The sequence below is a fragment of the Clostridioides sp. ZZV14-6153 genome, assembly GCF_020657855.1.
Classification (GTDB): domain Bacteria; phylum Bacillota; class Clostridia; order Peptostreptococcales; family Peptostreptococcaceae; genus Clostridioides.
This window is the reverse complement of record NZ_JAGWCZ010000016.1, coordinates 1-57671: the sequence shown is the minus strand read 5'-3', so window position 1 is coordinate 57671 and position 57671 is coordinate 1. Positions and strand designations below refer to the sequence as shown.

The window sequence follows — 57671 nt, the reverse complement described above, 5'->3', positions numbered from 1 at the left end:
GTTAGCCAGACTTTTGGTAAGATAGACGCAGGAATAGCTAGTTTTTTAAGTGCTATGGTCTTTCCAGTAGGTCTTATGCTTGTAGTGGTAGCAGGAGCAGAGTTATTCACTGGAAATACTTTAATGCTTATTCCGCTTATGGACAAAAAAATAACATTGGGAAAAATGCTAAGAAACTGGGGACTAGTTTATTTTGCCAATCTAGTAGGTTCACTACTTTTAGTGGCACTTGTATACTATTCTTCTACATTAACAGGGGATGTAGCTACAAAAGCCATAGCTGTAGCAGAAGCTAAAGTTAATTCAACGATAGTTTCAATGTTTTTAAAAGCAATACTTTGTAACATTTTAGTAGTTTTAGCTGTATGGATGGCTACAGCATCTCAAGATATAGTATCTAAGTTAGCTTCATGTTGGACAGTAATAATGTTATTTGTTTTATGTGGATTCCAACATAGTGTTGCAAATATGTTTTTTATACCAATGGGAATGGCATTAGGAGCAGATATTACTATGGTTCAATTAATAACTAATTTGGTATTTGTAACGCTTGGAAATGTAGTTGGAGGTTCTATAATAGTTGGAGGAATTTATTATCTTTGCTATGTGAAAAATAGTTAGATAAATAATACGAATTAAATAGCCTTTTAAAGCATTGATATCAGCGATATTGATGCTTTTTTTAAATTATTTATGTTCTTTTATATGTTGTTATTTTTTTTTTTTTACTTTATTATATATTTATTGAATATAGTTTGGAATTAAAAAACTTAAAAATATGAAATCTGTATGATAAGCAAAATCATATATTATTGAATATAGTTAATACTATACATTAATATAATTTAGACAATACTGACAACTGAAGTTTAGTATAATTTGGGAGGAAATACAATGAATAATCAAGATATATATGAAAATTTATTAAATATATTAAGCAAAGATGATATAAAAATAGATGAACCTATGAAAAAACATATCTCATTTAGAGTTGGAGGTCCAGCAGATATATTGGTTAGACCTAGAACTGAAGAACAGCTAAAAAATGTACTTCAGTTAGTGAAAAAAGAATCTATGCCATATTTAATAATTGGAAATGGTTCGAATATTCTAATTAAAGATGGTGGAATAAGAGGCATAGTAATAGAACTTGCAGACAACTTTAATTCTTATGAGATAAAGGGTACTAAAATAATTGCTCAGTCAGGAGCTTTATTATCTGTTTTAGGTAAAGCTCTACAAAAACAAGAACTAAAAGGATTTGAGTTTGCCTCAGGTATACCTGGAACATTAGGTGGAGCATTAGCCATGAATGCAGGAGCATATGGTGGTGAAATGAAAGATATAGTAAAATCAGTAAGATTAATAGATATGGAAGGCAATATCTTTGAACTGTCAAATGAACAGATGGAATTTGGGTATAGAAAAAGTATAATAGCGAAAAATGGATATATAGCTTTATCAGCAGAAATAGATTTGCAAAAAGGAAATTATGATGAAATAAAAAGTTTAATGGATGATTTAACAACAAGAAGAACAACTAAGCAACCATTAAATTTTGCTAGTGCAGGAAGTACATTTAAAAGACCAACAGGATATTTTGCAGGTAAGTTAATAGAAGAAACTGGATTAAGAGGACTTACTTTGAGAGGTGCTCAAGTATCTGAGAAGCATTGTGGATTTGTGGTTAATTTAGGAGAAGCAAGTGCTAAAGATATTTTAGATTTAATATATGTTATAAAAAGTTCTGTATATGCCAAGTTTGGGGTTATGTTGGAAGAAGAAGTCAAAATACTTGGAGAGGATTAACAAATGAAGATATTGGCTGATTATCATACACATACATTATATAGTCATGGTAAGGGAACTATTGAAGATAATGTAAAGGTGGCCATTGCTAAAGGGATAAAGACAATAGGAATATCAGACCATAGTTATAAGCATATTGCATATGGTGTAAAGACGAAAGATATTCATAAAATGAGAGAAGACGTAAATTCTTTGAATGATAAATATAGTGATATAAATATACTTTTGGGTATGGAGTGTAACATATTAGATGATAAAGGTAATATAGACATGGATGACAAATTTATAAAAGAACTTGACTATATCATGGCTGGATACCATTTTGGTTCTACTCCTACATCATTTGGAAGTTTATTAAATCATTGTAATAATTATATTTTTAAAACTGAAAAAGCAAAAGAGTATAATACAAAAGCTGTAATAAATGCTATGAATAATAATGATATTTTTGTAATTACACATCCTGGTGATAAAGGTGATGTATATATAGAAGAAGTAGCAAAGGTAGCAAAAAAGACAGATACGAGGCTTGAAATAAATAGTAGCCATTCTTTTTTAAATGTAAAACAAATAAACGAAATAAAAGAAATAGGAAATAAATTTATAATAGGGTCAGATGCACATTGCCCAGAAAGAGTGGGTGATTTTAAACGAGCTATGAAAGCTGTATATGATTCAAATATGGATATATCATTAGTAGAAAATATTATAGTGTAATAAACAAAAGATAAAAGTGTAATAGACTGAAGATAAAAAGGAGGAGTTAGCAATGAAATTTGTTATAGTTACAGGTCTTTCAGGGTCTGGAAAAAGTGAAACAATGAGAGCTTTAGAGGATATGGGATTTTATTGTGTAGATAATCTACCTCCTGCTTTGATAACTAAATTTGCAGAATTATGTTATCAACCAAACTCAAGTATTGATAAAGTTGCTTTAGGTATAGATATAAGAGGAAGAAAGTTTTTTGAAGCTCTTCATGAGAGTTTAAACTACTTGGAAAAAGAAAATTATGAATATGAAATGGTGTATTTAGATTGTAATGATGATGTATTGTTAAAGAGATATAAAATGACAAGGAGAAATCACCCATTGGCGAAAGACATGCAAATTCCAGAAGGTATAAAAATGGAAAGAAAAATAATGGAGCCTTTAAAGGGATTTTCTACATGCATAATTGACACAACTAATATGAAACCGAAAGACCTTAAGGAAGAAATAAAGAAAATATACTCTTCTGGTGAAGAGAATCCTAATCTAACTATATCTGTAGTATCTTTTGGATTTAAACATGGTATACTTGCTGACGCAGATTTAGTATTCGATGTAAGATTTCTTCCTAATCCATATTATATTGAAGAATTGAGATCTAAAACTGGTGACGATAAAGAAGTCAGAGATTATGTCATGAATTCTAAAATTAGTGAAGAATTTTATGTGAAGCTTTTAGATATGATTCATTTCTTAGTACCTCAATATATAGAAGAAGGAAAACAACATCTAGTAATTGGTGTTGGATGTACAGGTGGAAGACATAGGTCAGTTACTATAACAAATCTTATAGCGGAGGATTTATCTAATAAAGGATATAGAGTTGTAAAAAAACACAGAGACTCTATGTTACGATAATGGAGGCAAACATGGCTAAATTACTTATTATTGTAGGAATTTTAGGTTGGATTGCATTAATTGTATCGTTATTTATATATAAGAAAGCAAAAAATGAAAAAGTAAGGTTATTTCAGAGGTCTGTTATCGAAAATAGAGACCCCAATGTAGTAGTAATAGGTGGAGGAACTGGTCAATCAGTGTTTCTGAGGGGGCTTAAACACTCTACACAGAATATAACTGCGATTGTTACTGTTGCTGATGATGGTGGAGGTTCAGGAGTATTAAGAGAAGACTTAGGAATGCTTCCACCAGGAGATATAAGAAATTGCCTATTAGCACTTGCAAATATAGAACCAACTATGAATGAAGTTATGCAATATAGGTTTACAGAAGGACTTTTAAAAGGTCAAAGTTTTGGAAATCTATTTTTAGCTGCTATGAATGGATTATATGGAAACTTTGAAAAAGCTGTGTATAAATTAAGTGAGATTTTTGCTATAACAGGTAGGGTTTTGCCAGTAACACTAGAAGATGTAAACTTAGTTGCTAAATTAAAAAATGGTGAAATAGTAAATGGTGAATCTAGTATACCTGAAGAATCAAAGAATCAAAAAAGTTCTATTGATGAAATTTTCTTAAATCCTAAAGATGTTAAACCATTAGGAGATGTTATTGCATCTATTTATGATGCTGATATTATAATTATGGGTCCTGGAAGTTTATATACGAGTATAATACCAAATCTACTTGTAGATGGTGTTGTAGACGCCATTAAAGCCTCTTTAGCACCAAAAGTGTATATATCAAATATAATGACTCAGCCAGGGGAAACAGAAGGATATAATGTATTAGAACATGTTAATGCGATAATAAAGCATACTGACAATAATTTGATAGATTATGTGATAGCAAATAACGAAATATTGCCAGAAGGAATGCTTGATTTATATAAACAAGATGGAGCAGAACAGGTTTTACTAGATAAAAAACAAAAAGATAAGTTAAAAGAGATGGGTATAAAAACTGTAGAAAAAAATTTGATTGAAATAAAAAATAATTATATAAGACATGATGCAAAATATATATCTAACATAGTTATTGAGTTAGCCCTAAGTCATAATTACAACAAAAGTTAGTAAAAAAGGATTTTAAAAAAAAGTGTAGAAATCCTTATCATTATGTTAGTTTTAAGGAGTGAACATCGATGAGAGAAGAGGTTAGTGCTGGTGGTGTAGTCCTGTTTGGCAATACAATTCTTTTACTAAGGAAGTTCAATGGAGATTGGGTGCTACCCAAAGGAAAAGTAGAAGAAGGGGAAAATAACCAAGAGGCAGCGTTACGTGAAGTAAGTGAAGAAACTGGAGTAAAAGCAGATATATTGAAATATTTAGGTGAAATACACTATACATTCAAAGAAAACTGGGATGAAAATAGAGCAGTTCATAAAACAGTTTTTTGGTACTTAATGCAAGCGAAAAATATGGATACTATTCCACAAAAAGAGGAAGGCTTTATTGATGCTAAATTTATCCATCTAGATAGAGTGGTAGACCTAGCTAGGTATGATGATGAAAAGGAGATAATAAAGGTTGCCTTACAAGAAATAAAAAAAAGGTTAAAGAAAAATTAGTTAATGGGTGATATATATGTCTTTTTCAACTGAAACCAAAAATGAACTAGCGAGAATTGTATCTGAGAATGAATGTTGTAATATAGCTGAACTGTCAGCTCTAGTTAAATCAGGGGGAAGTATACAAATTGTTGGATATAAAAAACTAAATTTAAAAATAACAACAGAATTAAACTCAATAGCCCGTAAAGTCTTTAAGTTATTAAAAAAGAATTTCAGCATAAATACTACAATTTCTGTAAATAAAAATCAAATGTTAAAGAGAAATAATAGTTATGTGTTAATGGTAACAAGTGAAATGGGTTCAGAAATGTTATTAAAAAAGTTAGGTGTATTGGAAGAAAAAGAGGGATTTTTTACTATAAATATAGTTCCAGAAAGTTTAGTTAAACATGATGGATGTAAAAGAGCCTTTATAAGAGGAGCTTTTCTTGGTGCAGGTTCTATAAGTGACCCAGAAAAAAACTATCATATGGAATTTGTAACGAACAATGAGGATTTTGCAGATTCATTAAAAGAACTTATAAATTCTTTAGGCTTTAATAGTAAAATTGTGGCTAGAAAAAATAACTATGTTGTTTATCTTAAAGAGAGTGAACAAATATCAGATTTGTTAAGTATTATAGGAGGACACCACGCTCTTTTAAGTCTCCAAAATACTAAAATAGTAAAAGAAATGAGAAACAATGTAAACAGAATAGTAAATTGCGAGACAGCTAACCTTTCTAAAACAGTAAATGCAGCCGTAAGACAAGTAGAAAATATTAGACTAATACAAGAAACTATAGGGATTAGTAGCTTACCAGAAAATTTACAAGAAATAGCCAAGATTAGAATTGAGTATGAAGATATGACTCTCAAGGAGCTTGGAGAGATGTTAGACCCGCCAATAGGAAAATCTGGTGTCAATCATAGACTTAGAAAAATAGAAGAAATCGCAACAGACTTGAAAAAAAAATCATTATAATAAATTTGAGGGGACAATCTCAAAATAAGAATTAATTTCAACATATAGGGCTATAGGTGGAAGTTAATTCCTATTTTGAGATAAAAGTCTCTGTTTTTGTTTTAAGACGTGTATTTGTGGTAAAATTAAATTTATAAAACAGGAGGTGATTTAATGGAAAAAGATTTTGCTCATCTTCATGTACATACTGAGTATAGTTTACTTGATGGATTTTCGAGGGTGAAAAAACTTATAAAAAGAGCTAAAGAATTAAATATGAGTTCAATTGCTATTACTGACCATGGCTGTATGTTTGGTGTTATAGATTTTTATAAAACAGCTATAGAAGAAGGAATAAAACCAATTATAGGGTGTGAAGTTTATACAGCTGCGCGTGGATTAAGAGATAAAGACCCTAATTATGATAAATATCAAGGACATTTAGTTTTATTAGCTAAGAATATGGAAGGCTATAAAAATTTGATAAAAATAGTATCGACTTCATATGTAGAAGGCTTTTACTATAAGCCTAGAGTCGATATGGAAGAACTTAGAAAGCATTGTGAAGGGATTATAGCACTTTCTGCATGTCTTGCAGGAGATGTTGCACGTGCTTTGATGAATAGAAATTATGAAAAAGCAAAAAAGTTTGCCATTGATTACAGAGATATATTTGGTGAAGAAAATTTCTTCTTAGAAATTCAAGACCATAATTTACCAGAACAGAGAGAAGTGAATTCTGGTTTGGTGAAATTATCCAAAGAACTTGGTATTCCATTAGTTGCTACTAATGATGTCCACTATGTAAATAAAGAGGATTCAAAAATACATGATGTTCTTATGTGTATTCAAATGGGTAAAACAGTAAATGACCCAAATAGAATGAGATTTGGAAGTGATGAGTTTTATCTGAAATCAAGAGAAGAGATGGAAGAATTATTCCCATATGCACTAGAGGCTATTGATAATACTGTAAAAATAGCTGATATGTGTAATGTAGAGTTTGATTTTAATACTATACATCTTCCTAAATACGATGTACCAGATGGATATACACCAGAAACTTATTTAAGAGAATTGTGTTTTAATGGATTAAAAGAGAGATATGATAATCCTGATAGTGAGATACTAGATAGATTAAATTATGAATTAGATGTAATTGAAAAAATGGGTTATGTGGAATACTTTTTAATAGTTTGGGACTTTATAAATTTTTCTAAAGAAAATAATATTATAGTAGGACCAGGTAGAGGTAGTGCGGCAGGTTCAATAGTAGCATATACACTTAAGATAACTGATATAGACCCAATAAAATATTCTCTCCTATTTGAACGTTTTCTAAATCCAGAACGTATATCTATGCCAGATATAGATATAGATTTTTGCTATGAAAGAAGAGAAGAAGTTATAGACTATGTAAAGCGAAAATATGGTGATGACCATGTTGCACAAATAATAACTTTTGGAACAATGGGTGCAAAAGCTGCAATAAGAGATGTCGGAAGAGTATTAGATATAGGCTACAATAAGGTTGATAAGATAGCCAAAGAAATACCATTTGCTTTAGGAATGACGATAGATAAGGCATTAGATACAAATCCAAACCTTAAGGATTTATATGACCAAGACCCTGAAACAAAAGAGATAATCAATATATCAAAGCAAATAGAGGGAATGTTAAGACATGCTTCCACTCATGCAGCAGGAGTTGTTATATCCAAAAATCCTGTAGACGAGTATGTACCTCTATACAAGCATCAAGATGCAATCACAACTCAATTTACTATGACAACACTTGAAGAACTTGGTCTTTTAAAGATGGACTTTCTTGGATTAAGAACACTTACAGTTATAAGAGATGCACTTGATTTAATAGAAAAGAATAGAACAATAAAAAATTATACTGAAAATATAGATTTTTCAAAGATGGACTATGATGATCCAAAAGTATATGAAATGCTTTCATCTGGAAATACTTTAGGAGTATTCCAGTTAGAAAGTGCTGGTATGAGAAGTTTTATGAAACAGCTGAAGCCAGATAATTTTGAAGATATTGTAGCGGGTATATCTCTATTTAGACCAGGTCCTATGGACTCTATACCAGCATATATAAAAAATAAAAGTAATCCAAAAGATGTAACATACTTACATGAGAAATTAAAACCAATAATGGAAGTTACATATGGATGTTTGGTATATCAAGAACAAGTTATGCAAGTTGTTAGAGATTTAGGTGGATATAGTTATGGTCGTAGTGACTTGGTTAGAAGAGCCATGAGTAAGAAAAAAATGGATGTAATGGAAGAAGAAAGACAATATTTTATTCATGGGAAATTTGATGAAGATGGTAACATAGAAATTGCAGGATGTGTTAGAAATGGTGTAGAAGAGGAAATAGCCAATAAAATATTTGATGATATGATAGATTTTGCTCGTTATGCATTTAATAAATCACATGCAGCTGCATATGGAGTTTTAGCATATGAGACAGCTTATTTAAAAACATATTATCCTGTTGAGTTTATGGCAGCTTTAATAACTAGTGTTATGGGAAATACTGATAAGGTAGTTGAATATATAAGAGAATGTAAAGCATTAGATATAGATGTGTTGCCACCAGACATAAATAAAAGTTTTTCAAAATTCTCGGTTGAAGGTGACAACATAAGGTTTGGCCTGGCTGCTGTAAAAAATGTTGGTGTGAATATAATAAACAATATAATTGATGAAAGAGAGTCTAATGGATTATTTATAGACTTAGTTGATTTAGTTAAGAGATTAGACCAAAAAGATACAAATAAGAGAGTAATAGAAAGTTTAATAAAATGTGGAGCTTTTGATAATATAAGTGAAAATAGAGCTAGTTTGATGGCTGGTTATGAAACTTTACTAGAAAGTGTATCTATGGACAGAAAGAAAAATGTTCAAGGTCAAATTTCATTATTTGATGCTTTTGGAGATAGTGAAGAAGATAGCGACTTTCAACAAATATATAATCTACCTAAAAGACCAGAATATGAAGAAAGAGAGAGACTTAATCTTGAAAAAGAAGTTCTGGGAATGTATGTAAGTGGGCATCCTTTATCGCAATTTGAAAAAGAATTACAAGAAAAAACATCTATAGATAATGGAAAGTTAAATTCATTAAAAGAGGATGAAGAGTCATATATACAAATGAATGAAACAGATGCAATAATGGGTGGGATGATTGTAAATAAAACGATAAAAACCACAAAAAGAAATGAAATTATGGCATTTATTGAGTTGGAAGATTTATATGGTGCAATAGAAATAATAGTTTTTCCTCAGTTATTACAAAAATATAATGTTATTTTGAATGAAGACAATATAATTTATGTAAAAGGAACATTAAGTATAAAAGAAGGCGAAAATGCAAAACTTATAGCTAGAGAAATAAAAGATATAAAAGACAATACTGATTTTGAAGCTAAAAAATATAATTCAGTAAGAACTAAAAATGTACAAAATGTTAAATTAGAAAGTGGTAAAAAACTGTATTTAAAAATAGATAGTATGTCTGATACAGATACAACTTACAGTATTATAGAAATAGCAAAACAATATCCAGGTAATGACAGTATATACTTATATCCTATGGATGAAAATATAAATGGTAAGCGCAAAGCATATAAAATGACAGGAGTATCGACTTTTATATGTGATGAATTTGTAAACAATTTAGAAAGATTACTTCCTAAGGATAACATAAAGATAAAAGCTTAATTTTTTGGATAAAAATCTAAATATATTATAATAATATGAAAAATATTGTCCGTTTTGTGATATAATATCACAAAATGGACATTTAAGGACATTTAATTTTTTTAGTCTTGATGGGATTGAAAAATGATATAGGGACGAAAAAAGTCCATTAAGATATGATAAGAATGATTATAATAAAAATTTGACATAAAATCCAAGGAGGTAAAAAATGAAAACTATAGGATTACTAACAAGTGGAGGAGATGCTCCAGGAATGAATGCTGCAATTAGAGCGGTTGTAAGGTCAGCAATATATTATGGATGCAAAGTATATGGAATCAATAGAGGATATAAGGGATTATTAGAAGAAGATTTAACTGAAATGAACTTATCTTCTGTTGGAGATATTATACACAGAGGAGGAACTATATTAAAATCTTCTAGATGTGAAGAATTCAAAACAGAAGAAGGTAGATTAAAGGCAGTAAAAATTCTTAAAAAGTATAAAATTGACTGCTTAGTTGTAATTGGAGGAGACGGTTCATTTACAGGAGCTCAAAAACTTAGTGACTTAGGATTTCCAGCTATAGGTATACCAGGAACTATAGATAATGACTTAGCATATACAGATTATACTATAGGATTTGACACTGCAATGAATACTATTATAGATGCTATAGGTAAAATAAGAGATACATCATCATCTCATGAAAGAGTTAATATAGTAGAAGTTATGGGAAGACACTGTGGAGATTTAGCTTTATATGCAGGTCTTGCAGGGGGAGCTGAAACTATAATAGTACCAGAAGTAGAGATTAAAGTAGATGAAGTTGCTTTAAGATTAAAGACTACTCAAAAAAGAGGTAAGAGACACAGTATAATCGTGTTGGCAGAAGGAGTTGGAAGTGCTAGCGATTTAGAGAAGGAGCTTAAAAAGGAATCAGGAGCAGACTTAAGAGTAACTGTATTAGGTCATGTTCAAAGAGGAGGAAGCCCAACTGTATTTGATAGAATACTAGCAAGCAGACTTGGTGTAAGAGCTGTAGAATTATTACTAGATGGAAAGTCGGCTAGAGTTGTCGGAATAAAAGAAAACAAAATAATTGACTTAGAAATAAGTGAAGCTTTATCTCAAAAGAAAGTTTTTGATAAAGAAGCTTATGAAATGGCAAAAATATTATCTATATAAATTTTAGTATTTAAAATAAATCTGTGAAATAATATTTCAGGAGGAGCAAATATGTTAAATAATGTAAAGAAAACAAAAATTGTTTGTACGCTAGGGCCAGCGTCACAAAGTGAAGAAGTTTTAACTCAACTTATGCAAAATGGTCTTAATGTGTGCAGATTTAACTTTTCCCATGGTTCACATGAAGAACACAAGGAAAGAATAGATATGGCAAAAAAAGTTAGAGAAAAACTAAATAAACCAGTTGCTATATTATTAGATACTAAAGGTCCAGAAATTAGAACAGGTAATTTTGCAGACCCAGAGGTATCTTTAGAAGAAGGACAAAAATTTACTATAACTATGAAAGATGTTGTAGGAACTAAAGAAATATGTACAGTAAGTTATAAAGGTCTTGCTGAAGATGTTAAAGTAGGAGATTCTATACTAATAGATGATGGTTTAGTTGGTTTAAGAGTAAAAGAAATAAAAGGTGAAGATATAATATGTATCGTTGAAAATTCTGGAATAGTAAAAAATCATAAAGGAGTAAATGTGCCTGGTGTAAAAATAAATTTACCAGCAATAACTCCTAAAGATATAAGCGACATAGAATTTGGAATAAGTCAAGGTATAGACTATATAGCTGCTTCATTTGTAAGAAAAGCATCGGATGTACTAGCAATAAGAGAAATCTTAGAGAATAACAATGCAACTGATATACAAATTATATCTAAGATAGAAAATCAAGAAGGTGTAGAAAACTTAGATGAAATATTAAAAGTCTCTGATGGTATAATGGTAGCTAGAGGTGATTTAGGTGTTGAAATACCTACTGAAGAAATGCCAATAGTTCAGAAAATGATGATAAAAAAATGTAATGAATTAGCAAAACCAGTTGTAACTGCTACACAAATGCTTGATTCTATGATAAGAAATCCAAGACCAACAAGAGCAGAAGTTACAGACGTAGCTAATGCTATATATGATGGAACAGATGCAATAATGTTATCTGGAGAAACTGCTGCTGGGAAATATCCTGTAGAAGCTGTAAAGATGATGGCTACAATAGCAAAAAGAACAGAAGAAACTTTGGATTATGATAGATTGTTAAAGGAAAATGGTACTAATAATGTTACAGTAACAGATGCAATAAGTCATGCTACTTGTACAACAGCTGTAGATTTAAATGCATCAGCTATAATAACATCTACTTCTTCAGGTTATACTGCTAGAATGGTGTCTAAATTTAGACCAAAATCTCCAATAATAGCTACTACAAATAATGAAAAAACTATGAATAAACTAGCTCTTACATGGGGAGTTTATCCAGTTAAATCTTCTGTTGCAGGAAATACAGATGAAGTTATAGAAAAGGCAATAGAAGCAGCTAGACAAGCGGATTATATAGATAATGGAGAACTAGTAGTTATAACTGCTGGAGTACCAGTAGGAGTGAGCGGAACTACTAACTTAATAAAAGTTCATGTAATAAGTGAAGAAATTGTTCAAGGGATAGGTGTAGGTAATCAAACAGTAGAAGGTAAAGTTCGTATAATAAAAAATGGAGATACTTGTGTAGACTTCAATAAAGGAGATATATTAGTTTCTACAACTACTGATGCTGAAATGAACAATTATATAGAAAAAGCAGGAGCTGTAGTAACTGAAAATGGTGGAATGACATCGCATACAGCTATTGTAGGAATAAATTTAGATATACCAGTTGTTGTGTCTGCAAATGATATAACTAATCTAGTAACAGATGGAGAAGTTGTAACAGTAGATGCATCAAGAGGTGTAATATATAGAGGTTCAACTAGAGTTTTATAAGAAAATAATAAATTTATTTTGTCAAGGGGCTTTATAAGCTCCTTTTTTTTTGGTAAAATAAAATATTGTAGCTTAGTAAAAAATATAGTTTAGTTAATAGCACGATTTTAATATAAATTTAAAGAAAAAAATTTGTAAGGGTTTAAATTTAATATGGTGATTGGAGGGTGATTTATGCTTTCAAAAAACGAGATGTATATTGTAGATATAGTAGACATTGGACAAGGTGGAGTAGGCGTTGGAAAGTACAATGGTATTACAGTTTTTGTAGAGGGCGGATTAATACAAGATAAAGTTAAAGTTAAAATTAATAAGGTCAAGAAAAATTATGCAGTAGGAGACATTGTTGAAATAATAGAGAAGTCTCCATTTAGAGTAAAAAGAGTGTGTAGTGACAATCTTAAGGATTGTGGAGGGTGCCAAATACAAGATTTAGACTATAATAAACAACTTGAAATGAAAACAAATGAAGTTAAACAAGTACTTACAAGAATAGGTAAGTTGGATGATGTGATAGTTCATGATACTATAGGCATGGAGAAGCCATATAGATATAGAAATAAAGCTCAATTTCCAATACAAAAGAACAATGGAGTTCCTATTATTGGTTTTTATAAAAAGAAGACTCACGATGTAATATCGACAGAAAAATGCGTAATACAACATGAACTAAATGATAAAATTGTTAAGATAATAAAAACATATATAAGAGCTTATAAGGTAAGCATATATGATGAAAAGGCTCAGACTGGAGTAATTAGACATTTGGTGACAAAAATTGGATTTACGACTAAAGAAGTAATGGTTGTATTAGTTGCTAATGGAAATAGACTTCCATATCTTAAAGAATTAGCTTCAGTATTAGAGGAAAATATACCTGGATTTAAGACTTTAGTTGTAAATATAAATGAAAAAAATACGAATGCCATTCTTGGAAAAGAGAATATAGTTGTGTATGGAGATGGTAAAATAAATGATTATATAGGAGATTTAGTATTTGAGATTTCTCCATTATCATTTTTCCAAGTAAATCCTATACAAACTAAGGTATTATATGATAAAGCTCTTGAATATGCAGATTTAAAGGATACTGATACTGTTTTTGATATTTATTGTGGTATAGGTACAATATCTTTATTTTTAGCACAAAAGGCTAAAAAAGTTTATGGAATAGAAATTATAGAAGATGCTATAAAAGATGCTAAAGTAAATGCTAGGTTAAACAATATACATAATGCTGAATTTTATGTGGGTAAGGCAGAAGAGGTTGTCCCTAAGATGTATAGTGAGGGTAAGGCTGCTAATGTTGTAGTTGTAGATCCACCTAGAAAGGGTTGTGACGAAAAGGTTTTAGAGACAATTATTTCAATGAATCCTGAGAGAATTGTTTATGTTTCTTGTAATCCTTCTACTTTAGCAAGGGATTTAGATTATCTAAATATGCATGGATTTAAATGTATTGAGGCACAGCCTGTAGATATGTTCCCTCATTCTACACATGTGGAGACTGTAGCGTTGATGCAAAGAAAAGATATGTAGAAAGCCTTAATTTTAGGCATTTCTTGAACCATTTTGTTTTTAAAAATGAGGGTGATAAAATTCGTAATAAACAGTTGAAAAAATATATTAACGTTTCTGTGGTTATCAATATGGAGGGTTAAGATAGAATAAAATTAAAAGTTATGGGATACTGTGAAAATAGTATCTCTTTTTTATGCCTAGACGTTCAGAAATGAGCACCTATTTTGTGTAAAAAATCAGGGGAAAAGTGGTTAGTATACAACGAAAAAATGAGGAGCTTTTATCTTTATTAAAAAAAGAAATAAAATCATTCTATTTAATTGATATTTACCTAATATGAAGAAACACAAATGAATTTTGGTATACTTGTGGGAAATGAAGAGGAATACTTAGAATTTTGTAGAATATTAAAATTAGAACTTATTATAGATATATAAAATAAGTTTTGAAAAATATAATAATTTATTAAAATATTGTGAGATGAGAGAGGTTAATTTACTATGAAGGAAGCAACAGGAGCAAGGGAGTCAAATGAAGGAGATAATTTTCATTTCATTTGGTCTGCTAAAAAATCATTTCAATTGTTAGAACCTGATACAGAGCTGGAAGCATTCTATGTAGAAGAACCAAGTATTGAGGATGATGAAAAGTCATTATTATCAATAGATGTTGCTGAGTATTTTGAAGGAAAAAATATGAAGATGCAAGTAGAGTGATTTTTTCTCAATTAAAATATAGTATTCGCTATGGTGATTTACCTTGGACACTTTCGTCTTTATCAGTATCTACAAATTCAAGAAAAGATAATTCAATTATTCAACGACTAGCACAGATATATAAAGATTTTTAAAAAAAGTATCCTAAAGATATAGAGAAATTAAGGCTAAAATTAGTAATCAATAGAACTATAGAAGAGAACTTTAAAAAGCTTATAGATAATTGTAATGAAGAAATTGAAAAGAATGATTGTAAAAATTATCTCAGTTTAAAGAATGTACTACCTAAAGAAAATCATGAGTATTTAAAGTCATTTTACAAAAAGTCAAAGTTGAGTACCACAGAATTTGTAGGTTTTTTAAAATGTATTGATTTGAGTGAATGTGGAAGTGACATAAGAGATATACATGAATCAGAGGTAATTAGTTCTTTGGCTAGATTGGGAGTGTTATATTTGAAAAATAATTATGATAAGCTAATTCAATTTATAAAAAAATAAATGTCTCCAGAGGAAAATGATGCAGTGTCAATTGACAAAAATACTATGGCAAATTTCTTTAATACAATTCCATATGGTTTGTTTCCTGCTAATTCACAAGTAATAAAATCACAAAAATATATTAAGAGAAATATTAGCGATGATATTGTCATAGAAATAATTATTAGTAGAAAGCAATATATTTGTTTACATGCAACTGGAGGAATAGGTAAGACTACAGTAGTGTCTGATTTAGAAAGTGAATTGCCAATTGGCTCATTAGTATTATTATATGATTGTTTTGTTGGTGGATTATATTTAGATCCATCCACACCATTACATACATACAAAAATGCTATAGTACAGTTAAGCAATGAATTAGCATTAAAATTGTTACACGTCATTTCTTGTTAAAACTAATTTAGATGAAAGTGACTATTTAAAAATTTTTCGATTATACTTAAACAAGCATCTAATTATGTAAAAGCAATTAATAAAGAAGCAGTTATATTATTAGTGTTAGATGCGGTTGACAATAGTTATTCAGCATCAGAAGTATTAGGAGATACCTGTTTTGCAGACAAACTTTTGAAAATTACTTTACCAGAAAATATTTCAATTTTAGTTACATCAAGAACAGAACGATTAGAAAATTTTGAATTACCTTACGGAACAACTATGATTAAGCTAGAAGGATTTAATAAGGAAGAGCAACGTAATTATATTGATATGTTTTATGAAAATGTATCAGATTTTCAATGTGAAGAAGTAAAAAAACTTAACAGTGGTAATCCAAGGGTTCAATACTATGTTTTTTCTAAGATATTTGATACTATTGAGGAAGCGTTGCAATATCTCAACCCAAATGGGAAAGACTTGAATGGGATATTCAAAAAAGCAATAAAAAAGATAGATACTAGAATAACTTCAGAGATAATATCTTTTGAAGAGTTGTGTAGGTCATTAGTTGAATTGCCAAGACCAATTCCAGTTGATATTATTACAAGTTCTACTGATTATAATATTGAAAAATTGGAAAGTGCATGCTCTGAATATTTGATTGGTATTTATTTTGGAAATGTGATTATAACCTTTAGAGATAAAGACTTTGAAAATTATTTAAAAACAACAATTAAAAATGGTGAGTTAGCAATAACAAAAATTGCTGGAACTCTTTATAATAAGCAATTTGATGATTATTACTCTATTAAATATTTGCATATTTTTCTAGAGAAGACTCAAAAACTAAATGAAATTTTGGATTCAATTTATACTATAAACAATATTAATATTTCATTAATCGAAGATGAAAAAAACGAAATTATATAAAAGAGAATTAAAAGTGCTTTCTCAATTGATGATATTTATAATAATAATTATAAATTGGATGCACATAAACTTTTGTATTTGTTAACTAAATGTAGAGCTACTGATGCGGGAGTGAAAGAAATTATATTAGATAATATTGAACTATCTAAAAAATTAGGATTTGAAAGTATCATATCCAGATATATTTCGAGAAAATCAGAGTTTAGTTCATTAAATGAATTAACATTACAAATATATGCAAATTCGTTAATTAAATATACTGAGCGAGCAGATTAATTTTTGCTACATCTTCTGTAACAATAAAACAATATTCAAAAGAAGAAAAGAATAATAGAAACTTTCAACATATAGTTGATAGACTACATGTATTACGATTAGGTATATACATGGCAATAAGATATGATTCAGAAAAATTAGTGAATTAGATGCATGATTGGAGTCCATATCCTATTTAAGAATTTTGATATCACTTATAGTTTACTTTTGCAAGGAGATATAGAGAAAGTTAAATCTATAATTAGCCTCTCTGATGATATAGATATGTTTGCAGCATGTGCAAGTGCATTTGAAGAATTAAATTATTCTATAAATGATGAAATTTGGATTTTAGGCGATAATCTTACTAATTATATAGAAAAAAGAAAAAATACATGTAACAGACTTAAAATATAGGCTTAGTATAGCAGAATTATTATTAAAAAGAGGGGAAATTAAGGAAGCAGAAAATATAGCTTATAATACCGAAATAAGAATGGATTTTTCATATATGTCATTTTATGAAATGAATGGTGAATTGCCAAAGGAATATACATTTAGATTGTATGCATTAAAGAAGTTCTTAAAATGTGAAAAATATTGCTTTGATGATTTTTGGATACCTAGCATTAGAGGATATGAAAAAAATGGTGGTCGCGAGATAAAAAAAGCGAGAAGAGTTGAAAAAAATCATAGATTTTATTATTGATTCCTTTTTATTAGAGTTATAATATTAACTGAATTAGGGATGAATAAAGCAAACATGGATCAATTTCTTGAAGAATTTTCAAATTGTGAACGAGGACTTTATTAATTCTATAATGATCATAATTCTTATGATTATTATAGAATAGTCATAAGAATTATATTTAGCATATTGCTTATTCAAGAAAAGAGTTTAATAGAAGAACATTGCAAAAGAAATTTAGAAAATAAATATTTAGAAAATAAATTTCACTTTAAGATAATACATGAAATTATAAAACATAAAAAATGCATAGATATTGCAGCATGGCATATAAGCGAGCTTGATAAAAAATGAATAGATATCCACGGTCAGCATATGAATTAAAGGAATTTTATTTAGAGTATTCAAAAAAAGCTGTAATATTTGATAATAAATTATCAGAACAATATTTTCTTAAAGCAATTAAAGCTATTATAGGTGTAGATAATGAAGCTTATAGAAGGATAAACTTGTTTAGACAACTTTCAGAGAATTATATAAAAGACGAAAATACATCTGAACTTGTATATAATTTTATACGTATTATAGAAGGTTAGGGGATAAAAAACATCTTCCTACAGATAATATTTTCAGACTATTAATGAATATTCACTAATCATCTGTAATAGCAGCAGCTTGTAGATTGAAAGATAGAGATGAAGGTTATGCTACATTAGGGTTTGAAATTTCCATACCTTATATTATTGAAGAATCGTTATATAAGTATAAAATTTCGAAAGAAATTACTATAGCACTTTCCAATATATATGTTAATTATGGAACTGCATACGATGATATTGTGGACTTGGTAATAGAAAATCTTGGGGGAGAAAAAAACAAAATAACAGAAAAAATTATGCAAGTTATTGCATATGATATAGAAAAAATATATGGTGGCTTTGAAAATAGAAATATAATAGAAAAAATTTCTTTATGGTGTAGAAATAATTATAGTGATTCGATTGAATTCATAAAAAAGTTAAATGAATCATATTGTTTTGTAGCAAGTACTGTTAGAAGCGTAGATTCTGGTGTATATGATAGTAATAAGATTTCATGAAATAAAGTAGATAATAGTAAAATCGAATGCAACAAAGAGTCATTAATAATTACAATGGAATCAATTTATTATAAGGAAAGTGTAAAGCTTGCGAAATATGTATTGGAGAAAATAACATTTGAAAATCACTTAAGCATTGTAGAATTATTGATTGATATTATGTACACATCACCAACTAATTAGAACTATGATGAGTGTTTTGAAATCTTTGTAGATTATTTAAGTAAGTGGAGTGAATATAATCCTATCATTCATAGAATGACGTAAAGATGAAGAAAAATTGGATTATGTATTAGATTTATATTCTGAAAAAACTGAGTATTTTAAGGAAAAAAATTTAGTTAAAATATCTAGAATATTTTTAATTGATAAAAGTATTATTTTATCAAAAGTAATTAAGAGAGCACTTATTTATTTGTCTTGTGAACCTTGGAAATATTTTCGTACATGGAAGGCATGGTATCAATTGAGAATGGTGAAAAATGGAATCGATGAATGAGAGTTTAGGAATTATTGCTGTAATGACAGCACCAATGGCATATAGTCAAGAAGTTGATTTTTGTAAGAATAATTCTAATATCAATGTGGCATTGGGGTTACATCCTCAATTGATTGATGAAAGATTTAATGAAATTACATTAATTTTGGACAAGATTCAAAATGTAAAATATATTGGAGAAGTAGGACTTGATTTTAATAATCAATATATCGAGTCAGAGGAGAAACAAATCGAAGTCTTTACAAATGATGTAAGGGAATGTAGCAGATTAGGTAATAAAGTACTTTCAATTCATAGTGTGAAATCTTCTCAATATGTGCTGAAGATTTTGAAATCTTATGACACTTTAAGAAATAACACTTGTATTTTACACTGGTTTACTGGTAATGAAAATCAATTAAGACAAGCTATAGAGTTGGGGTGCCATTTTTCTATAAATAGCAAAATGATTGCTACAGTAGGAGGAAAAAGAGTTATTCAGAAGATACCATAAGATAAATTACTCGTTGAAACAGATGCACCATTTATTAGAGCTATAAATCATTGTCATGAAATGTATGAAAAATTGAATCAAACAATAGTAGGTATTTCAAACTTAAAAAATCACAATTTATCTAGAGTTATTCAGGAAAATTCAAGATATGTTTTTGGAGAATTACGGTGATACTTAATATTAATTAAAATGCAGCGAAATCTAGTTGAGAAAATGCATTATAAGCAGATTTGCAGTAAGCAGTAATATATGTTATATGCAGTAAGGGGGACTAAATGGATAATATATTAATTATTTTTATATGCACTATAGTTATATATTTACTTTTTATTTTGATAGATAAAAAAATGACGAGAATAAGGTTTAGATTTAGAGAAAGAGACTTTGAAATCAAATATCCTACAATAAGTAGTTTAATAATTTTGCTCATTAGATATATAGCGATGATTTTACTGTTCATATTTACTATTCTTCAAGAAAAAATGCAGTTTATGCGAATTCCTTTAAATTGCGATCCAATAGTTTTAACTGTAGCTATTTATACTATGTATGGAATATTTATTTCATTTATACAATTCTTAATTAGTTATTCATCAGCGAATAATCGGGATCTTCATTGGGGAAAAAGTAAAACAAAATTAATTATTATGGACAGCATTGAATATAGGATGTTCAATTCGACATTATTTAGGATGTTACTCTTATATTTATCTGTTTATTCAATTTTAAATTTCAAGAAAATATTTTTACTGAGTAAATATAATGGTTATGCTGAGTCACTTTTTTATGTTTCTATAACGATCATTATAATGGAATTTATTGTTTTGTTTATAAAGGGATTAATGATTAGTAATGTGCTATTTTATGTTCAAGAGGATAGAGATAGGATAACTAGGCAAATTAAAAGAACTATTTTAAATGAGTATCAGTTTGTATTTAATGAAACGATAAAATCAAAGAATCTTGATTTTATAGAAATATTATTTGTGGATTTATCAAATATAGAAAAATCACAAAGGGAAGAAATGGTCTATTCAGTATTATGCCATGTATATTCATGGTATCAATGGGTTGGGGAAAGTAAAGATAAAAAGATTTTGCTTTCATTAGAGGAAATTTTCAAAAGGCCAGAGAAGAAAAACTTATATTATAAATTAGTAAGTTTACGATTAATAAATTCGAATTTTTGGAATCAGTATGAGCAAAGTGAGCTTGAGCTACCATTTGAAGAGTTACTAAGAATATATACAAAACAAGAAGATTTTATGTTCAATTTCATAAAAAAAGAATCTGATGGTGATAAAGAGAAATTTTCATCCATGTTTGAGACCGTTTATAAAACTGACAATACATTATTAGATGAAATTAATTTTTTAGATTTTCCTACAGCAATTTGGAAAGCCATTTTTTCTCAAGAAGATATTATTTCATTATGCAACTCAGCTCGTAACCTTCAGATGATGGAGATGTTATATCATTCGTTTAAAAGCAGTGATTATTGTTGTACAGAATTATTGCGAGAAAAAATAATTGAACGATATTGTAAGTTTATAATAAAAGTTTTCAATAAGAAAAAAGAAATAATCTTGCAAATGGATAGTAGAAAAATCGAGCATACATTAGATATTAAAATTTTCAAAAAAGAAAAGAGGAATTTTAATCAAATACAGAGAGAGGATACATGTAGGACTTATATAAATTTTAGAGAAGAATTAAAAAGATTACTCAAGTATAAACTGTTACATTACTTTATTGAGTTGGAGAATAATGAACTTAACCGAAGTTTTATAAATAAATTAGGTGAGTTCATGGAAGAAAAAGATATTATGTTTTTTATTACTTATCGTATTCTATATACAGGATCAGATTACTCAAGATGGAGGGAAGAAATAATCTTTTTTAAAAACCTAATTTCATCTAGATATCATGAAGATAACATGCTTGGAAAACAGAATGTGGATTTTGTTGCTAAAGCTATAGCAAATGATGATATTGGTCATAAAATTTCTTATGATTTAATTAATTGGATTTTTCACAATATAAATTCTCCAATAAATGAGAATATAGTAAATGAGTGTTCTGAAAGAAAATATTTGAGTTTAGCGACTTTTATATCATTTAAATATATTTTTAAAGATGAATGTTTTTATTATAGAACATTAGAAGATATAAACTTTCTAAATGATGAAATAAGGATTCAATTTATTAATGAAATCTCAAAAATAAGAGGTGTAATGAAGGAAGAGTACTTTATTAAGGTATTATACTATATCTTTGGTCATCAAAAATATAAAATAGGAATTGATAAATTGATATTAAGTGGTAATTTTGAAATGTTTATGATTGTAACGGATTTCATAAATATGAAAAATATGATGGAATATATTAGTACACATGAATGGAGAGGAAATGATGGAGTATTAAAATTCTTGCTTATCAAATTCAGTGAATTTAATTACCAAGAGCTATTATCATCACTTGATTCTGAAGTACAACAAAAGATTGCTCAGAAGTTTGAAAGAATCTTATCTCAATCACTTAAAACAGTAGATAAGTATGTCGACGATTTATGCATTCGAGCATCTTATCTTGGTAATGAAGTTCCTCAACATAGAAAGGATAAAGCTATCAATATACTAAGTAAACTGATTTCAGGATAAATTCAATTTTTATTGAATTTATCCTGAAATTATATTTGAAATTCTGAAATCTGAATATCTGAGAAGTGTTTATTACTTCAAAAATGCCATAGAGTGAAAAGGGGAGAGTTTCAAATCGATAAATAGAAATGTAAAAATAATTTTCGATATAAACTGAGGGAATCTATGGAATTTATAATATTAATAGTTCCGTTTTTAACATATTTTATGGCTATGCTTATGAAAGGTAGATTTGTGCGATTCAAAGATGGAAAGGAAGTGGTAAGAAGAGAGATATTAATTGACGTAGTTAAATTTATTATTGTTTACGCAGTAATTATATCAGCTAATGTTATTTTAGGGATTAGAAAGTTAAATTTTACCACAATATCAGTTGATATTATAATGCTTATTGTCTTCTTGACTGTGTTATTGCAAAAAAAAATACAACTATGCAGAACGAAAAGCAATTTCAGGAATAGTTTCCTTTATTCTGCTTCTAATAATAATGTCAGTCACAATATTTAAAATATTAATTGGAAAATATGATGCTTCTGATAACACAATGGTAATTTTATTTATAAAGGCAGTATCGTACTTGTTTGTTTCTATGTGGTGTGCGATTTCTTCAGAATTAGGTGAAAAAAGTAAATTCACATCAAAGATAAATAATTTCTGGTTATATATCGTTGACTCCTTTAGAACAAGAAATATAAGTAAAATTGATTTTGATATGTTTGCTTTTCTTAGCTTATTTATATTTGTGGGGGATAGAAATAATTCATGTATTCCCTTAGGCTTATTTGGGATACATGAAATTTTAAATAGAAAGTATTTGAAAGGTTTTTTATACATAGTAGCAGGAAATATTATACTTATTCTTAGTCCATATGTAATTGGTCAAATATTATTTTTGGGGTATACATTAATAGCTTTAATCGATTTATTCTGTCAACGTAATAATTTCTATAAATACTCGCTTAAAGATTATGATAAGTACAGTTATGATTAATGTAGTTTGAAAAATCTATTTAATGATACACGAAGTAGGAGGTTAGAATGTCTTGAGTTTGTTGTTTTTTTGACAATAAAAATCAGAGAAAATTAAAAAAAACTGTTTTGTAGTCTCATCATTTGAACAAAAACTCCAGCTTTATAAGTCACAGTATACAGATGAATTTAAGAAGATGGATTACATTTGAAAATGCTTATGTGATTTCTCAATAAAAAATATAAATAACAAAATATTTTATTTTCCAAAGTATAATTGGGTATATAAAAAGGATGTATGATTTTTCTAATTCTATCAATATAACTCTAAATCAAGCATTACCTGGATTAATAAGAAATGAATCAAAAATTAAATATGATAATTCAAATTTTATGTTTTAAAAAAGGATGATTAATAAAATTTTAGGAGATAGCATACTGTTTCTGATACTGACTTTTTCAGTGGAAAATAAAGACAATATTTGCAAAGAATGTTTACTATCACAACTATAGTACTGATTATTTTGAAAGGTAGGGATATTTAGGAGTTGTGTATCAATTAACTAAATCTACAGATATATTTCAGGAGCATATGAGATATTCACAGCATGATTTTAATTATTGTTTTTTTGCCCTAGAATAAAAAGAAAACAAGTATAACGAAAATTTATTATATTGTTTCCATACAGTATGCATTGGGGAGTGTAATAGAGGTAAAGAGCTTTTGGATGTTATTCAAATGCTAGATGATTTTGGATGAAAATTAAAAGAACAAAATATAATCTATAATATGAATGATTATATTATTCTAAAACATAGGATTGAATCTAACCTTGAGTATATGAAACAGACGGTGTAGGCTCAAAGTGCTACTATCAGTTTCCACATGGTTATATTGAGTTTTATCAATCTATCATTTGGTTAAAAATTTGAGAAAAATTGTTGACACTCCAATTAATAATGGTATTATAAAATGGAGTGAACTGAGATGAAATCAATTAAAGATAGTAAAGAAAAGAGTATTGCATGTAAAATAGAGATTTTAGAAAATATATAATGGAAAAGGAAAGATATTTTTGATGTTTGATATTACCACTCCTGATTTAGCCTATGAATGGTTACAAGAAATTTTAGGTATTTCAGGTGAAGATATTGACTTGAGTAAATTGAAACAGTCAAACCTATTTGTGAGGCTCGGGAGGGCAAAGGGACTTAACGATTTTAATGTCAATAGATACTTTTTTGTTTCAAACTATATTATAGAGCATTGTAAGAGAGGAGAATCAACAGAAATAAGAGTATTGTAAATGTTTATGGAAAATTTATAATAGCTAACATCTATGGTGAGAAATGCAGAAATTATATAGTATCATTCAGAGTCTCACTAGATTTGGCTGACATCGAATGTACAGATGTTAAGGTGATTTATTGGTTGAATATAGTATAAATGCTATGTTACACTATTTAAAAGCAGGTAATTACAATACGGTTTTTTATAACCCAATTACTATTAAAAGAAGCTATAATGTGTTGTATACAGAGATTGTAAAATTTAGAAAATTTAAAATTGATTATCTAAAGGTTAGGATAGTGGGTAGTTAGAAAATAATGCAACGAATTACAGATAAAACACTTTTATGATTTGTAGTTTTTAAATGAATTTGTATTGGGATTGTAGAGCGGAAGGCGAGTGGCGAATTGCTATAAATTTGATGGTGGAAGGCAGAGTTAAATTCACAAAAAGCAGGCAGAAAGACCCTAAAAAATTACATTCATAGGTAGTTCTTTATGAAATACACTGGGGTTCCAAATTCAACAAGTATATTTTTGTATCCTTAAAACATGTGGAAACTGTAGTTAAGATAATCAAGCATGGTAACATTTGTAGGAATTATATATCAATAATATATTGTATTGCCACCGAATTGCCAAAATAATGTAATTTTTATGGCAATTTTAGTTAAAATTATAAAATATTATACAAATGAAAAGGGTGGTAATCGAATTTTATCACCCTTTTATGTTTGAATCTCTTTAATCTTAAAACCAACTAAAATTTCCTTTGTTGTTTCGTTTTGTATAATATAGAGCATAATCAGATTGTTTATATAAAGATTGAAAAGTATCTAAATTACTTTCTAGTTTTGATATACCTATAGAGCAAGAATTGCTATCAGAACATAACTTTGCAACTTTTTTTGCCTTATTTTCAACATCTTCCTTAGACTGATTGATATATTCAAATACAGCAAATTCATCTCCTCCAAGTCTTCCAATAATAGCATCATTGGCAAACACTTTAGTCAAAACATTAGCAAATTGTATTAATATTTCATCTCCTCTAACATGGCCAAATATATCATTTATTTGCTTAAAATTATCTAAATCAAAAATATAAAAATACCCACATGAAGTAGTTTCTAGCATTTCTTTTATATGTACTTCAAAAAAATGACGATTATATAATCCAGTCATAAGGTCTTTTTCTGATTTTAACTTAAACTCATGAGCCATAGCTAGAGCTTCCTTTGCTTTTTCAGTTATTGTTTTAGGATAGTATTCATCTTTTGCTTGCTCAAAGTTTGGAATAGAATGGTGTACATGGAGCAGTGTGATTTTACCATCTATAACTTTGTATACCATAGTAAATCTAGTATCCATTTCTATATATATGTCTTTTTCTAAGTACTCTTCTTCTATTACCCATAGCGTTCCATATACTATAAAAGTTTCATTTGTAACTTTAGTACATGAGTACCATTCATCTATAATTTTAAAATTTATTTCTTCTGATTCTTGTTGGTCTTTTTCAAGATTTATAATGAAGTTTTCTAATGATGTATAAAATTCATGCTTTCCTGTTCCAAACAATGTAAAATTATCATCTAATAAAGAAATGATAAATTGTACGCCATCATCGTCTGGATTTAAAGTATAAATGTGCCAGATTTTTTTTGATAAATCACATAATTGTTCTTGTACTGTATTATTTTCCATAGAGTAACCCCTTAAGATTTTTAGTTTATAATTCTTTTAGTTAATACTATTTGTTTGGAAGCTTGTGACAATATTATAATATAAAATTAAAAAAATTGCATCTGATTTGTATAATAGTGTACTTTGGAAGAAGGGAGTATAGGAGTGTTATTTCTAATATAAATACTGTATTTTTAAATTTTGCTTAAACTAATTAATGAAATTAAATTTCAATTGTAAATAAATAAGATAAATATATGAGTATCTTAAATTATACTTGAACATAGAAAAGTTTTATGATAGAATATCAACAATAATATTAGTAAAGGAGTGTCTTAATGTCGGAGTTATATATAATGGTAACCAACAAATAAATAGTTGGAGACGCATATGTATTCTGTTTAATCAGAATTTTTAAGTGTATTTTTGATACATTTAATTGTTGTGTCTTGCTCTGCCTTTATAGATAACTAACATATGACAACAAATAATAATATTATTATATATTACTTTGTTAAATTGTGGTGTAGTGGGCTTTAATCTGCTACACCTTTATTAATTTTACATAGTGTTATTTTGAATATAATTATGTTGAAATAGAAAAGATTAAATTTTCTAGTCCACAGGAGTTTTCTGTTTTTGTGTAGGTAAATATGTATACCACATAAAAAGGCAGATATAAATACCTGTGGACTTTTTTTGTAGAAAATACAAGATATGGAGGCAATAAAAATGAGTATTATTGAACTTAATGAACTGACTAAATCTTATAGAAGATTTGAGAAAGAGCCAGGACTTATGGTAAGCATAAAATCTTTATTTAATAGAAAATATACAGAAAAAACAGCTATATCATCCCTTGATTTAAAAATAGAAAAAGGAGAATTTGTCGGATTAATAGGTCAAAATGGAGCTGGAAAAACAACTCTTGTTAAGATGATGACTGGAATTATTGCGCCATCATCTGGAAAAATTTCTGTCATGGGTTATTATCCAAATAAGTTAGAAAATAATTTTAAAAAACAATATGCTGTTGTTATGGGGCAAAAAAGTCAGCTATTTTTTGAATTGACACCAGCAGATACATTTCTATTGTTTAAAGAACTATATGATATATCTGATGAAGAGTATAAAAAGAATTTGGATTACTTTATAGAGTTGTTTGAAGTATCTGATTATCTAAATGTTCAAGTTAGAATACTTTCTTTAGGAGAAAGAATGAAAATGGAGCTTATTGTAGCACTTCTTCATAATCCTAAAATTTTATTTTTAGATGAACCAACAATAGGTCTAGATGCAGTGGCACAAAAACAAATTAGGTATTTTCTGAAAGAAGTAAATGAGAAAAAAGGTACTACAATAATGCTTACATCTCATTATATGGAAGATATTAAGAGCCTTTGTAGTCGAAGTATTGTCATAGAAAATAGTCATAAAATATATGATGGCTCTACAGATGAATTATTTAATCATTTTCAAAAATATAAGAAAATAACAGTTAGCTTTACTGATGAAACCAAAATTTTATTTCCAAAAGACTGTAAGATTATTGAGCAAACAAAACATAAAACATCAGTAATTGTGCCAAAAGAAAAGGGGAATGAAACTGTTAAATGGATTTTTGATAAGTATGATGTTGAGGATGTAACAATTGAAGAAGAAGATATAGGGAATGTTGTAGAACGAATATACAAAGAAGGATGTGAAGAGTATTATGAACAACTATAATGAAGCATATTCAAGACAATCATGGTTTTATAAATTTAAACAAAATATAAGAAAGTACTATGAAATAGCTAAAATTAATTTCAAAGTACAACTTATTTGGAGGTTTGATGTAGTAGTTAACATGATGTTTACTATTATAAAAATTTTATTTGTTTATATTTTGTGGAAGGCAATTTTTGGTGAAAATGACATAGTTTCTGGCTTTACATTTAATTCAATGTTGTCTTATTATATAATAAGTTCATTTTTATCAGGTATTGATATGTCAAGAAGTACAAGTGAGGAGATATGCAATCGTGTAAAGTTGGGTACATTTTCAAAATACATGATTATTCCGATTGATACACAAAATTATTTTTTTGCTAAAAATTTAGGAATGACTTTTTTTTACTTAGTATTTAATCTAATTTCTGCTTTTGTATGGATTTTTATATTTAAAATAGATTTTGCTTTTACATCAAATCCAATACAAATTTTAATTTCAATTTTGATGATTTTCTTAGGGCTTGTTTTTATGATTCAGCTTCATTTCTTTATTGGAATTTTATCATTTAAATTTCTAGAGATTGGTTTTTTTAGAATGATAATCGATAATATAACTGAATTTGTTACAGGAACAATGATACCACTTGTACTTTTACCAGAAGTTGTAGTAACTATTATGAAGTTCTTTCCATTTTATTACACAACCTATTTACCATCTATGTTATTAATAGGTAGAAATAGTAATGAGGCAGTGCAAGGACTGATTATTATAGCATTATGGGTCTTATTCTTTTTTATATTAAATAAAATTGTCTATAAAAGGATGAGAATACTATTTGATAGGGTGGGGATATAATGAAAAAAAATTTTAAAATAATATTTATGCTACTAAAAATGAAATTATCAAAAATGATGGTGTTTAGATTTGATTTTTTTGGAGCATTTTTTGTAGATAGTTCATTATTTATATTACAATTGTTAATGTTCAATGGTATTTATTCTCATGTAGATTCAATAGGAGGTTGGCATCGTGGAGATATGCTAATATTTATAGGAACTTTTTCATTAATAAATGCTATAAATATGACCATTTTCTGTTTTGGAATTTATGATATTCCACGCAAAATTCAAGAAGGAGAATTAGATTATTATATTACAAAGCCAATAGACCCATTGTTTAGATTGACATTTGAGAATATTAATATTGGTTCATCACCTTTAATTTTGGCAAGTGTATTTATAGTTGTATATGGAATATCTGAATTAAATTCAGAAATAACTTTTATTATGATAATAGCATATATATGTATGGTTTTATTGATGACATTGCTTTTTTATGATGTGTGTATTATATTTCGAACAATTTCATTTTTTGTTATATCATCCTCTGCTATAATGAGATTAGAAGGTAATTTACTACCAATGAATATGAAAATTCCAGGTGTAATTTATGAAGGTATTTTTAAACTACTATTTTATTTGATTTTGCCATATGGAATTATGTCAACAATCCCAACTCAAATTTTGTCTGGGACATTAAAAATAAAAGGGTTAATCTACTCAATTGGTATTGTATTTGTTTTTACAGTATTTATGTGGAGATTTTGGAAACTAGGAATGAAACATTATAAAAGTGCAAGTAGTTAATAAGTTATCAGTTTTGAGGTGACAAGGAATGAAAAATATAGCAAATATTATTACTATACTTAGAATTATTTTATCAATAGCTTTGCTCAAAATAGATATGTTTTCTTCTTTATTTTTTACAGTCTATATTATGTGTGGAGTAAGTGATTTTCTTGATGGATATATAGCTAGAAAAATGAATATGACAAGTAAGTTTGGTTCAAGGCTTGATAGTATAGCTGATATATGTTTAGTAATATCAATGTTTATTATTATGCTTCCAGTAATAAATATTTCAAAGTATATAGTATTATGGATATTAATAATTGTCCTTATTCGAATTACATCAATAATTGTGGTGATTCGTAAATACAATACATTTGCTATATTACATACATATGGAAATAAATTATCTGGGTTTATGTTATTTTGTTTACCTTTATTTTATAACATTATGAATATAAATTTACTTGGAAGTATAGTTTGTGTTGTAGCAAGTATCTCAGCCATTGAAGAAGTAATAATACATATATTATCTAAAGAGTTGAAAATAGATATTAGTAGTATTATAGAAGTACTTATTCATAAATCTGTTTCATATGATACTAGACGATAGAAACTAAAATTTACATCAGTATTGACTCAAAGACTCAAAATAATTAGATTAAAGATTAAGAAATTATCCTTATCGTATATGGCGTCATAATAGCAAGATATATTAAAACTCTATTTAAATAATTAGATATAATTTTTATGCAGAGAGGAGGTTCGTAAATGCATAATAATTTAAGTATTATTTTAAATAGAATTAATATACAGAATAATGATGTTAATGAGTGATATATTATATTCTAAAAATCAAAAAGAAGATAATATTTATGTGAAGGATAATTTACTTGCGCAGAGATTTAATTTATTTTCTTTATTAAAATTTGCATTTCCTACTATATTCATGATGATTTTTATGGGACTATATACGATTGTAGATACTATATTTGTATCTAGATTTGTAGATACAAATGCTTTATCCGCAATTAATATTGTCTGTCCTATTATTAATATTATTGTTGGACTTGGAACTATGCTTGCTACTGGAGGAAGTGCTATTGTAGCTTGCAAGATGGGGAATGATGATACGGATGGAGCAAAGAAAATTTTTACTTTGACTATATTATCTGGAGCTATAATTGGAATATTAATTACCAGTATAGGTCTTATATTTATGGACAATATTATTATATGGCTAGGAGCAAGTGATATTTTGATTCAATATTGTCGTTCGTATCTTTTTATTATCTTGATTTTTGCTTCTGCTAATATATTACAGGTATTATTTCAAAGTCTATTTGTAACAGCTGGTAAACCTCAATTTGGATTATGGTTAGTGCTTGGAGCGGGATGCACTAATATAATTCTAGATTATGTGTTTATTGTACCACTACAAATGGGTATTGGTGGAGCGGCACTTGCAACTGGTATAGGATATTTAATCCCAACTATTGCAGGTATAGTTTTCTTTTCGAAAAATAAAGGGGTACTTAGATTTTGCATACCTAAATTAGATAAAAAAGTATTATTTGAGATTTGTTTTAATGGTTCTTCTGAGATGGTGGGTCAATTATCAACAGCAGTTACTACTTTTTTATTTAATATTATGATGATGAGATTGATTGGTGAGGATGGAGTTGCAGCTATTACAATAATTATTTATTCTCAGTTTCTTTTAACCTCACTTTATATTGGTTTTTCAATGGGAGTTGCTCCAATAATAAGCTATAATTATGGAAGTAGAAATAATATCCAGTTAAAATACATTTTTAAAATTTGTATATTATTTATCTCAGTGGCTTCATTACTGGTATTTGTGTTTTCTATGGTATGTTCACCAACTATTGTAGAGGTTTTTTCTCAAAAAGGAAGCAACGTTTATGAGATTACAAGGTCTGGATTCTATATATTTTCTTTTAGTTTCCTTTTTTGTGGATACAATATTTTTACATCATCTATGTTTACAGCATTATCAAATGGAAAGATATCTGCAATACTATCTTTTTTACGTACATTTGGTTTTATGACTATAGGTTTGTTGACATTACCAAATGTATTGAATATAGATGGAATATGGTTAGCAGTGCCAATTGCTGAGTTTTTAACCTTATTTTTAACAGTTAGTTTTATATATAGATATAATAATAAGTATAACTATATATAAATACAATAATAAATATAATTAACATATATCTTTTTTGACTGTATATCATTTAGCCCATAAGTAATGCTTTTTCATTTATTTATGGGCTTTTATTGTTTTTTTCTTTTGGATTCATTCCTTCATTTACAAATCTTTTCTTAACAGCAGTACAATTTTAACTTTATTTTATCATTTTGTTATCCATATACTGAATAATCAAATCAGCACCAAATTCATTACCGCCTGCATTTCTAATTTCTTTTTGCATAAGCAATATACTTTGAGTTATGGTCGAATCATTAAGAACAGTTAGAGTAGACTTTTTAAGAATATCACTTGTAATGTGTTTGTGCGAAATCTTTTTTCCTAAATTTAAGCGTTCAACTTGCTGGGCATTAGTTGGTTGATCTGCCATAAACGGAATAACCACCATAGGAACTCCAAAATAAAGAGATTCCATAACACTATTTAAGCCACCATGAGTGATAAAAACATTTGCTTTTTCTAATATTTCAAGTTGTGGGACAAAGGAGTAAATATAAAAATTCTTTGGTATCTCACCTAATTCTGATATATTTATCGAATTACCAACAGACATAATGACAGTTACATTTTCATCTTTAAACGCAGTGATACATTTTTTATAAAATGACATTGCTTTATTTACAATTGTACCTAGAGAAATATAAACTAAATTATTTTTCAATTCTGGCAATAGAAACTCATTCTTTTTATTGCGATGGTAAATAGAAGTACCAAGAAATTTAAACTTCTTTTCTAAAAAATCTTCTGCACATGGTTGAAATCTTTTTGTAGTATATACAAGATTAAGTTCTGGAGGATTTTCAGTAATTTCTTTTAACCAGGAATCAGTCTTTAACTTAACTCCGTTTGATACTTTTTTAGTCCATCTACGACACACCCATTTGAAACGAAATACTCTTAATGTTCCACCAGAGTTAATAAATTCTTTCATCAGAATTTCATTAGTAGCTGGTGACGTAATAACTCTAATAACAGGTTTATTAAATCTTTCTGCTATATGCTTTCCTAAAAAGAAAAGATGTTCATAAATAATTAAGTCAAATTCATGTGCTACTTTTATAGATATTTGATAGGCATTTTTCATTTGAATAGAAAATTTTTTGCTATCTTCATAACAAATGAAATCAGCTCCCATTTCTAAGACTTTATCTTTCCATTCTTCAGTTAGTAAGTATGTTACAGAATTACCTCTATGCACTAATTTTTCCACTAACCCAAGGGTAGGGTATACATGTCCAGAGAAAGGTAAATTTATAAATAAAATTTTCATAATCTAACCTCCTTAAAGTGTTTTTATCATGTATTCATTGTAAATATAAGAGGTGGAACTTTTAACGTTCTACCTAAAAATTCAGAAATAATTGTATGTTGTTCACTTTTATTTAATTTTGGGAAACGTTCACTATGTAACAAGCCACTTATTCCATTCAAGGTATATTGTGTTAAAAAATCCAAATCCAGCACATTATCATTTTCTGTTTTTAAATATACTAATTCAATAAAAGATTTTATTGTAGGTAGCATAGTCTTTATGGTGATACCATGTAAGGCATACAATATAGTCCAATGGACTTTATTATCAACTAATTTGTGAAATTGTGAAATGCTCTGTTCGTAGTAATCTAGTATTCTATTAATTATTTCATAAAATGATAAAGTGTCTTCATTTTGAATTAGTAGTTGTGCAAAGTTTTCACTTTGTTTCTTCATAAAATGCTCTAAGGACTTATCAAATAGTTCTTGTTTAGAACTAAAATAATGATAAAACATTCCAACTTCTCCATTAACTTCATTTAATATCATGCGAACAGAAGTGCTTTCATACCCATATTTTAAAAATAATCGAATAGCAGCATCTAGTATTTCCTCTCTTTTTCCTCCTTCTAAAACAGGTTTTCTTGCCATAAACTTACCTCCTTATTTAAACAAACAGAATATTGTTCTGTTTATATCTTATAATACTTTTTAATTAAAGTCAATTATAAACAGAAGATTGTTCTTATAATATGAAATGTTAAGACTTGTACATATGTCAGAATGATACAAGTATTTAATCAGTTATCCTAAAATATTCCACACCTTATCTTTAAAACTATAGTTGTTTTCTTATCAATATCATAAAGTCTATATAAAATTAATTTTCTAAAGTTCCCAAAATATTATTACTGTGATTTTGAAGCTGTTACTTTAGTTTTCTAGTGCTTGATTTTATCTATTAGGAATGTTACTATTAGTAATATAAAAGGAGAGTAAATAAAATGGATAAAATTATTTTGGGATTACTTATACTTAAGAAGTTGACAATTTATGAACTGAGAAGTGTTATAGAAATGAATTTTGCTTCTATGTGTAGCAACAGTATGGGAAGTATTCAAGCAGCAATAAAAAAGCTACTTGAAAAGAAGATGATAGTGTATGAAGAGTTTGTTGAAAATAGTGTCAATAAGAAATTTTATGTACTAACAGATAAAGGAAAAGCATGTTTTTTAGAATGGGTACAGACCTCTATGGTAGCAGGGAAAGTAAAGGATATGGAGTTAAGCAAATTATTTTTTATGGGCTTTGTTCCAACACAAAAAAGATTGTCACTAATTGAATCTTATATTGTTGACCTCAAAAAGGAAAGAGAGCAGTTGGAGAATATCAAAAGACAAGACATCGATGTTGCAAAATTACAGTACATTGCCTATATAGAAGAAAATCAAGAACAGTTTAATCACTTTTTACAAGATACTGAACATTCCAACATTCAAAGAGATATTAAAGATATAATTGATTTTGAGTTATTGACCTTGCAGTTTGGAATTGATAGGACAAATTTTGAAATAGCATGGTTTGAAAATTTAAATAAGAAGCTAATTAATGAGTACCTAAACAATAGTCAGAATCAAGAAAAAGGGGGTAGCTAACATGAAAGGAACTGTAATAATAACAGGAGCTAATTCAGGAATAGGAAAGGCAGCAGCATTTAAGTTTGCATCAGAGGGTTATAGAGTTATAATGGCATGTCGTAATATTCAGATTAGTGAACCCGTGTGTCAGGAAATCATAGCCAAAACTAAAAATATTAATGTGGATTTGCTTCAACTGGATATTTCATCGAGGCAATCCATTTGTAGTTTTTGTGAGACATATAAGAAAAAATACGGTGTATTGGATATCTTAATCCATAATGCTGGACATTTTAAACATGGAGAAAAAAACTTTCAACAAAGTATTGATGGTATAGAATTAACATTTGCTACCAATCTATTTGGGCCAGTTCTTATGACCGATTTATTATTGGATGTACTTGCTAAATCAAAAAATCCTAAAATTCTAAATGTATGTAGTACAAATATAAAGCATTTTTTTGATGAAAGAAGAAAAATTAATTTTGGAGTTTTAAGTGGTGAAACTGTAGAAGATAAAGAATATAATTCCTATAAAATTTATGGAGATTCCAAAATAGCTTTACTTATGGTTACAAGTATGATGAAACAAGAATACAAGCCTTATAATATAAGTGTAAATGCAATTATGGTTCCAGCAACAAAAATGAGTAAAGAAACAATTAAGAAATTTAATTCGTATTGGAAAGTACTTGCATTTTTACAAAACATTATTATACTAAAATCAGAAATTATTGGAGAGGCTTACTTTTCGATTTGCACTTCTAATGTTTATACAGGTATTACTGGAAAACTAATAAATCACCAAGGAAAGATTGTTAAAATGGCTAATAACTCAATATCATTTATAAAAAGCATTACAAGCACAGAGGTTTATCCACCTTATGTCAATAACAAAGAGACAATAGAGAAAGTGTGGGCTATATGTAAACAATATGTTGAAAATGCTAAATATAATTTGCTAGCATAACACATATAATTCATGAGGTTATTATATCAACAACATAATCTTATTGATATTGCTAAAAGGATATAGTATTTTTGCTAATTCTGTTCAGTTTTTATTTTATTGTTTGAATTAATATGAGAAAAATTACAATTAACTATAATTTAATTTATAATTGATATATACTTGATTTTATTTAATTATTTGAATATACTTTAAGCAGAATACACAGAGTTAAAGAATTGATAAATAAAAGATAATAACTCTTTATTAGGAGTGATTTTACTATGGAAACATACTTTAATAAGAAAATATTACTTGTTGATGATGAAAAAGATATAATAAATTTAAGAGAAAAGATTGAAGATAATCCTTCAAATCCTAAAATACTTATAACAGTCAAAGGGCTTGGATATAAGCTTGTGAATAGAGTTGATTAGACTGAATTCTAGTAGTTGTTTTTTAGGCACCCATTTATGAGTGCCTATTAATATATTTATACTTTAGTAAAATATTTATAGTCTCAAATATAACAAATACAAGAGATACTGAAATATTAAAAATAATTAATAATTAGTATTGTCAATAAACATAATATCTCCTAATAGTATAGGAATTTATATCAATTGTTTTTCTATATTAAATACCTTGTCAATCCAACCTTTATAAAACTTTTCTTCGTGAGAAACCAAAATAATACTTCCTTTAAATTGTTTCAAAGCATTTTGTAAAGCATCTTTTGTTTCTGCATCAAAGTGGTTAGTTGGTTCGTCTAAAATCAAGAAATTACAAGGGGATAGCATCATACAACATAATTTAACTTTAGACTGTTCACCTCCACTTAGAGTGGAAACACTTCTTGAAACATGTTCTTCTTTTACACCACACTTGGCTAAAGAGCGTCTGATTTCTTTTGTACTTAATTTTGGATACTTATCTGCCATTATTTGAAGTGGTGTTTTAGTAGGATTTTCCCATTTTAAATCCTGTTCATAATAACCAATTTTTATCTGCTCTGAGAAGATGAAGTTTCCAGAAATACAAGGAATATCTTTAACCAATGTTTTTAGCAAAGTGGATTTACCAATTCCATTGAATCCAGTTATAACTATTTTTTGACCTGCATTAACAGAAAAATTTAATTTTGGAAGTAATGGATAATAGTATCCAACTTCAAGATTAGTTACTGTAAGTGAGTTTTGTACAGACATTTCAATTTCTGCAAATTGGATACACGGTTTTCCTGTAAAGTTAGGAGGAGCTATTCTTTCTATTCTATCCAATTGTTTCTGTCTTCCTCTTGCAATTTTTGAATTTACACCAGCTTTATTTTTACGTATAAATGTTTCTTCTTTTTCTATTTTCTTTTGTTGTGCTTGATATTTTCTAATATAATCCTCCCTTAAGTGTGATTTTTGTTTAAGAAATTCTGAGTACTTTCCATGATACTTTTTAATCATTCCAAATTCTATATCGAGAATACCTGTGGAGATTTTTTCTAGAAAGTCAAAATCATGTGAGACTACAATAAATGCACCTCTAAATGTATTTAGATAATTGGCAAGCCATTCAACATGTTCTTTGTCTAAAAAATTTGTTGGTTCATCTAATAATAAAACTTCATAATTAGAAAGTAATAATTTTGCCATAATTACTTTTGCTCTTTGACCTCCACTAAGTTCCCCAATAATACGATTCATTCCTATTGAATCTAGTCCAAGACCATTTGCTACCCTATTTATTTCATTGTCTATAGAGTAGAAATCACTTGCTATTAATTGCTCTTGATAAGTTGATGCCTTAATAAGTTGTTGCTCATTTCCAGATATAGCACTTTCCTGATATAGCAAATTCATTTCTTTTTCTATTGTATAGAGGTCTTCAAATGCAGTGTGCAAATACAGAGATATTGTTGTATCTCTATTAATATCTGCATATTGGTCCAGATGACCTATTTTAATATTAGGTTGCCACTTAATCTCTCCTGTATCAGGGATAACTTCTCCTAATAAAATTTTAATTAAGGTGCTTTTACCTACACCATTTTGGCCAACCACACCTATATGTTCGCCTTTGAATAAATCAAAGTCAGCTTTTTCGTACAGTGATTTATCCATAAAACATTGTGATAAATTATTTACTTTTAATAAACTCATAATTCAAACTCCTTTTTTACTATAAAAATTTTATGAAAATAAAAAAAGCAGAGGAATAGCATTATAAAATGCCGACCTCTGCTTTTGGAAAAACAAAAGGCCATAGATAAGCATTGCTATCTATGGCCGTAAAATCTATATATCTATCGGCAAATAGGTAAATTTAAATAAGCATAGTTAAAAAACTACACTAAACCTATATTTGCCGATGAAGATAGAAGCTTTAAGCTTCCAGATTAACCTCTACACAACGCTTCATCGTATACATTTGTGTAGAGTTAAGTTTTCTAACAAGTTTAACTAATTTTATATAAATCATAATTGTTCACATCCTAATCTCAATATTAATTCTAATTCATTTATATTTAAATTGTACTATTGTACTTTTGATTTTTTCTTATTTAATTTAATACATATATCACTAATTATAGCTTAAATCATGGTATCATAATACTTAATCATAGTCAATATAAAAGATATTTTTACATGACAACTTTTATAATACAATAGGTTTAAATTATAGCAATTCTCCATATTTTTTTGCAAAGATTTTTTTTAACATAGTTACTAATACCATATAAGATAAGATAGTAAAAATCAACCCGATAAAGTAAATATTTGGAAGTGGAATCATACCAATAGCATTTCCAAATGGTGTATAAGGTATAATAGTCCCAATTGTAATTCCGATTGTTGTTAAAAGTGTTAGTTTCCATGAATATCAAGAGAGTATTCTAAGATTACTTTATCTTGAGTCAAAGTTCCTGTTTTGTCAGTGCAAAGTATATTCATAAAATATTGCAACTTATAAAATCAAAGGTGTAGTATTGTTGAACTTTCAATGGTATGCTAAGATATTTATATAATTATAATAAATAAAAATATATAATGACTATATAAAGTTATACTTTCAGAGTAATCACTAAAAATATATGTTTATTTATTCTTAGATAAACATATATTTTTTTAGTATTAAGTGTAATGATAAGTTTATGCATGATATAAATCTAAGTAATTTATTATTAGAATGATTATAAATAATTTGAGAGAAGATTTTATATGAGGGGGGGGCTAAAGTTTGTGTCAATTAAGAGACTGATTTTCATCATATTTTTAATTAATTGTATGATATTTATGTGTTTTCCAATACAATCACTTGCAAAGACAGAAAGTCGTGTTATAAAAGTAGGTTTTTTTGATTTTGAAGGATATCATGATTATGATAAAAATGGAAATAGAAATGGGTATGGATATGAATATCTTCATGAGATTGCAAAGCATACTGGTTGGACATATGAATATGTATCTGGTACATGGGAAGAGTGTCAAACTATGTTAGAAAATGGACAGATTGACTTACTTACTTCTGCACAATATACAAAAGAACGTGCTGAGAAATTTGATTTTTCAGAAGTACCTATGGGAAGTAGTTATGCACGACTTACAGTAAAAAGCGGAAACTCAAAGTATACACCAAATGATTATAAAAATTTTAATGGAATAAAGGTTGGACTACTTTATGGAAATAGTAGAAATGAACATTTAAAGAAATTTGCAAATGAAAAAGGATTTAATTACACATCTAAATATTTTAAAAATCAGGAAGAATTGGAAAATGCATTAAAAAGTGAAAAAGTAGATGCAATATTAACTAGTAGTTTGAGAAAAGTCAAAAACGAAAACGTAATTGCGCAATTTTCTCCATCTCCATTTTATTGTATTGTAAAAAAAGGCAATAATGAACTGTTACAAGAGGTAAATGAAGCTTTAGAAGATATTGAAATGGATAATCCGGCATATAAGTTTAATTTATATAGTAAGTACTATCAGTCTAGTAATAAAGATACATCTATTCTTTCTAGGGAAGAAAGAGATTACTTAAAAAGAAATAATAATATACGTGTAGTAAGTATGCCAAACTCCTATCCATTATCATATTTAGATACAGGTGGACTTAAAGGTATTGTACCAGATATATTTAATTTAATTGTAAAAGATCTTGGATTAAGTATAGATTATGTAAAAGCTAATTCATATAAAGAATCGATTGATATGGTAAAAGAGGGGAAGGCAGATGTTATATGTTTTTTTAATTCAGATTATGGATGGGCAGAGCAGAATGGAATTAAGATTACATCTCCTTATATGACATTGAACTATAGCATGATAACTAAAAATTACAAAAATACTAAATTTGATAATATAGCTGTTGCTGAGAGCGATACATTCAATGATGAGTATCTCAAAGAACACTATAAAGGTATCAACATTCAAAGATATAAATCTGAAGAAAAAGCTATAAATGCAGTGAAAAGTGGAGATGCAGATGCTGCATTTGTAAATACATATTCTGCTGAAGACTATATACAAAAAGATTATAATAATTTAAAAGCAATTCTAGTTAATGATTATAAAACTAATATATCTTTAGGTGTTGGAAAAAATATAAATCCAACATTATATTCCATTTTGGATAAGAGAATAAATGCACTTAATAAAGATGAGTATTCAGAAATTATTGCAAAGCATACAATTTTTCAAGACTATAAAATTAGTTTATCACAGTATATTCATCAGCATCCAGTTCAAACAGTTTTAATTTCTTTTTGTTTCTTTTTAGTTATAATAGCAGTACTTTCTTATGTTATTGCAATCAACAAAAGACATTCCACTCATATTTTTAATTTGGCATTTAAAGATATAGAGAATGGAGTTTGGAATTACAATGGATTTGAAGAACAAGCACCACGAGTTCTAGAAAAGCATAGAGAAAAATTTTATGCATTAATTGCTTTTGATATATCTAAGTTTGCTATCATAAATGAAAATTATGGTAGAGATTCTGGAGATATGATTATAAAAGAAATTGCATCAGTTTTGAATAGAGTTATTGGAGACAGGGCATTAATAGCTCATGTAAAAGCGGACCATTTTCTTTTACTTTTACCTTATGATTTAAAAAAAGATTTGGAATTAACTCTTATTGATATAAGTAAAAGTACTTCATACTTTGAAGTTAAGGGGCTTGGCATTAAAGTAAAGGCAAACTTTGGAGTATATATTATCAAAGATGAAGACATTGTTATTACAAAAGCTATTGATTATGCTGAAATTGCTAGAAGAAAAGCAAAAAGAAGTAATTCATCTATTATATATTTTGATGAATCTCTCAGAGAAAGTCTTAACAAAGAAAAAGAGATTGTTGATAGAATAGATTATGCATTAGAACATAATGAATTTCAGGTTTATTATCAACCTAAGTTTGATATGAGAACAAATAACATTATTGGTGCAGAAGCACTTGTTAGGTGGAATCATAAAGAACTTGGATTTATGATTCCAGGAGAATTTATTCCTATACTTGAAAAGAGTGGTGGAATTATAGATGTTGATTTTTTTGTGTTAGAAGAAGTATGTAAGTTGACAAGGTTTTGGATAGATTCTGGAGTTAAACCCATTTCAATCTCTGTAAATCAATCAAGAGTACATTTTCAGAAAAAAGATTATATAAATAGATTACAAAATTTGCTTGCTAAATATGATATACCTAAAAGTGTAATTGAACTTGAGATAACTGAAAGTCTATTTGAAAATGATAGTATATCAAATGATATGATAAATGAGATTAAGGAGCTTGGTTTTTTAATTTCTGTTGACGATTTTGGTTCTGGATATTCTTCATTACATCTTCTAAATCAAGTTTCTGTAGATATTCTTAAAATAGATAAATCTCTCTTAGATAATTCTGAAGGAAAAGGTAAAGTAGGTAAGATTATTAGTAAAGTAGTTGAGATGGCAAATGACTTGGGATTAGAGGTAATTTGTGAGGGGGTTGAGAGGATAGAACAAGCAGAATTTTTAATGAGTATTGATTGTTATTATGCACAAGGTTATTTGTATGCAAAGCCTATGCCAAAAGATACATTTCTTAAAAACGTAGATAAATTTAAAGGTATATAAAAGAATATATATAATATATGTATGTAGAGAAATACATCTAATATTAATTACTAAGTAATGATTGTAATTTTATAAATATATAAATTATAATCATTACTTTTTTTATAAAATAAAAAAGTTTGTTACTATAAAATAATAATTTGAAGAGTATTAGCTTTACACTTAGAAAATTGAGTTGATATACAATAAAAATACTAACATTAATTTAGTTTAAATATTTTAAGTGTATTATGTATGTTATATTTAATTAGTTTAAAAATTTAATGATAAGTATTAATTTTCATTAAATTTTATTGAAATAATTTAAATTATTTACTTATTTTAAATTATTAGCTAAAATTATACTAAATAATTAAGGAGGTGAATAGATATAGACGAGATAGATTTAAAAATAATTAATTCTCTAAAAAAGAACAGTAGAGCCTCAACTTCTGAAATAAGTAGACAAGTTAATCTATCAATACCAGCAGTTTCAGAGCGTATAAAGAAAATTGAACAGTCAAATATAATTCAAAAGTATACTATTCAAATCAATCGAGAAAAAACAAAATATAAACTTTTAGCTTTCATATTTATCAATACAGATTTATCTAAAAGTATAGAAGAGTTTAAGAAGACTATATTGGAGTATGACACTGTATTAGAATGTCATCACATTTCAGGAGAATATGATTATTTAATAAAAGTATTAGCAGAGGATACAAATGAACTTGAAGAATTTATAGCAATAACTTTGAAAAAAATCAGAGGAATCCAGAAAGCCAATACAACCATTGTTTTATCAACAATTAAAGAGGAAATTAATACAATCAAAGATATTTTTTAGATGAGCATAGACTTAAATGGTGATTATATTAATACCTACTTTATTACATATTTTTAGGAGGAAAATACAATATGAAAGTTTTAGTTTTTTTAGCAAAAGGTTTTGAAACTATGGAATTTAGCGTATTTGTAGATGTTATGGGATGGGCTAGAAATGATTATGATTACGATATAGATGTAGTAACTGGTGGATTTAAAAAGCAAGTTGTAAGCACATTTAATGTTCCAGTATTAGTTGACAAAACAATAGATGAAATATGTGTAGATGATTATGATGCTTTAGCTATTCCTGGAGGATTTGAAGAGTTTGGATTTTATGATGAAGCATATGATACATCTTTTTTAAACTTAATAAGAGAGTTTGATACAAAGGAAAAGATAATTGCTACTATTTGTGTAGCAGCTTTACCTGTTGGTAAAAGCGGTGTTTTAAAAAATCGTAAAGCTACTACATATCATTTAAAAGATGGTCAAAGACAAAAACAGTTAAGTGAATTTGATGTAAATGTAGTCAATGAGCCAATTGTTGTAGATAGAAATATTATAACTTCATATTGTCCAGAAACCGCACCACATGTAGCTTTTAAGCTTTTAGAAATGTTGACATCTAAGGAACATATGGAAGTTGTAAAATTAGCTATGGGATTTAAATTATAATAAATTAAAGTTTATTTAAGTAATCAGAACCCCAATCACACATAACATCTAAAATAGGAATAATGCTTTTTCCAAAATCGGATAATGAATATTCCACTTTTGGAGGTACAACAGGATAAACAACTCTTATAATAAAACCATCTGTTTCTAATTCACGTAATTGTTGAGTTAGCATTTTAGGAGTTGCTTTAGTAATTAATTTTCTAAGTTCATTAAATCTTAATGTGGTATCTTTAAGATGCCAAAGGATAAGTGTTTTATATTTACCACCAATCAATGCAAGTGTTGCTTCTATAGGACAACTGTAATTACTTGAACATTTTTTCATTTTTTTAGACCTCTCAATATATTTTGAAGTACCCTTTTTGGTACTATGTTACAAAAAAGTGCATTATTGTAATATATAATTATAGTGATAAGATTATAGCATAGGTTAAATAAATCATCAACTTAGCCCAATAAAATGATAGGGGGGAAATAAATGAATTTTGTTGAAATCGCCAAAAAAAGATATTCTTGTCGTAATTATCAGGATAAAAAGGTTGAAAAAGAAAAACTAGATAAAATTTTAGAAGTTGCTAGGATAGCTCCAACAGGGGGTAATCGTCAGCCTCAAAGATTAATTGTAATACAAGAAAAAAAGGGTCTTAATAAAGTTTCTAAGGCTGCAAATATATATGATGCACCATTAGCAATTATCGTATGTGGAGATAAGGATAAAGTTTGGACAAGACCTTTTGATGGTAAACAACTTACAGATATTGATACAAGTATAATCACCGACCACATGATGTTACAAGCAACTGAACTTGGGTTAGCGAGTGTATGGGTATGTTATTTTAATCCAGATGTAATTAAAGAAGAATTTAATTTGTCAGATAATCTTGAACCAGTAAACATATTACTAATAGGATATGAGGCTGGAACACCAGAAAGCCCAAATAGACATGATAAAACTCGTCTTCCTTTAAATGAAATTGTTTCTTATGAAACTCTTTAGATATAAAAGTAAGTTATCTATATGAGATGTATAATGAGTTATTTTTTTAAATAAAGTTCTATAAAAAGTTAATGCTTATATAAAATTAATTTTAGTGAAGTATATATCTGATTGAACAATGATGTATACTTCACTATTTTAATTACTTAGAATACCTACTAATACTTTGAATATCCACTAAACTTAAATTTTCATTATATTAATAAAAATACATCGATATTAATTAAAATACATCAATTAAATCAATTTTCGAGTCTGGAAAACCACTTAAAATATAATCTTTTATATCGCTTAGGTGGTCATAAATTTGTTTTTCAGAAACTCCATCAGGGCCATATACAAAGTATAGAATATTTTTAGTTTCTTTTGTAATCTTTGTACGATTATCTGGTCCATTAAGAATACTAGATAGTATACCAAGGTTATCTGATAAAAATAAATCGTCTCTTGTTAGAGTTTGCTCTCTTTCTCCTATACCATAAAAATGTTCATTTTCATTTGCTAAATCTATTTTTAAAGGTGATTCTATTTTATCAAGGTCATGTCCTGCTGTTAGAAGAAGATTTTTTAATTCTGCTAAAAACATTGCTTGAATAGGTAGACTTACATTTGGAATACCTTTTGATTTTAGTAAAAGGGATTCTAGTTGAAGTAATACAGGATAAGTTTTCTTAAATTTTTTATAATACTTTATGTAGTTGGAAAGAGGTTCTGTTTTAATCTTTTCTTTACGATTGTATTCAGGATTTTGTGCAATAATATTTTCAATTTCAGAGGTTTTAAGAAGTAAAAAATTTTCTTCATTAGGCGTTGAATAGGTCATATTTACAATCATAACTCCAAATTTAATATTGGGATAAATTTCTTTTACTCTATTTGATATTTCTAACATAATTTAGACTCCTTTTTATTTTTTGTTTTATGGTATAATCTTAGCAAGTAAAAAGTGGATTTTGTAGTTCCATTTTTATAGTAATTTTATAGAACCACTTTTGGAGGTATTAAAATATGGATTACAATTAATAGAAATAGTGACATATCATTATCAAGACAAATTTATGATTTATCCTGTACAGCAATATGCAATTGAGAGTAAAGTAGAATATGACCATGAAGTTGTCCTAGGATATGCTCATCTTATTTTTGATGAAATTGAACAGGGAGTAAGAATACTTAGCAAAATAATACATACAAATCAAGATGTATAGGGAATGTTTTTACAATAGCTTATTTTTAGGTATGTATTTTACTTTAGTTTTTTTACAACTCACATATTCATTTATACTACATACTTCTAATTGTATTGTGTGGACAAATTACTTATTGTATTCTGAAATCATCAATTAAGGAAGGTAGATGAAATGGATGAATAAGATAATAGAAGTAATTAATTTGCAAAAAAGCTATGATGCTTTTAAAGTTGTGAAAGGGATTGATTTTTATGTAGAGGAAGGTAATTTGTTTGCATTACTGGGAGCTAATGGTGCTGGAAAATCTACAACAATTGATATTCTTTGTACATTATTGAATTATGATAGTGGAGAAGTGATTATAGATGGGCATAAGTTAGGTGTAGAGGATAATAAGATTAAAGAAAAAATTGGAGTAGTATTTCAAGAAAGTATACTAGACCCACTCTTGACAGTAAGAGAGAATCTTACAATTCGTGCAAAATTTTATATTAAGAATAAAGATAAAGTAAGACAAATTGTGCATGAATCTGCTTTATCTGTAGGAGCTATGGAATTTATAGATAGACCATATGGTAAATTGTCTGGAGGTCAAAAGCGTAGGGCTGATATAGCAAGAGCTCTTTTAAATACTCCTAAAATACTGTTTCTAGATGAGCCTACAACAGGGCTTGACCCAGAAGCTAGAAAATGTGTATGGGATACTATATTAAAATTACAAAAACAATATGGTTTTTCTATAGTTCTTACAACCCATTATATGGAGGAGGCTTCAAAAGCTGATTATATTGTAATGCTTGATTATGGTGTTATAACAGCAAAAGGTTCACCTCATGAACTAAAATATAAATACAAAGCAAATAATTTAGATGATGTATTTTTGAATATAGTTAGAAATAGAGGTGAAAAAAATGTTTAATATAGCACAAAGAAATATAATGATTTTTTTAAGAAATAAAAGAGGCGTATTTTCATCTTTTTTAGGTGCAATAATTGTAATCGCTATATATGTTATTTTTTTAGGAGAAAATTTGAAGGAAGGTTATCCAAATATTAAAGACATAGATATATTAATGAATAGTTGGGCAATGGCAGGAATTATTTCTGTTGTTTCTGTAACTACAACAATGGGTTCATTTGGAGTTACAGTATTGGATAAGGAATTAAAAAGAACCAAAGATTTTTATTGTTCGCCTGTTAAGATGAGAGAGCTGGTAGGAGGATATATTTTAAGTTCATATTTAATTGGTGTAATTATGAGTATATTTACATTTATACTTGCAGAGATATATATTGTATTAAGTGGGGGACAATTTTTACCTATGCTTTCTATTATAAAGGTCATTGGTGTAATATTATTAACAGTTTTATCATCTAGTGCAATGATATTTTTTATTGTAAATTTGTTAAATAGCATAGATACATTTGCAACTGCTTCTACGATTATAGGTACTCTTATTGGATTCTTGACAGGAATTTATATACCTATTGGAAGCTTACCTCAAGCAGTACAAACCATTATAAAGTTATTTCCAATTTCACATGGGACTGTATTACTTAGACAAATTATTACGGAGTCTCCATCAAAAGTAACATTTGTGGATTCAACAAATGTATTGACTGTATTTAATGAACATATGGGAGTAACATTTGGTGGTATTGGCAGTTTGCATGAAACTTCAATTCATATTATGTTTCTAGTTATTTCTGCAATAGTCTTTTATTTTGTTACTATACTTATGGTATCAAGAAAAGAAAGCTAGAAATTAATAGTAGGAAAATACAGTATAGTCTTTTTATAGAAATCAAAAGAAAGGATGTGTTAGAGTGAAAGTAGTAATTGAAACTCCATTAGATGGAGAAGAGGATGAAATTATCATAAGATGCAGAAATCTTGATGATGAAATGCTTAAATTGATTTTTAACATCAGGATGCAAAGAGAGTCTCTTATAGCATATAAAAATGAACAACTCTATCGTATCAATCCTTTAGATGTTTATTACTTCGAATCTGTAGATAATCATACTTATCTTTATTGTAAAAATGATGTTTATGAGTTTAAGAAGAAGCTTTATCAGATTGAGGAAATTTTTTTAAATAGTGATTTTCTTAGAATATCCAAGTCTGTAATATTAAATCTTACAAAAATAGACTCAATTGTACCAGCGTTTAATGGTAGATTTGAAGTAATACTAGATAATGGTGAAAAGACAATTATTTCACGCCAATATGTACCAATGTTGAAGAAAAAACTAAGGATATAAAGGAGTTGATTGAATATGAATTTAATAAATATACTAAAGAATGTAGTTCGTTATTTTTGTATGATAACTACAGGAGTTTTAATATCTGTTTTTACTTTTTGTCTATTATTTAGCCCTGATGAGACATTTAGTATAAGTATTTTCCAACAGATTTTATTAATTGCATTGGTAACATCTCTATCCACATTAATTTTTTATTCAAAACGAGAACTAGGTAGAAAAGAGTTACTAATTCGTCAAGTAATTCATATGATTTTTCTGTTTGTTTTTGTTATGTGGTTTTCATTTAAAAGTAATTGGATTGATAGTGGGCATATTTTTCAAGCTCTGTTTATAGCACTATCTATATTTATTATCTATCTTTGTATAACACTTGCTACTTGTAAAAGAGATAAGAAAGAATCTATTTTACTAAATAAAGGTCTGAAAGAATATAGGAAAAATAAAATTAGTAAATGATAGCGAAAGTAATTCAACAAATTGTAAATTTATTATTAATTAAGTTTTTATACAAGTCATTTATTTAAGATAGCAATTTATATTAAGAAGAAAATTCTTGTATGAGTTATAATACTTAAAAGGAGATGATGAGGTTGAAAACAAATACAGATGTGATTATGGAAATCATTGATTATATAGAAGAACATCTTACAGAAAATCTAAATCTAGATAAAATAGCTGATGTTGCTAGTTATTCAAAATATCATTTACACAGAATGTTTACAAATATTGTGGGATGTACTATACATCAATACATTAAAAGAAGGAGACTTACTGAAGCAGCTAGACAACTTGTATTTACAGATAAATACATTATAGATATAGCTCTTACAGTTGGATATGCTACACACCAGTCTTTCACATTAGCATTTAAAACTTTATATAAAGAATCTCCACAAATATATAGAAGTAAAGATGAATTTTATCCTATTCAACAAAGATTTGTTTTAAATTCAAATCATCAAATCCAAAATGTAGAGTGTATTTCTTATACAAGTATTAATTATGAACGAAGAAGAGATGAAATCAATTCTTATCTCAACTTTAATATTAATTGTGAGGTGAAAGTAGCATGAATTTAGTACCACATGTGATTGAACAGACAGGTCAAGGTGAAAGGTCTTATGATATATATTCAAAACTATTAAAAGATAGAATTATATTTATAGGGGAAGAAATTAATGATGCTATTGCAAGTTTGGTAGTGGCTCAATTACTATTCTTAGAATCAGAAGACCCAGATGCAGATATAACTATATATATAAATAGCCCAGGAGGGGTTGTAACATCAGGGTTTGCTATATACGATACTATGAACTATGTCAGATGTGATGTATCAACTATTTGTATTGGTATGGCTGCAAGTATGAGCGCCTTTTTACTTGCTGGAGGTACAAAAGGAAAAAGATATGCCCTACCTAATGCAGAGATTATGATACATCAACCTATGGGTGGTGTTAAAGGGCAAGCAACAGATGTAAAAATAGCAGTAGATAATATATTGAGAAAAAAGGAAAAATTAGATAGAATTCTTTCTGAGAATACTGGAAAATCAATAGAAGATATTAGAATAGATACAGATAGAGATAATTTTATGTCTGCACTGGAAGCTAAAGAATACGGATTAATTGATTGTATAATGGAGAAAAGAGAGTAGAGTACTCTTTTAAAAGCTTAATATATAGTATATAACTAATATTAAAATAATCATGTTTAAATAAACATGGTTATTTTTTGTTTAAAAAAGAAGTTTTTAAAATGGCAAGTAAATGAGTAATAAATAGTAATTTTACATACAATTTTAGATATTTTCTAGAGATATTAACCAATGTGGTTGTAATGATATGATAACTTATAGACCACACTGGTTAAGCTGAGTAGAAAATATTAATTTTTTCAATCAACTAATAATAAACCAAAGTGATTTTGAATTTCTCCCTTTTCTCGCAAAGTATTTATTTCAAGTCCATTTGACCTTACTGTAGCAAAAACATCAATACCACATGCTTCCATTGATGGAGCAGTCTTGTTAGGAAAACTACAAGTATCAGGATTACATTTGGCACACTTTGTACAAGGACCACTTCCAAAAGCAATTGCTTTATAGTATCCATCTAAAAAAAGTTCTCTTGCTATTTCAACAGCTAGAGGAGTAACAATACTCATTTTGTGACATCGAAATAAAATAGCTTTTCTGTAACAATCTATTATTGCTTGTGTCTGTTGATAAGTTGGAGTGCTGGGCGGACAACAATGACTATGACCATATGTATTACAACCAAACTGACACTTATAAATTGTCCATGCCGCTGTGACAATCGTTTTAGGGTCTATTGAAACTGCAATGTCAGCTCCACTAGATTTTAACATTTCAAAGTATTTTTTCATAATTTACCTCCTACCAAAAATAGTTTAATTTTTTATATTGTATGAATGATTAAATTTTACATATTCTTATACTTATGGTAACGCAAAAATACATATCAATCAAATCGAAGTATTTAAATTCTGAATTCAATAAAAATGAACTATAAATATACATGATAAATAAACTTACCTACTGATTTTTTGTCGTTAAAAATTTTCTAACTTTCAATAACAAAATAAGAGGAAATACCATATATTACTTATGTCTGTAATATATAAAAGACAAAGGAGTTGTACATTATGATTACAATAAGTTTGTGCATGATTGTTAAAAATGAGGAAGAAGTTATAGGCAGATGTTTAGAGTGTGTAAAGGATATAGTAGATGAAATTATAGTTGTAGATACTGGTTCTACAGATTCCACAAAAGAAATAGTTTCAAAATATACGGACATGGTGTACGATTTCGAATGGATAGATGATTTCTCTGTTGCGAGAAATTTTTCATTTTCTAAAGCTTCTAAAGACTATATAATGTGGCTTGATGCAGATGACATAATTTTAGAAGAGGATAGAAAAGAATTATCAAAAGTTAAGGAAAATTTAGATACTTCTATTGATATGGTCATGGCAAAATATAATGTATCATTTGATGAAAACGGAAAACCAACTTTATCATATTATAGAGAACGCTTATTTAAGAGAAGTTCTAATTATAAATGGGTTGACCCTATTCATGAAGTAATACCTCTTGTTGGAGAAATATTTTATTCTGACATCGCAATATCACATAAAAAACTTCACAGACAGGACCCTTTAAGAAATCTCAGAATTTTTGAAAAAATGATTTCAGAAGGTAGGATATTGGAGCCAAGACATCAGTTTTATTACTCAAGAGAATTGTATTACAATGCAAGGTATAAAGACGCTATAGAAGGTTTTACTAAGTTTTTAGACTCGTCAAAAGGGTGGATTGAGGACTGTATAAGTGCTTGCAGAGATTTAGCCACATGCTATTACTTAATTAATGATGAAAAAAGTGCCTTATATTCTTTATTTAGAAGCTTTGAATTTGATGAGCCAAGAGCAGAAGTTTGCTGTGATATAGGAAAGCACTTGTTTGATAGACAAAGATATAAAGAAGCTATTTTTTGGTATAAGGTAGCGTTAACTAGAGATAAAAATGACATTAATGGAGGATTTAAGTCAAATGATTGTTATGGATACTTGCCGTGTATACAATTAAGTGTATGCTATGACAAACTAGGAGAAATGGATAAAGCCATATCTTATCATGAAAAAGCAAAAGAAATCAAACCTAACGATAGTGCTATTTTATACAATGAAAATTATTTTAGTAAATATAAAAGTTATTAATAAGTCACAATAATACTAATTTTGACATATTATGTAGAGAGCATGAAAGCTCAAATATATTAGGAGGTGCTTTAAGTAATGAGTAAAAATAAATATTTTGGCCCATTTGATGGTAATAACCATGATAACAATTATGGTGATTGCAATAGCGGTTGCGATAGTTGTAATAGTTGTGACTGTCATCATGGTTGCCCACCATCATGTATAGGTCCAACAGGTCCAATGGGTCCCAGAGGTAGAACAGGTCCCACAGGCCCAACAGGTACAACCGGACCAATGGGTCCAACAGGAACAATAGGAAACACAGGAGTAACAGGAAACACAGGAGCAACAGGGTTAATAGGCCCAACAGGAGCAACAGGTTCAGCAGGCCCAACAGGAGCAACAGGAGCAACAGGATTTGGAGTAACAGGTCCAACAGGAGCAACAGGAGATACAGGAGCAGATGGAGTAACAGGTCCAACAGGCCCAACAGGCCCAACAGGAGTAACAGGAGCAAATGGAATAACAGGTCCAACCGGGATAACAGGAGCAACAGGATTTGGAGTAACAGGTCCAACAGGTCCAACAGGAGCAACAGGAGTAGGAGCAACAGGAGCAACAGGTCTAATAGGTCCAACAGGAGCAACAGGAACACCTGGAACAACAGGCCCAACAGGCCCAACAGGTCCAACAGGAGCAAATGGATTGATAGGCCCAACAGGAGCAACAGGAAATACAGGGGCAGATGGAGCAACAGGTCCAACAGGCCCAACAGGAGCAACAGGAAATACAGGAGCAGATGGATTGGCAGGCCCAACAGGCCCAACAGGTCCAATAGGAACACCTGGAGCAACAGGCCCAACAGGAAATACAGGAGCAACAGGGGTAGGAATAACAGGAGCAACAGGAGCGACAGGAGCAACAGGTCCAACAGGAGCAGATGGATTAGTAGGTTCAACAGGAGCAACAGGAAACACAGGAGCAGATGGAGTACCAGGTCCAACAGGTCCAACAGGAGCAACAGGAAATACAGGAGCAGATGGAGCAACAGGCCCAACAGGAGCAACAGGAAACACAGGAGCAGATGGAGTACCAGGTCCAACAGGAGCAACAGGAAATACAGGAGCAGATGGAGCAACAGGAGTAACAGGTCCAACAGGGGCAACAGGCCCAACAGGAGCAGATGGAGCAACAGGTCCAACAGGAGCAACAGGTCCAACAGGAGCAGATGGATTAGTAGGTCCAACAGGAGCAACAGGATTAGCTGGGGCAACAGGAGCGACTGGAGCAACAGGAGCAACTGGAACAACAGGAGCAACAGGAATAGCAGGAGCTAGTGCAATAATACCTTTTTCATCAGGTATACCACTATCACTTACAACTATAGCTGGTGGATTAATAGGAACACCAGGATTTGTTGGTTTTGGTAGTTCAGCTCCAGGTGTAAGTATAGTTGGTGGAACAATAGATCTTACAAACCCAGCAGGAACATTGACTAACTTTGCATTTTCAATGCCAAGAGCTGGAACAATAACATCTATTTCAGCATATTTTAGTACAACATTAGCACTTTCACTTATTGGTTCAACAGTTACAATTACAGCTACACTTTACCAATCAACTACACCAAATAATACATTTACAGCTGTACCAGGAGCAACAGTTACACTAGCTCCACCACTTACAGGGTTATTGTCAGTAGGAACAATTTCCACTGGAATAGCAACAGGATTAAGCATACCAGCAACAGCAGAAACTCGTTTCCTATTAGTATTTACTGCATCAGCTTCAGGTCTTTCATTAGTTAATACTGTAGCAGGATATGCAAGTGCAGGAATTTCAATTAGTTAGATTAAATAATTGAAATAAATAGACTTTCAGCATCTAATTTAGATGCTGGAAGTTTTTTATTTTGATATCAATTGATAAAGCATAATATAGAGTACTGGTATATAATATAAAATAATAACATGAAATTAGAGATAGAATTGTCTAGGGGGATATTATGAAAACTAAAATTGAAGAATTAATGAACCGTTTTGTAAAAGATTACAATAAGTCAAATAATGTAAATTCAAAATGGCAAGAACTTTTATTTGCCTATGCATCTGCTGAAGATGAAATGTTTCAGCAGTTAAAAAAAGTTATAGGAACATCTCATGCTATGCCAAAAGACTTCTTGAAAGATGGTAAGACTATAATTACATATTTTATACCCTTTGATAAAAACATAAATGATAGTAATATTGGAGGGCTTGAATGTTCAGAAAGTTGGGCAAGAGCTTATATAGAAACTAATAAATTGATTTCTGACTTGAATACTTTTTTATGTGAAGAGCTAGGAAATATGGGGTTTGACTCCTACGCTATTCCTGGGTCATATAATTTTGACAATGATAAATTGATTAGTGATTGGTCACAAAGACATGTAGCATTCATAGCAGGTCTTGGAACTTTTGGTCTAAATAATATGCTTATTACAGAAAAAGGATGTTGTGGAAGGGTAGGAAGTATAATCACAAGTTTAAAATTAGAACCAACTAAAAGACCAGAAAAGGAATACTGCTTGTATAAACATAATAACAGTTGTAAAAAGTGTGTAAGTAAATGTGTGAAAGAAGCTTTAAAAGAAGATGGGTTTGATAGAAATAAGTGTTATGAAATGTGCATGATAAATGAGAAAAAATATTCTTATATAGGTGGATGTGATATCTGTGGAAAATGTATAGTTGGAGTTCCATGTTCAGTAATAAACCCATCAATGTAAAAAGTTTCTGTTAATTAACAATTCTAATTTGATATGTAATAAACTACAAATATAAATAAAAAATAAAGAAATTATGTTGATTGACAACTATTTGTGCTATTGATAGACTTATATGTATTGCTGTGGTATAAGGAGGGGTGAGACTTTATGCTTGATTTAATCTTTATTTTTGCATAGCAAGGGCTATTGCAACTATAAAATTTAATATACAGATAGCCCTTTGCTATTCCTAATAAAAAATTACTGTTTAATAGGAGAGCAAAATGAGCTATAAAAAAGCAATACATGTATTACCAGAAGAATTACTTGAATTGATACAAGAATATGTGGATGGAGAATGTATTTATATTCCCAGAAAATCAAACAATAAAAGAGAATGGGGAAGTAATACATCTACTCGTGAAGATTTAACAATTAGAAATATGCAAATTTATGAAGATTATCAAGTTGGTCATGATTTGCAATATTTATCAGAAAAATATTATCTGTCTTTGAAGAGTATTCAAAGAATTATATTACAAGAAAAAAGAAAAGATATTTAAATGTAAGCCAGTATAGTTATATAGCTATACTGGCTTATTTTCTTTTGTTAAAAATGTTTAAGGTATAGTTTTTTTTTAGTGGATGCTATAATTTAATTAATTTCAGAAGCTTATATAATAATAAAATCCAGAGGTAGTGTCTATATTAAGAGAAAATAATTTGTTATATAAGTATATAATTGAAATTAAAATTTATTAAAAATTAGGAGGTACTATTTTGAAAAAAATGCTTGATTATATTCCACCTTTTCACAACTTTCTATTTTAGCAATATTATAGAAAGGAAATTGTATTTATGCAAAAAATTACTTGGGAGATTGAGTATAAATCCCAATTGCCAGTAATTAGGTACTGCAAAAAATGTGGAAAAAAGACTGAATATATTTGTTCAGATTTATTTAGAATGAATGCTCAACATAAGTATTTAGATATTTGGTTAATATATAAATGCTCAAATTGTGATTCTACATGGAATTCAACCATATATTCTCGTATTAATCCAAAAAACTTAAATCCAGAAATATTAGAACAATTTTATACGAATGATTATAATCTTGTTAAACAATATGCTATGAATGTTGGGCTTTTACATAGAAATGGGGCGGAAGTTGGTATCCCAGAATATAAAATAGTAGGTCAAGATATTTGTATTGATGACCTTACACAAGTTCATATTGCAAGTAAGTATCCATGTCAATTAAAGGTATCCACATTATTACGTGAGAAGCTTGGCTTATCTCGAAAGGTCTTTGAAGACATGCTAGACTGTGGGATGATAAAAAGTATATCTGGAGTTGACTTAAGGAGAAGTAAATTAAATTATGAGATTGTGTTACAAATTGGAAAGAGTAAACAAGAATATTTAAATCAGTTAGACTAGCCGGTTTAATATGTTTTATGTAACATCATTTTAAATAAGTATAGCAGCTTTAAAAATACAAAGAAGCTATACTTATTTATGTATAATAGCATTATCTTTTTTCTAGATTTTCTAATATCTCGTAGTAGTGTGTTGTAGCTAGTACACTTGGCTTACCTTTTTTACAGAAAGATAACTTGGATAGCTTTGGGACTACACGCTCAACAACAATCTGATTATCTGGCATTTTAGATTCAAGTATCTTTAATGCTTCTAGAAATCTCTTATCCTTCTTTGCACGATTATAAAATGATAAAACATAAACATAAAGAAATAGATTGTAATTGCGGAAAGGATATTCAACTTGCATGAATAATGTACCAATTCCATAGTGGCAAGGTCCGATTGGTTTTCTAATTGTCCAATGTTCAAGTAAAAAATCCACAGCCTTATCAAGTTTTGATTCTTTATTTAAATAGTCGCTAAAACGGAATGCATCTAATATATTAAGTGTTGGAAGTGGGTTTGAGTACTCAGTTTCTGGACCTCTACCAAAACTGAACTTATTGCAACGCCAACCACCATCAGTATACTGAGTATCTAAAAAGTATTGAAACGTCTTTTGGATTCTAACATCTGAAGCATATCCCATGTGGCAAAGTGCATTGGTTGCATTAGCTGTATGGCAGGGATAAATACCTCCTTTTGGATATAATTTAAAACGCCCATCTTCTCTCCATGTGCTAAATATCAAGTCAGCACATTCTTTAAGTAAAGTATCAGTAGGTTTCATACCCAATTCCAATAGATAAAGTACACTATCTAGTGTGGTGAAAGGTGAACCTTTCATTAAACGTTTGTCAGGTGTAGCCCAATAGTCTGCACCATTATCATATCTGTGTGACAATATCTCTTCTATATCTGATAAATATTGATTTTCTACGTTCATTTTTTAACTCCATTTCATGTTAGATTCTAACTAAATTTATCAAAAAATTTATTATAATAGTATTGATGCTTATAATTGATTTACTTTATTCAAAATTGCATCTATAGCTGTATCAGGAACAACTGCTAAGTCTTCTGCATTAAAATAATAAATTATATTAGAGTCAAATAATATATTTGAATTTGGTGGAAATTCATCATCTCCAAGCCAAAGTATAAATATCATAGAAGTATTACCTATGTATGTAAACTTATAAGCTAGGTCACCCATTTTTATTTTTTCAGCTCCAATATTCTCCATGACTAATTTATATTTATCTATTTGAGATGTAAAGATTTCTGAAAGTCTTGCTAGAGTTCTATTTAGAAAGTTAGGATAATAAACATTACCTCCAGGAACTTCTTTAAAAGTTATATATTTATTTGTAAGAGGTATACCTTTAGCATTACACAAATACCTAAGCATTAGAATCTTAAGTTCGAAATTTTTACAGAGACTTCCATTACTATTCCAAACTTCTCCACTTGGATAATCAACCGTATACTGTCTACCAAAAAAATCAATATTAAATTTGCTTGAATCACTATTAAAGTCAATATTACTTAAATTACTAATTGTATGAGGGTCTGATTCTTTGAGTTTTTTTCGTGCATAATCAAATGGAACATTATAATTACTTGTTTTAATATTTTTATCCATAATATTTTCCTCCGATTTAAAGACCTAAGTATATATTTGTAAAAGATTTTCTTATTATTGATTTTATTATATATCTAGAATATTACAATATCAAATTAATAAATAAATTTTGTTATTTAAAGGAATCTATTTGACACACTCCCCATAGCTAAAGCAAGGGGATTCTTGGTGGCTAACGACTTAACACTATCTAAACGATAGAATCATAGGTGGTTACAAAGCCAAGCTACTTGGACGGTGTCTTCGCCACTACTACCTTATA

Annotated in this window: 56 protein-coding genes and 1 pseudogene (1 of these 57 running past the window's edge); 48 read left to right on the top strand and 9 right to left on the bottom strand. The window is 28.5% G+C overall.

The features are described 5' to 3' along the window. The 24 genes from KGF46_RS16525 to KGF46_RS16410 form a co-directional block, all read left to right on the top strand. Nucleotides 1–621 carry the 3' portion of a formate/nitrite transporter family protein gene (locus tag KGF46_RS16525; RefSeq protein WP_227862182.1) on the top strand. 150 nt of this gene lie to the left of the window's left edge, so only the last 621 of its 771 coding nucleotides appear in the window; the start codon falls outside the window, past its left edge; its stop codon occupies nt 619–621. Nucleotides 622–894: 273 nt separating this feature from the next. Beyond that, nucleotides 895–1809 (top strand): UDP-N-acetylmuramate dehydrogenase, encoded by a 915-nt coding sequence (gene murB / locus KGF46_RS16520; RefSeq protein WP_227830033.1) that lies wholly within the window; start codon nt 895–897, stop codon nt 1807–1809. Nucleotides 1810–1812: 3 nt separating this feature from the next. Then, nucleotides 1813–2526 (top strand): PHP domain-containing protein, encoded by a 714-nt coding sequence (locus KGF46_RS16515; RefSeq protein WP_227830032.1) that lies wholly within the window; start codon nt 1813–1815, stop codon nt 2524–2526. Between the two features lie 52 nt (nt 2527–2578). Next, the gene (gene rapZ, locus KGF46_RS16510; protein ID WP_227830031.1) at nt 2579–3436 is read left to right on the top strand and encodes an RNase adapter RapZ; all 858 of its coding nucleotides are present in this window, start codon (nt 2579–2581) and stop codon (nt 3434–3436) included. An 11-nt stretch (nt 3437–3447) separates the two neighbouring features. After that, entirely contained in the window at nt 3448–4554 is a 1107-nt protein-coding gene (locus KGF46_RS16505) for a gluconeogenesis factor YvcK family protein (RefSeq protein ID WP_227830030.1), read from the top strand. Between the two features lie 68 nt (nt 4555–4622). Then, the gene (locus KGF46_RS16500; RefSeq protein ID WP_003416968.1) at nt 4623–5048 is read left to right on the top strand and encodes an NUDIX hydrolase; all 426 of its coding nucleotides are present in this window, start codon (nt 4623–4625) and stop codon (nt 5046–5048) included. A gap of 16 nt (nt 5049–5064) precedes the next feature. Then, on the top strand, nt 5065–6015 hold the full coding sequence (whiA, locus tag KGF46_RS16495; protein ID WP_227830029.1) for a DNA-binding protein WhiA: 951 nt from the start codon (nt 5065–5067) through the stop codon (nt 6013–6015). A gap of 153 nt (nt 6016–6168) precedes the next feature. Beyond that, the gene (locus KGF46_RS16490) at nt 6169–9738 is read left to right on the top strand and encodes a DNA polymerase III subunit alpha (RefSeq protein WP_227830028.1); all 3570 of its coding nucleotides are present in this window, start codon (nt 6169–6171) and stop codon (nt 9736–9738) included. A gap of 208 nt (nt 9739–9946) precedes the next feature. Further along, nucleotides 9947–10906: a 6-phosphofructokinase gene (gene pfkA / locus KGF46_RS16485; protein WP_227830027.1), complete on the top strand. Its 960-nt coding sequence runs from the start codon at nt 9947–9949 to the stop codon at nt 10904–10906. Nucleotides 10907–10957: 51 nt separating this feature from the next. Next, nucleotides 10958–12718, top strand: a complete 1761-nt coding sequence (gene pyk / locus KGF46_RS16480) for a pyruvate kinase (RefSeq protein WP_227830026.1) — start codon at nt 10958–10960, stop codon at nt 12716–12718. A 174-nt stretch (nt 12719–12892) separates the two neighbouring features. Further along, nucleotides 12893–14257 (top strand): 23S rRNA (uracil(1939)-C(5))-methyltransferase RlmD, encoded by a 1365-nt coding sequence (rlmD, locus tag KGF46_RS16475; RefSeq protein WP_227862181.1) that lies wholly within the window; start codon nt 12893–12895, stop codon nt 14255–14257. Nucleotides 14258–14739: 482 nt separating this feature from the next. After that, complete coding sequence (locus KGF46_RS16470) at nt 14740–14955, top strand: hypothetical protein (RefSeq protein WP_227862180.1); 216 nt, start codon at nt 14740–14742, stop codon at nt 14953–14955. A gap of 524 nt (nt 14956–15479) precedes the next feature. Next, entirely contained in the window at nt 15480–15848 is a 369-nt protein-coding gene (locus KGF46_RS16465; protein WP_227862179.1) for a hypothetical protein, read from the top strand. A gap of 102 nt (nt 15849–15950) precedes the next feature. After that, complete coding sequence (locus tag KGF46_RS16460; protein ID WP_227862178.1) at nt 15951–16763, top strand: hypothetical protein; 813 nt, start codon at nt 15951–15953, stop codon at nt 16761–16763. A gap of 72 nt (nt 16764–16835) precedes the next feature. Continuing rightward, nucleotides 16836–17039, top strand: coding sequence for a hypothetical protein (locus KGF46_RS16455; RefSeq protein WP_227862177.1), 204 nt, complete (start codon nt 16836–16838; stop codon nt 17037–17039). Nucleotides 17040–17192: 153 nt separating this feature from the next. Beyond that, complete coding sequence (locus tag KGF46_RS16450; protein WP_227862176.1) at nt 17193–17435, top strand: hypothetical protein; 243 nt, start codon at nt 17193–17195, stop codon at nt 17433–17435. A gap of 94 nt (nt 17436–17529) precedes the next feature. Beyond that, nucleotides 17530–17727, top strand: coding sequence for a hypothetical protein (locus KGF46_RS16445; RefSeq protein WP_227862175.1), 198 nt, complete (start codon nt 17530–17532; stop codon nt 17725–17727). A 329-nt stretch (nt 17728–18056) separates the two neighbouring features. Next, nucleotides 18057–18302 carry a hypothetical protein gene (locus KGF46_RS16440; RefSeq protein WP_227862174.1) on the top strand — a complete coding sequence of 82 codons (246 nt, stop codon included), beginning with the start codon at nt 18057–18059 and terminating at the stop codon, nt 18300–18302. Nucleotides 18303–18388: 86 nt separating this feature from the next. Beyond that, nucleotides 18389–18805, top strand: a complete 417-nt coding sequence (locus KGF46_RS16435) for a hypothetical protein (RefSeq protein ID WP_227862173.1) — start codon at nt 18389–18391, stop codon at nt 18803–18805. 280 nt (nt 18806–19085) lie between these two features. Continuing rightward, nucleotides 19086–19304 (top strand): hypothetical protein, encoded by a 219-nt coding sequence (locus KGF46_RS16430; protein ID WP_227862172.1) that lies wholly within the window; start codon nt 19086–19088, stop codon nt 19302–19304. After that, on the top strand, nt 19288–19797 hold the full coding sequence (locus KGF46_RS16425; protein WP_413927285.1) for a TatD family hydrolase: 510 nt from the start codon (nt 19288–19290) through the stop codon (nt 19795–19797). The genes KGF46_RS16430 and KGF46_RS16425 overlap by 17 nt, the downstream gene beginning before the upstream one ends. Before the next feature lie 842 nt (nt 19798–20639). Further along, complete coding sequence (locus KGF46_RS16420; RefSeq protein WP_227862171.1) at nt 20640–22457, top strand: hypothetical protein; 1818 nt, start codon at nt 20640–20642, stop codon at nt 22455–22457. Nucleotides 22458–22944: 487 nt separating this feature from the next. Continuing rightward, on the top strand, nt 22945–23448 hold the full coding sequence (locus tag KGF46_RS16415; RefSeq protein WP_227862170.1) for a hypothetical protein: 504 nt from the start codon (nt 22945–22947) through the stop codon (nt 23446–23448). Between the two features lie 1054 nt (nt 23449–24502). Then, the gene (locus KGF46_RS16410; protein WP_227862169.1) at nt 24503–24733 is read left to right on the top strand and encodes a hypothetical protein; all 231 of its coding nucleotides are present in this window, start codon (nt 24503–24505) and stop codon (nt 24731–24733) included. 733 nt (nt 24734–25466) lie between these two features. Here the strand turns inward: KGF46_RS16410 and KGF46_RS16405 are convergent. Continuing rightward, nucleotides 25467–26423: a diguanylate cyclase domain-containing protein gene (locus KGF46_RS16405; protein WP_227862168.1), complete on the bottom strand. Its 957-nt coding sequence runs from the start codon at nt 26421–26423 to the stop codon at nt 25467–25469. A 711-nt stretch (nt 26424–27134) separates the two neighbouring features. Between KGF46_RS16405 and KGF46_RS16400 the strand changes: the two genes are divergently transcribed. The 5 genes from KGF46_RS16400 (at nt 27135) to KGF46_RS16380 (ending at nt 31953) form a co-directional block, all read left to right on the top strand. Then, the gene (locus KGF46_RS16400) at nt 27135–28130 is read left to right on the top strand and encodes an ATP-binding cassette domain-containing protein (protein ID WP_227830019.1); all 996 of its coding nucleotides are present in this window, start codon (nt 27135–27137) and stop codon (nt 28128–28130) included. Then, the gene (locus KGF46_RS16395) at nt 28117–28971 is read left to right on the top strand and encodes an ABC-2 family transporter protein (RefSeq protein WP_227862167.1); all 855 of its coding nucleotides are present in this window, start codon (nt 28117–28119) and stop codon (nt 28969–28971) included. The genes KGF46_RS16400 and KGF46_RS16395 overlap by 14 nt, the downstream gene beginning before the upstream one ends. Then, the gene (locus tag KGF46_RS16390; protein WP_227830017.1) at nt 28971–29762 is read left to right on the top strand and encodes an ABC transporter permease; all 792 of its coding nucleotides are present in this window, start codon (nt 28971–28973) and stop codon (nt 29760–29762) included. Before KGF46_RS16395 ends, KGF46_RS16390 begins: the two co-directional genes overlap by 1 nt. Nucleotides 29763–29790: 28 nt before the next feature. Next, nucleotides 29791–30357, top strand: a complete 567-nt coding sequence (locus KGF46_RS16385) for a CDP-alcohol phosphatidyltransferase family protein (RefSeq protein ID WP_227857038.1) — start codon at nt 29791–29793, stop codon at nt 30355–30357. A gap of 216 nt (nt 30358–30573) precedes the next feature. Further along, entirely contained in the window at nt 30574–31953 is a 1380-nt protein-coding gene (locus KGF46_RS16380) for an MATE family efflux transporter (RefSeq protein ID WP_227850737.1), read from the top strand. A 160-nt stretch (nt 31954–32113) separates the two neighbouring features. On the opposite strand, the gene KGF46_RS16375 is transcribed toward KGF46_RS16380, so the two are convergent. Together KGF46_RS16375 and KGF46_RS16370 are read right to left on the bottom strand one after the other, a co-directional pair. Then, the gene (locus tag KGF46_RS16375; protein ID WP_227850736.1) at nt 32114–33247 is read right to left on the bottom strand and encodes a macrolide family glycosyltransferase; all 1134 of its coding nucleotides are present in this window, start codon (nt 33245–33247) and stop codon (nt 32114–32116) included. A gap of 26 nt (nt 33248–33273) precedes the next feature. Continuing rightward, complete coding sequence (locus KGF46_RS16370; protein ID WP_227830013.1) at nt 33274–33882, bottom strand: TetR/AcrR family transcriptional regulator; 609 nt, start codon at nt 33880–33882, stop codon at nt 33274–33276. 353 nt (nt 33883–34235) lie between these two features. Between KGF46_RS16370 and KGF46_RS16365 the strand changes: the two genes are divergently transcribed. The 3 genes and pseudogenes from KGF46_RS16365 to KGF46_RS16355 form a co-directional block, all read left to right on the top strand. After that, on the top strand, nt 34236–34886 hold the full coding sequence (locus tag KGF46_RS16365) for a PadR family transcriptional regulator (RefSeq protein WP_227830012.1): 651 nt from the start codon (nt 34236–34238) through the stop codon (nt 34884–34886). A 1-nt stretch (nt 34887) separates the two neighbouring features. After that, a complete protein-coding gene (locus KGF46_RS16360) occupies nt 34888–35838 on the top strand; it encodes an SDR family NAD(P)-dependent oxidoreductase (RefSeq protein WP_227850735.1) in 951 nt (316 codons plus the stop codon). A 314-nt stretch (nt 35839–36152) separates the two neighbouring features. Further along, a pseudogene (locus KGF46_RS16355) lies at nt 36153–36254 on the top strand (winged helix-turn-helix domain-containing protein); the annotation flags it as partial. Between the two features lie 177 nt (nt 36255–36431). Here the strand turns inward: KGF46_RS16355 and KGF46_RS16350 are convergent. Next, entirely contained in the window at nt 36432–37970 is a 1539-nt protein-coding gene (locus tag KGF46_RS16350; RefSeq protein WP_227850903.1) for an ABC-F family ATP-binding cassette domain-containing protein, read from the bottom strand. 1080 nt (nt 37971–39050) lie between these two features. Here KGF46_RS16350 and KGF46_RS16345 point away from each other — a divergent pair. From KGF46_RS16345 to KGF46_RS16335, 3 genes are all read left to right on the top strand, one after another. Next, nucleotides 39051–41930, top strand: coding sequence for an EAL domain-containing protein (locus KGF46_RS16345; protein ID WP_227830350.1), 2880 nt, complete (start codon nt 39051–39053; stop codon nt 41928–41930). 364 nt (nt 41931–42294) lie between these two features. Further along, entirely contained in the window at nt 42295–42756 is a 462-nt protein-coding gene (locus tag KGF46_RS16340) for an Lrp/AsnC family transcriptional regulator (protein ID WP_413894772.1), read from the top strand. A gap of 71 nt (nt 42757–42827) precedes the next feature. After that, a complete protein-coding gene (locus KGF46_RS16335) occupies nt 42828–43412 on the top strand; it encodes a DJ-1/PfpI family protein (RefSeq protein ID WP_227830351.1) in 585 nt (194 codons plus the stop codon). Nucleotides 43413–43416: 4 nt separating this feature from the next. Here the strand turns inward: KGF46_RS16335 and KGF46_RS16330 are convergent, their stop codons facing one another. After that, on the bottom strand, nt 43417–43740 hold the full coding sequence (locus KGF46_RS16330; RefSeq protein WP_227830352.1) for a winged helix-turn-helix transcriptional regulator: 324 nt from the start codon (nt 43738–43740) through the stop codon (nt 43417–43419). A 153-nt stretch (nt 43741–43893) separates the two neighbouring features. Between KGF46_RS16330 and KGF46_RS16325 the strand changes: the two genes are divergently transcribed. Continuing rightward, entirely contained in the window at nt 43894–44412 is a 519-nt protein-coding gene (locus tag KGF46_RS16325; RefSeq protein ID WP_227830353.1) for a nitroreductase family protein, read from the top strand. A gap of 223 nt (nt 44413–44635) precedes the next feature. On the opposite strand, the gene KGF46_RS16320 is transcribed toward KGF46_RS16325, so the two are convergent. After that, nucleotides 44636–45304: a phenylalanine--tRNA ligase beta subunit-related protein gene (locus KGF46_RS16320; protein ID WP_227830354.1), complete on the bottom strand. Its 669-nt coding sequence runs from the start codon at nt 45302–45304 to the stop codon at nt 44636–44638. A gap of 100 nt (nt 45305–45404) precedes the next feature. Between KGF46_RS16320 and KGF46_RS16315 the strand changes: the two genes are divergently transcribed. The 7 genes from KGF46_RS16315 (at nt 45405) to clpP (ending at nt 49524) form a co-directional block, all read left to right on the top strand. After that, nucleotides 45405–45620 (top strand): hypothetical protein, encoded by a 216-nt coding sequence (locus tag KGF46_RS16315; protein WP_227843034.1) that lies wholly within the window; start codon nt 45405–45407, stop codon nt 45618–45620. 148 nt (nt 45621–45768) lie between these two features. Further along, nucleotides 45769–46521, top strand: a complete 753-nt coding sequence (locus KGF46_RS16310) for an ATP-binding cassette domain-containing protein (RefSeq protein WP_227830356.1) — start codon at nt 45769–45771, stop codon at nt 46519–46521. Next, entirely contained in the window at nt 46514–47365 is an 852-nt protein-coding gene (locus KGF46_RS16305; RefSeq protein WP_227857101.1) for an ABC transporter permease, read from the top strand. The genes KGF46_RS16310 and KGF46_RS16305 overlap by 8 nt, the downstream gene beginning before the upstream one ends. Before the next feature lie 64 nt (nt 47366–47429). Then, entirely contained in the window at nt 47430–47867 is a 438-nt protein-coding gene (locus tag KGF46_RS16300; RefSeq protein ID WP_227862166.1) for a LytTR family DNA-binding domain-containing protein, read from the top strand. Nucleotides 47868–47882: 15 nt separating this feature from the next. Next, nucleotides 47883–48326, top strand: coding sequence for a DUF3021 family protein (locus KGF46_RS16295; RefSeq protein ID WP_227862165.1), 444 nt, complete (start codon nt 47883–47885; stop codon nt 48324–48326). A 134-nt stretch (nt 48327–48460) separates the two neighbouring features. After that, entirely contained in the window at nt 48461–48943 is a 483-nt protein-coding gene (locus KGF46_RS16290) for a helix-turn-helix transcriptional regulator (RefSeq protein WP_227850898.1), read from the top strand. Further along, nucleotides 48940–49524, top strand: coding sequence for an ATP-dependent Clp endopeptidase proteolytic subunit ClpP (gene clpP / locus KGF46_RS16285; protein WP_227830360.1), 585 nt, complete (start codon nt 48940–48942; stop codon nt 49522–49524). Before KGF46_RS16290 ends, clpP begins: the two co-directional genes overlap by 4 nt. Nucleotides 49525–49763: 239 nt before the next feature. Here the strand turns inward: clpP and KGF46_RS16280 are convergent, their stop codons facing one another. Further along, complete coding sequence (locus KGF46_RS16280; RefSeq protein WP_227862164.1) at nt 49764–50255, bottom strand: DUF2284 domain-containing protein; 492 nt, start codon at nt 50253–50255, stop codon at nt 49764–49766. Nucleotides 50256–50534: 279 nt separating this feature from the next. Here KGF46_RS16280 and KGF46_RS16275 point away from each other — a divergent pair, with 279 nt between their 5' ends. The 5 genes from KGF46_RS16275 (at nt 50535) to KGF46_RS16255 (ending at nt 55782) form a co-directional block, all read left to right on the top strand. Continuing rightward, nucleotides 50535–51611: a glycosyltransferase gene (locus KGF46_RS16275; protein ID WP_227862163.1), complete on the top strand. Its 1077-nt coding sequence runs from the start codon at nt 50535–50537 to the stop codon at nt 51609–51611. 78 nt (nt 51612–51689) lie between these two features. Continuing rightward, nucleotides 51690–53444, top strand: a complete 1755-nt coding sequence (locus KGF46_RS16270; RefSeq protein ID WP_227857099.1) for an exosporium glycoprotein BclB-related protein — start codon at nt 51690–51692, stop codon at nt 53442–53444. Nucleotides 53445–53598: 154 nt separating this feature from the next. Beyond that, a complete protein-coding gene (locus KGF46_RS16265) occupies nt 53599–54360 on the top strand; it encodes an epoxyqueuosine reductase (protein WP_227830364.1) in 762 nt (253 codons plus the stop codon). Nucleotides 54361–54623: 263 nt separating this feature from the next. Further along, on the top strand, nt 54624–54902 hold the full coding sequence (locus KGF46_RS16260; RefSeq protein WP_227830365.1) for a CD3324 family protein: 279 nt from the start codon (nt 54624–54626) through the stop codon (nt 54900–54902). Nucleotides 54903–55197: 295 nt separating this feature from the next. After that, entirely contained in the window at nt 55198–55782 is a 585-nt protein-coding gene (locus KGF46_RS16255; protein ID WP_227862162.1) for a DUF1062 domain-containing protein, read from the top strand. Nucleotides 55783–55873: 91 nt separating this feature from the next. On the opposite strand, the gene KGF46_RS16250 is transcribed toward KGF46_RS16255, so the two are convergent. Together KGF46_RS16250 and KGF46_RS16245 are read right to left on the bottom strand one after the other, a co-directional pair. Continuing rightward, the gene (locus KGF46_RS16250; RefSeq protein WP_227830367.1) at nt 55874–56710 is read right to left on the bottom strand and encodes a prenyltransferase; all 837 of its coding nucleotides are present in this window, start codon (nt 56708–56710) and stop codon (nt 55874–55876) included. A 69-nt stretch (nt 56711–56779) separates the two neighbouring features. Continuing rightward, nucleotides 56780–57409, bottom strand: a complete 630-nt coding sequence (locus KGF46_RS16245) for a DUF3786 domain-containing protein (RefSeq protein ID WP_227830368.1) — start codon at nt 57407–57409, stop codon at nt 56780–56782. Between the last annotated feature and the right edge of the window lie 262 nt (nt 57410–57671).

What these genes read in the sequence shown, in the direction of transcription:
- KGF46_RS16395 (WP_227862167.1), top strand. Translation starts at nt 28,117, where the DNA reads ATGAACAACTATAATGAAGCATATTCAAGACAATCATGGTTTTATAAA.
- pyk (WP_227830026.1), top strand. Translation starts at nt 10,958, where the DNA reads ATGTTAAATAATGTAAAGAAAACAAAAATTGTTTGTACGCTAGGGCCA.
- KGF46_RS16445 (WP_227862175.1), top strand. Translation starts at nt 17,530, where the DNA reads ATGTCATTTTATGAAATGAATGGTGAATTGCCAAAGGAATATACATTT.
- KGF46_RS16375 (WP_227850736.1), bottom strand. Translation starts at nt 33,247, where the DNA reads ATGAAAATTTTATTTATAAATTTACCTTTCTCTGGACATGTATACCCT.
- KGF46_RS16515 (WP_227830032.1), top strand. Translation starts at nt 1,813, where the DNA reads ATGAAGATATTGGCTGATTATCATACACATACATTATATAGTCATGGT.
- KGF46_RS16450 (WP_227862176.1), top strand. Translation starts at nt 17,193, where the DNA reads ATGATTGGAGTCCATATCCTATTTAAGAATTTTGATATCACTTATAGT.
- KGF46_RS16420 (WP_227862171.1), top strand. Translation starts at nt 20,640, where the DNA reads ATGATTAGTAATGTGCTATTTTATGTTCAAGAGGATAGAGATAGGATA.
- KGF46_RS16385 (WP_227857038.1), top strand. Translation starts at nt 29,791, where the DNA reads ATGAAAAATATAGCAAATATTATTACTATACTTAGAATTATTTTATCA.
- KGF46_RS16280 (WP_227862164.1), bottom strand. Translation starts at nt 50,255, where the DNA reads ATGAAAAAATACTTTGAAATGTTAAAATCTAGTGGAGCTGACATTGCA.
- KGF46_RS16335 (WP_227830351.1), top strand. Translation starts at nt 42,828, where the DNA reads ATGAAAGTTTTAGTTTTTTTAGCAAAAGGTTTTGAAACTATGGAATTT.
- KGF46_RS16505 (WP_227830030.1), top strand. Translation starts at nt 3,448, where the DNA reads ATGGCTAAATTACTTATTATTGTAGGAATTTTAGGTTGGATTGCATTA.
- KGF46_RS16470 (WP_227862180.1), top strand. Translation starts at nt 14,740, where the DNA reads ATGAAGGAAGCAACAGGAGCAAGGGAGTCAAATGAAGGAGATAATTTT.
- KGF46_RS16415 (WP_227862170.1), top strand. Translation starts at nt 22,945, where the DNA reads ATGTCAGTCACAATATTTAAAATATTAATTGGAAAATATGATGCTTCT.
- KGF46_RS16325 (WP_227830353.1), top strand. Translation starts at nt 43,894, where the DNA reads ATGAATTTTGTTGAAATCGCCAAAAAAAGATATTCTTGTCGTAATTAT.
- KGF46_RS16425 (WP_413927285.1), top strand. Translation starts at nt 19,288, where the DNA reads ATGGAATCGATGAATGAGAGTTTAGGAATTATTGCTGTAATGACAGCA.
- KGF46_RS16270 (WP_227857099.1), top strand. Translation starts at nt 51,690, where the DNA reads ATGAGTAAAAATAAATATTTTGGCCCATTTGATGGTAATAACCATGAT.
- KGF46_RS16305 (WP_227857101.1), top strand. Translation starts at nt 46,514, where the DNA reads ATGTTTAATATAGCACAAAGAAATATAATGATTTTTTTAAGAAATAAA.
- KGF46_RS16245 (WP_227830368.1), bottom strand. Translation starts at nt 57,409, where the DNA reads ATGGATAAAAATATTAAAACAAGTAATTATAATGTTCCATTTGATTAT.
- KGF46_RS16330 (WP_227830352.1), bottom strand. Translation starts at nt 43,740, where the DNA reads ATGAAAAAATGTTCAAGTAATTACAGTTGTCCTATAGAAGCAACACTT.
- KGF46_RS16250 (WP_227830367.1), bottom strand. Translation starts at nt 56,710, where the DNA reads ATGAACGTAGAAAATCAATATTTATCAGATATAGAAGAGATATTGTCA.
- KGF46_RS16490 (WP_227830028.1), top strand. Translation starts at nt 6,169, where the DNA reads ATGGAAAAAGATTTTGCTCATCTTCATGTACATACTGAGTATAGTTTA.
- KGF46_RS16440 (WP_227862174.1), top strand. Translation starts at nt 18,057, where the DNA reads ATGAATAGATATCCACGGTCAGCATATGAATTAAAGGAATTTTATTTA.
- KGF46_RS16405 (WP_227862168.1), bottom strand. Translation starts at nt 26,423, where the DNA reads ATGGAAAATAATACAGTACAAGAACAATTATGTGATTTATCAAAAAAA.
- rlmD (WP_227862181.1), top strand. Translation starts at nt 12,893, where the DNA reads ATGCTTTCAAAAAACGAGATGTATATTGTAGATATAGTAGACATTGGA.
- KGF46_RS16390 (WP_227830017.1), top strand. Translation starts at nt 28,971, where the DNA reads ATGAAAAAAAATTTTAAAATAATATTTATGCTACTAAAAATGAAATTA.
- KGF46_RS16275 (WP_227862163.1), top strand. Translation starts at nt 50,535, where the DNA reads ATGATTACAATAAGTTTGTGCATGATTGTTAAAAATGAGGAAGAAGTT.
- clpP (WP_227830360.1), top strand. Translation starts at nt 48,940, where the DNA reads ATGAATTTAGTACCACATGTGATTGAACAGACAGGTCAAGGTGAAAGG.
- KGF46_RS16255 (WP_227862162.1), top strand. Translation starts at nt 55,198, where the DNA reads ATGCAAAAAATTACTTGGGAGATTGAGTATAAATCCCAATTGCCAGTA.
- murB (WP_227830033.1), top strand. Translation starts at nt 895, where the DNA reads ATGAATAATCAAGATATATATGAAAATTTATTAAATATATTAAGCAAA.
- KGF46_RS16295 (WP_227862165.1), top strand. Translation starts at nt 47,883, where the DNA reads ATGAATTTAATAAATATACTAAAGAATGTAGTTCGTTATTTTTGTATG.
- pfkA (WP_227830027.1), top strand. Translation starts at nt 9,947, where the DNA reads ATGAAAACTATAGGATTACTAACAAGTGGAGGAGATGCTCCAGGAATG.
- KGF46_RS16500 (WP_003416968.1), top strand. Translation starts at nt 4,623, where the DNA reads ATGAGAGAAGAGGTTAGTGCTGGTGGTGTAGTCCTGTTTGGCAATACA.
- KGF46_RS16320 (WP_227830354.1), bottom strand. Translation starts at nt 45,304, where the DNA reads ATGTTAGAAATATCAAATAGAGTAAAAGAAATTTATCCCAATATTAAA.
- rapZ (WP_227830031.1), top strand. Translation starts at nt 2,579, where the DNA reads ATGAAATTTGTTATAGTTACAGGTCTTTCAGGGTCTGGAAAAAGTGAA.
- KGF46_RS16370 (WP_227830013.1), bottom strand. Translation starts at nt 33,882, where the DNA reads ATGGCAAGAAAACCTGTTTTAGAAGGAGGAAAAAGAGAGGAAATACTA.
- KGF46_RS16360 (WP_227850735.1), top strand. Translation starts at nt 34,888, where the DNA reads ATGAAAGGAACTGTAATAATAACAGGAGCTAATTCAGGAATAGGAAAG.
- KGF46_RS16260 (WP_227830365.1), top strand. Translation starts at nt 54,624, where the DNA reads ATGAGCTATAAAAAAGCAATACATGTATTACCAGAAGAATTACTTGAA.
- KGF46_RS16265 (WP_227830364.1), top strand. Translation starts at nt 53,599, where the DNA reads ATGAAAACTAAAATTGAAGAATTAATGAACCGTTTTGTAAAAGATTAC.
- KGF46_RS16380 (WP_227850737.1), top strand. Translation starts at nt 30,574, where the DNA reads ATGAGTGATATATTATATTCTAAAAATCAAAAAGAAGATAATATTTAT.
- KGF46_RS16365 (WP_227830012.1), top strand. Translation starts at nt 34,236, where the DNA reads ATGGATAAAATTATTTTGGGATTACTTATACTTAAGAAGTTGACAATT.
- KGF46_RS16400 (WP_227830019.1), top strand. Translation starts at nt 27,135, where the DNA reads ATGAGTATTATTGAACTTAATGAACTGACTAAATCTTATAGAAGATTT.
- KGF46_RS16310 (WP_227830356.1), top strand. Translation starts at nt 45,769, where the DNA reads ATGAAATGGATGAATAAGATAATAGAAGTAATTAATTTGCAAAAAAGC.
- whiA (WP_227830029.1), top strand. Translation starts at nt 5,065, where the DNA reads ATGTCTTTTTCAACTGAAACCAAAAATGAACTAGCGAGAATTGTATCT.
- KGF46_RS16350 (WP_227850903.1), bottom strand. Translation starts at nt 37,970, where the DNA reads ATGAGTTTATTAAAAGTAAATAATTTATCACAATGTTTTATGGATAAA.